Consider the following 41,216-nt stretch of genomic DNA (forward strand, 5'->3'; position numbering starts at 1 on the left):
CTTGTTGGTATGCGAATTGTCGCTGGCAGCGGATAGGGTGGGGGGATTTTTCCCTCGTAAACGATTTCTCCACCCAGACGTCCTGCGTCCGGCCCGACGTCGATGAGATAGTCGGCAGCCCGCATGATTTCCTCGTCGTGTTCAACTACCACTACCGTATTGCCCAGTCCTTGCAGTTCTTTCAGCACTGCTATAAGGCGGTCGGTATCGCGGCTGTGCAGACCGATGGAGGGTTCGTCCAGAATATAGAGTGAGCCGACTAATGAAGAACCCAGCGATGTTGTCAGATTGATGCGCTGACTCTCTCCGCCACTGAGCGTGCTTGACTGGCGATTGAGCGTCAGATAGCCCAATCCCACTTCTACCAAAAATTGTAATCGGCTGTTGATTTCAGCCAACAGGCGTTTGCTGACCTTGGCTTCGTGCTCGGTCAGTCTAAGTTCCCGGAACCATTCCTGAAGGTTGCCGACAGGCATTTCCACGAGGTCTGTTATTGCCATTCCGGCTATTTTTACCCATGTTGCCTCTTTTTTCAGTCTTCGTCCGTGGCAGTCGGGGCATACGGTTTTGCCCCGATAGCGGCTCAGCAGCACCCGGTATTGAATCTTGTACTGATTGTCTTTCACCATTTGGAAGAAAGAATCAATGCAGATGCGCTCGTTGTCTGGCGTATGCCTGTCGCTTGGCAGACCATGCCAGAGTTGTCCCTTCTCTTCCGGTGTCAGCTCAAAATATGGCTTGAAGATGGGAAAATTGTCAATGGCTGCCCGTCGGCAGAACTCATCCTGCCATACTTTCATCTTGTCTCCGTGCCAGCATTGCACACAGCCGTCATAGACCGACAGGGACGAGTTGGGGATGACGAGACGCTCGTCTATGCCGATGACCCGTCCGAATCCTTCGCAGGTGGGACATGCGCCCAAGGGTGAGTTGAAGGAGAACATGTTGTCGTTCGGGTCTTCAAACCTGATTCCGTCAGCTTCAAAACGCGTGGAGAAGTCATAAACGATATTGGATGGGAGAAACAACAACCGCAGCGATCCGTTTCCCTCATAGAAAGCCGTTTCACAGGAATCGGTCAGTCGTGAGATGGCATCCTTGGATTCATCGACAGACATGCGTGTGATGACCAGATAAACATTTTCTCCGGAAACAGTTTCGTCTTCCAGATGCTCTGCCAGCCAGTCTTCTATGCGCACGAAATCACCATTTGTGTAGATTCGGGAATATCCCTCCTGTACCTCCATCTCCAGTTGCTGCTGCACAGACCGTCCTTCGACGACATGCAAGGGGGCGAGAATGCAGAACTTGGTGCCCGGTGAGTATTCCTGAGTCTTGTCAATGACGTCTTCTACCGTGTGCCGTTTCACCTCCTCACCGCTCACTGGGCTATATGTCCGTCCGATTCGTGCATAGAGCAATCGGAGATATTCGTAGATTTCAGTTGATGTACCTACGGTAGAGCGAGGGTTGCGCGCTATGACTTTCTGTTCTATGGCAATGGCAGGAGGGAGACCTTTTATAAAGTCAACTTCCGGCTTCGACATCCGGCCGAGGAACTGCCGGGCATAGGCAGAAAGGCTTTCAACATATCTTCTTTGTCCTTCGGCATATAATGTATCGAAGGCGAGCGATGATTTTCCCGAGCCTGACACGCCTGTTACGGCAATGAACTTGTTTCGGGGAATCCTCACGCTGATATTCTTCAGGTTGTTTACCCTTGCACCTCGTATTTCTATGTACTTGTCCATGTTGTTTCTGTTTGGTCTGCCAGATGGCTCTGGGCTGAAAATCTCCTGCAAAATTACAAAAAAGATTTTGATTTCTTTCCAAAACACTGATGTACATCTTTGACAGGTATTTCCGGGATGAAATAATCCCGGAACTTTCTTGCAAGAATGTCCCGGGATTGCTATGAGTAATGTTTTAAGCGGATAATCAGAAATGATAGCCTAGTGTCAGTAGGAGTTGACTCCTGTTGTTGTCTACTTTGGTCGGCGTTGGTATGTTGGTGAGGGTTGTAGAAGTGGCATTATCTCTGACGGCCATAGACGAGAAAGGATAGAAGTCGCCTTGCTGTGAGCTGTATTGGTAGGCAAGGTCTACGTTGAATTTCTCTATCTGATAGCCCAATCCAAAGGTGAAGCGGTTGGTTGATTTCCAGTTGACAAAGTCGGTTGCCGAAGAATAGCTGGAACCGAGTGATGCCAAGCCTGTGTCTTTCTGTCCATTCTCCTCGTATGCCGGGCTCAAGTAGTTGTAGCCAAAACGGACAGCGAAGTTGCTGATAGGTTTGTATTCCATACCAAACTTAAGCGTGCTGACGCCCTTCAGTGTCTTCTTGGTGTGATCGTTCATGGCTGCATCCCTGAAGGTTGTCTCGTAGCCATCGACACCATTGATAATTCGTGTGTTGATGCTGCCATAGTCCTCGTACTCATAGGTGAGACCCATAGCAAGGTAGTTGCCGACGGTATGCCCCAGCGACAGGCCAAACTTCCACGGAGTCCAAATCTTATAGTCATAAGAGTTGCTGATGTTGCCTTTATCGTATAATCCGCCCTCCGTGGCATTGTTGTTTATCTTGGAGTAGTTGGAGGTGGTCAGGTCGTACCATGTCGGGGTCTTCATGTACACACCGATGCGGAAAGGTGAATTGTCAACGGGGCGGAAAATGGCACCTGCCGTGATGTCTACGCCCGTGCCGGTAATCTTACGCTCGTCAGAGTAGTTTATCTGGCCGAGACCGTCTGACAATTTCTCGCGGTATTCGCTATATCCTTTGTAATGTACATCCTTGATGCCAAACGTTATGCCAAGAAATATCCGGTTGTGGATGTTGCCGCTGATGTTGAAATCGTAGTTACCGATATATCCTGTATGGGCACGATTGAAAGCATAGCTGTCAGCCAAATAGTTGTAGCTCTTGCTATCTTTGGCATCAGGTATCATGGTATTCCAGTAAAGAAAGTCGGTTTGGCTCCATGTGAAAGCGGTGCTGTTGCTGTTGTCGTCCACGTAGCCATTGTAGTATCCGTCCTTATCCTTTCCTACCGAGAAGCCACCATTAGCCTCAGCTCCTAAGAATCCTTTCAGGTAAGACTGGGTGTTTTGAGAGGCATTATGCAATGAGTTGGAAGCATTCAGAATATAGTCGAAATTCTTTCCCTTGTGGTAGTTGAAGGCGAAGTTCAGAAAGGAGTTTCGTCTGGTACGGGTCGAATAGACCACTCCAATTTGGTCGAAGCTGGCATTTGTCTTGTTGCCATTGGCAAATTCCGTTCCTTTTCCCTGCATGACCAGTCCGCCACTTGCGGAGACGGTATTGTGCCGGAAAAGTCCGATACCGGCAGGGTTGCTTCCAATTGTGGAAATGTCTGCACCCAAAGCTTCCAATGCACCACCCATGCCGACATATCTTGCTGTACCATTAAGGTCGTTTTCTATGAGTTTTGCGTTTTCGTAAGTTTCCTGTGCTGCCAAGGGTAATGTCATCAGTGTTGCCGCAGTCAATATAAAGTGTTTTGCATTCATCGTAGTTTATGCTTTTTGTTAGTTCAACAAATATCTGTGTCGAATTGTTTGTCAGGAGTAAAGGTTGGGGACGTATTAGCGTCGGCCACCGAAGCTGGTTCTGTTTCTGCTTCCTGTGCTGCCAGAACGACTGCCTCCACCGAAACTGCGGCTTCCGCCAAAGCTGCTGTTGGAATTGAAGCCGGAATTAGAACTCCGCGGAGTAATGTTGGGCGAAGTTCTCTGTGTCGGGGTATAGGTACGGGACGTTCCGAACTGGTAGGTAGGCTGTGAATTACGGGAAGGTCGACGGCTTCCTGCAAATCCGTTATTTCGGTTTACTATAGTGGTACGGCCACGGCTGAAACCCCTTGTGCCATTATTGTTTGCTGTATTTCCGCGATAGCCGCTAAAGTTGCTGTTGCTTCGTCCTGCAATGGTAGGGTTTTCGTAGCTTCTTCCATTGCCCCAGTGGTTGGCAGTGCCAGTATGTGTTCCATTATTGCTGTAATAATAGCTTCCACCGGGATAATATGGACGGTTGAATCCGAATCCATAATAATAAGGAGAGTCCCATCCCCAATAGTTGTACCGGTAAGCCCATGGATATCCCCAGCCATAGTGCCAACTGCTATAATACCAAGGAGCATAGAGGTCATTATACCAAGGATCCCAATAGCCCCAACTGCTATAATAATAAGGTGAACCTATATACCAAGGATTATAGCGTCCCCAGAATCCTTCAAACTGCTCCATCCTACGGCTGTAGGCAAAATCATCCACATTAGTTTCGTAGGAGTGCATTAAACCAGCATAGACGGTATCAACAACATAGGAATCTGTACCAAGCCGGTAGCGGATAATGTCGTTGCCTAAGGAGTCGGTGCCTATTTTCTTGTAAGAAAAGGCTCCTCTGCGATTGTATTCTTCGGTGGATTTATCTATGCCACTATAATAGGCAGGAGAGTCGTCTGTGTTCCAGATGTCCTTGCCTGCTTTGGAACTTTCTTCTTGATTCTCGGATGGAGAGAAGTAAAGATCGTCCTGCGCCATTGTAACGAATGGCATTGCTCCAAATAGGACTGAAAGAAGGATAATTCGTTTCATAATCATCTCTTATGTTGTGTCTTGTTTATTGTGATATTGCAAATATATAATAACCTTGCTATGCAAATATACGGAAATTCCCTAACAATTAATAGGTTTTCCCCTATTTTTTATAAATTTGCACATAAAATTAACGTAGAATGAAGTATATAGAATTAGAATTTAATATAAAGCCGGATTCTGAGCTTGCACGCGAGATTGTCATGGCATTGGCAGGAGAAGCAGGAGTGGAATCGTTCTATGATGAAGAGAATTGCTTGAAGGGATATATTCAGCAGATTGGTTATAGTGCAGAGAAGCTCACGGCATCATTGAATCAACTTCCGTTGGAAGGTGTTGATGTGTCTTTTTTTGCGCGGGCTGCGGAAGATAAAGACTGGAATACGGAATGGGAAAAATCGGGTTTTGAACCGATTTGTATTGAAGGACTTTGTGTCATTAGCCATATCAAGGACAAGGATAAAGTTCTAAAAAAGTCAGAATTGTCTCTTCTACCTCAAAAGATATGGATAGAGCCTCGTCAGGCTTTTGGTTCCGGCACTCATGAAACTACCCAAATGATAGTATCCACTCTCTTGAATATGGACATAAAGGGTAAAAGAGTGTTGGACTGTGGGTGTGGGACAGGTATTCTTGGTATTATTGCAGCCCAAGCAGGTGCCAAGAATGTTGTTGGCTATGACATTGACGAGTGGAGCGTAGACAATACAAGGCATAATGCAGTACTTAACGGTGTGGAGATAGAAGTTCTGGAAGGGGATAAAAGTGTCTTGTCGAATATAAGCGGCCTTTTTGATATTGTACTTGCCAACATAAACCGCAATATACTTTTGGATGATATGGAGGCCTTTGTTTCTGTGATGAATGAGTGTTCATGGCTGATACTTAGTGGCTTCTACAAGGAAGATGTAGATTTGATAGCGGCAAAGGCAAAGAGTCTCGGCCTTATTCTTCAACAATTGAAAGAGAATCGAAACTGGTGCTGTCTATCCTTTGTACGGGCTGGGGAACAGGTATAAGCAATTGGCGCAGGTCGTAATAGCTGCCGTTGTATATATCTAAGTCTACGTAACCACTGATGCCCGGGAGTCTGCCAGCATCGGTATGTTGCCAGAATTTCCAAGGGCCTTCGTACTCCATCTTGTCCACGTAGTAATGTGCTATCCAATAAGGATAATCGTCAAAGCGTGAGTCGGATAGATATAAGTCTTTAAATTTATAATAGGTATAGATGATGGGCTTCACGTGATACCTGTCCTCAACGATATGTAGCCAAGTCAGTATATTTTGCTGGAAGTCTTGAACGGTAAGATTCTTTGGTTTGCTTTCAACATCAAGCACGGGAGGTAAGTCCCCCGGTGAAAGCTGTACCATGGCAAGGAAAAAGTAGGCTTGCCGACGGGCTGAAGACTTGTTGCTCCAAAAGTGATATGCTCCGCGAATTAGGCCATTCTCTTTCGCCCAATAGAAATTATCGCGAAAGTTCTTGTCCAAATGGCTGTCTCCTTCTGTTGATTTGATAAAGACAAACCGGATGGGGTATGTCTGTATTAAGGCATTTCTCAATCTGTCCCAATTGATGTCCTTCTGGTAATGACTGATATCTATTCCATGAATTTTATAGCCTTTTGGATAGTCAGGATCTCCGAAAATAGCCCTCCATCTGAAGCCTGAAGGTGAGACAAGAAATGTGTAAAAAAGAATACAATAAAAAAGCGCAATGAACATTCCTATTCCTGACAAAAATGCTTTGGTATGGCTTTTCAGCCATGCCCTCAGCATACAGGGAATAGAAGAAATGTTCATTGCGAACTTATTTTCTTTCTTTATTCAGCAGAATAATAGAAATAGTATAAACTTTACTTAGCTTGTTCTAAGGCAAGTGTTTTCGTTGGTTGATCACAAACCTCAGACGGTCCCCAATATTGGACTGGGCCGGGATAAACGAAACATGTTTCCTTCGACCATTTATCACGCAGACTTGCAAAGGTTTTGAAAGGAGCACCCTCCAAGTCAACAAGGGCCTTACGGATAACTGGCTTCATCTCTCCGTTACGTTTTTCCATGTTCATCATCATAGTAATTGGCACACCACCAGCCTTCCAGTCCTCAGGCTTGGCAGTTGTATTCTTTACAATTGCCATATATCCTGTTTTTCCGTTAGCAATGAGTAAGGCTGCAGAGACACCGAGAACATAGCAATAGTTTGCATCAAAGTTTGATGGGGCAGGGCACCGGCCTTCGTATCCGAAGAAATGGTGCATTGAGGCAAACGTACCGTTGAATTTACCCTCTTTAGCCCACTTCTCTAATTTATCGGCTACCATGTCTGAAAGGAGCTTTTCGGTCTCAATTAGTGAAACTTGTACGTTTCCATGTGGATCGCGATCCAGTGAAAGTTGACGGGCAACTCCTTCGGGGAGTGTTTCAAATGTTGCCTTGTTGGCTGCTGACAAGTGGGCGAGGATATACTCACGCTGAGCTTCTTCCTTAAGATCCTTGTAGTCAGCACCGTGTTCTGCAAGTAGGTCGTTGAGTTCTTGAATCAGACGTCCTATAGCTGGTACAAACTCAATAAGTCCTTCGGGTACGAGTACGACTCCATAGTTTTTCCCCTGATTTGCACGATATGCAACGATGTTGGCTATGTATTCTACAATGTCATTCAAGGTTTTGTCCCGTGCTTGGATTTCCTCTGAGATAAGACAAATATTCGGTTGGGTCTGTAGTGCACATTCAAGTGCAATGTGTGAAGCCGAACGTCCCATTAATTTGACGAAGTGCCAATATTTACGGGAAGAGTTGCAGTCTCTCTCAATATTTCCGATAAGTCCGGAATATGTCTTCGTTGCTGTGTCAAATCCGAAAGAGGTTTCTATTTGGTCGTTTTTTAAGTCACCGTCAATGGTCTTTGGACAGCCTATTACTTGAACGCCATATTTTTTGGCAGCATAGTATTCGGCCAACACACAGGCATTGGTGTTGGAGTCGTCGCCTCCGATAATGACAATGGCGTGAATATTTAATTCACGGATTACCTCGAGACCTTTCTCGAATTGTTCCTCTTCTTCCAATTTAGTACGGCCGGAGCCTATCATATCAAAGCCACCAGTATTCCTGTAATTTTGAACATAATCTTCGGTAATCTCTATGTAGTTATGATTGACAAGTCCACCTGGCCCCATTAAGAAGCCATAAAGACGGCTTTCTGGATTCAGCTTTTTTATTTCGTCAAAAAGACCAGAAATGACATTGTGTCCACCGGGAGCTTGTCCTCCAGAGAGAATTACTCCAACATTCACCTTCTTGCCATTAGTAACATTGGATGGAACAAACTCTATGAGAGGCATTCCATAAGTGTTGGGAAAAAGTTTCTTGATGTCTTCTTGATTGTCTACACTCTGTGTAGGTTCGCCTTCCTGAATCTTTACTGTACCCTGAAGAGCCTTAGGCAATTTAGGCTGATAAGCAGCTCTTTCCTTTTGTAAAGCACTAATTTCCATAAACTTAATTGTCTTGAAATATTTAATAATAAAATCGTCTTCTCTACCAATAAAGGAGGTGTATTGCGACCATGTCGAATAGATTAACTCAGCTCGGGTTAATGTATCTGTACTCTGATCGGTAACACCTTGGCTACTTTCTCATAAGCAGCTGCCTTTGTTTTGCAAAAGTACGTTTTTTATCTGACAATTGAGGAAGAAAAGTGATAAATTAAGATTTTAATTCTATTTTTTTGTTCAAATTTCGTTGGTCTGTCATTTTTTCCTTATCTTTGAACAATAAAAAGAATACAGGAATAAATAGCACCTTACGATTATGAACAATAGAAGAAAATTAAAACGAACCATTAATTATATTTGTGGTGGTTTGTTTGCAGAGGCTGTAGCGGCCTCTCTTTATGGGGAAAGCGCAAATATCGAAAACATAGATTCCTTGATGGCATCCATCTTGATTATGCATAACAACTATATCAGCCGTATCTCGCATGTTGAGCCGGGGATGCCTGCCAAAGATTATTTCAACGATCTCAAGAATAAATTTAATAAGGAGGTCTCAGAAATCATAGATCAAATAAGTACATTGGGATAAGACCATGCTGAATTTGTTTTCTAAATGGTTGCTTTATCGGATTCTGGGATGGAAGAATGATGTCTCTGTCAGCACCGAAGGCAAGTTTATTATCTGTCTTGCACCACATACGAGCAACTGGGATTTTGTCATTGGGCAGCTTTATGCGCGGGCAGAAGGCTTTGAGAGCAATTTTCTGATGAAGAAAGAATGGTTCTTTTGGCCCTTGGGAGTCATCTTTAAGAAGATGGGCGGTATCCCAGTTTGGAGAGGTCAGCATACGAACATGACGGATATATTGGCAGATTATGCTGGGAAGTCTCCCACCTTTCGTTTGTGCGTAACGCCTGAAGGAACTCGGTCTCTCAATCCTGACTGGAAGAAAGGATTTTATTTTATAGCGTTAAAGGCAAACCTGCCTATTCTGCTATATGGAGTTGATTATAAAAGAAAGCTGATTCAATGCACTAAGATGATTGTCCCGACAGGTGATGTTGATGCTGATATGAAAGAAATTAAATTGTATTTCAAGGATTTTTTAGGGAAGAATCCTGAAAATTTTACAATAGGGGAGATATAAATCTATGTATACTCGATTGTTGACATTCCTTTTCTCTTTAATGTTTGTTCCGGGCTTATATGCACAGAATACAATGAAAGAGAGATATAAAGGTAATTCATGGGTAGAGAACATCTCACGGCCTAATAGAATTACCGCAGGGTTACAGAATGTACATTTAGCTTTATGGGCATCGCATGGACGATATTTTGACACAAATGCCGGGCTGTGGAAATGGCAACGTCCTATCCTTTTTGGAACAACAGAAGACTTGTATACGCAGACTATTGTTGTCCCATACCTGATTCCAATGTTGGAGAGTGCTGGAGCGGTTGTGTTTACTCCACGGGAACGGGATTGGCAACAAAACGAAGTCATAGTAGACAATGATGGTAGCTCTTCATCCTATAAAGAAGAGAACATCAAGAAGAAATGGACTACAGCTTCTGTTCCCGGCTTTGCCTTCCATCAAGGTGATTACCGAGATGGTGAGAATCCGTTTGCTGCCGGAACTGCAAGGCAAATAAAGTCAAGAAAGAGGAGTAGCAAGTTAAGTTCTGCCTCGTATCAGCCAGTCTTGCCCAAAGAGGGTAAATATGCCGTATATGTAAGTTATCAAACACAAAAGAAAAGTGTAGACGACGCGGAGTATATTGTCTATCACAAGGGACAGGAAACTCATGTCCGTGTTAATCAGCAGATGGGAAGCGGAACATGGGTTTACCTTGGTACTTTTGACTTTGACAAAGGTTGCAATTCTTATAATAGGGTGGTACTTACCAACCATAGTAGGCGTAAGGGAATTGTTACCACCGATGCCGTTCGTTTTGGCGGGGGCATGGGTAATATACAGCGTGGAGGTACTATCAGTCATTTACCTAGAAGTTTGGAAGGAGCAAGATATTATGCCCAATGGGCAGGTGCTCCTTATTCTGTTGTCAGCAAGAGCAGTGGAGGTAACGATTACAATGATGACATAAATGTGCGTTCGTTGATGACGAACTGGCTCGCTGGAGGTTCTGTGTATCTTCCTGATGCTGACGGTAAGAATGTGCCAATAGAATTGGCATTAGCTGTCCATAGTGATGCAGGGGTGAAGAATGATGGCAGTTTGGTTGGAACTTTAGGAATCTGCACGACACAGCAGGGAGATTCCCCTCTCGCAGGTGGATTACAGCGTGGCGTATCAAAAACCCTTGCAGAGCAATTAGTCAATAATCTTAAGAGAGATATTGAGCAGACCTTTTATACTTCATGGACTACACGGTCTGTATGGGATAGGAATTATAGTGAAACTCGGCTTCCTCGCGTTCCGTCTGTGATATTGGAAACCCTCTCTCATCAGAACTTTCCTGACATAAGACTGGGTCAAGACCCGAATTTTAAGTTTACTTTGGCACGGTCTGTTTATAAAACCTTGCTGAAATATGAAGCAGGTTTACATCGCGAAAGCTATGTCGTACAGCCACTTGCCCCCCGAAACTTCAGAATTGAGTTTATTTCAAAAAGTAAGATCCGTATCCGATGGGATGAAGCCAAAGACCCACTTGAGCCTACGGCCAAGCCAACATCGTATAATCTGTATACTTCAACAGGCACTAGTGGATTTGATAACGGAATGAATATACGTTCGTCCAGTTTTGATATGGAACTGGAACCGGATGTGCTTTATAGTTTTCGCCTAACAGCCTGCAATCAGGGAGGAGAAAGTTTTCCAACAGAGGTGTTGTCCGCTTATAGGGCAAAAGACCCACGGGGAACAGTTCTGATTATAAATGGTTTTCATAGGCTATCATCCCCTGCCCAGATAAATTCCAACACAGAACAAGGATTTGATTTGGAATCAGACCCGGGAATAAGCTACGGGCCTACAACTGGATGGAATGGGCGTCAAAGCAACTTTGACAAGGCCCAAATGGGAAAAGAGGGAGCAGGAGCTTTGGGATATGGCGGTAATGAGTTAGCCGGAAAAATCATAGCAGGCAATGACTTTAACTATGTACGTGCTCATGCTGAGGCGATACAGACTATGAAAAAATATAACATTGTCAGCTGTTCCAGTACGGCCGTAGAGAGTGCCCAAGTTTCCCTTTCGCAGTACGATTTGGTTGATCTAGCTTTAGGTTTGGAAAAAGACGACGGGCACAGCCTGATTCGTTACAAATGCTTTAGACCAAGTATGCAACATCAGATTTCCGAGTATCTGAGGAGAAAAGGAAAGTTGCTGGTAAGCGGAGCCTATTTGGCTTCGGATATGAATACTGACGCAGAAAGTAAATGGCTTTCTGAAACACTGAAGATTGCTTATGCAGGGGCGGAGCAGAATGGCTATCAGCCATCGGTTGAAGGCTTGGGGCTAAGGTTCGATGTCTATCGAACCATGAATGAGGAGCATTATGGTGCTTATTTCCCTGATATTCTTACCCCCGTGGGCAGTGCCTTTGCCACTATGACATACAGCAGTGGCGGTAATGCGGCTGTTGCCTATAAAGGCAATGATTACAGCACTTTTACCATGGCTTTTCCTTGGGAATGTATAAAAGATAAGGATATGCGTAACAAGATAATGCGTGGTATCGTTGCATACCTGTTGAAGTAAAAATAATAATTTGAATATAATAAGACTGAAATTATGCATAAGATTCAAGCTAATGCCTCTGGTACAAGAAATATAGAGATAGAAGAGTCCCACCTCTATACCATCCGCAAATATGCACTCCTTTCCAATCTCGTTGGTTCTACAGGGATAGTGGATGAAGACATTTTGGATAGACTGCGTTTCAACGTACGTAGTCTTTTGGAGTCAGAAGCTGGCAAGGACAAGGCTCTGCTCGATTTATGCCTTGACGTAGTCTATAATCAAAACATGAAGGCTCTTGGACTGAATAATCTCGTTAAGCTTTACAGAGATTGGCTTACACGACTGGATGAGAATACAGCAATGCAAGAAAAACAACCAGAGCTAACTGATTAAGAAGAAAAGAATTTGGACGCACAACAGACTACAGGCAGCATGAAGCAGCAGAAAGGAGGCAACGAAAAGGGGAAATCATCTGTTTCTCCCTCTTTTCACAGACTTACCGACTTCTTGCCGACTACAAAGAAAGAGGTGGAACTTAGGGGATGGGAGCAGCTGGATGTTATTCTTTTCTCTGGCGATGCCTACATAGATCATCCCTCTTTTGGAGCAGCCGTTATAGGACGGACTCTTGAGGCGGCTGGTTATAAGGTTGCCATTGTTCCACAGCCCGACTGGCATGGAGACTATCGCGATTTCAAGAAACTTGGTCGTCCGAAATTGTACTTTGGCATTGCTCCCGGATGTATGGATTCTATGGTAAACAAATATACTGCCAATCGTCGCCTGCGTTCAGAAGATGCCTATTCGCCTGATGGCAGGCATGATTTGCGTCCAGAATACCCGACAATTGTATACTCAAAGATTCTTAAACAGCTTTACCCGGATGTACCTGTCGTCTTGAGGAATTGAAGCCTCTTTGCGTCGTCTTACCCATTACGACTATTGGAAAGATTGTCTGAAGAAATGTATTCTTTGCGACTCTGGTGCTGACCTAATTATATATGGTATGGGCGAAAAGCAGATTGTTGCAGTTGCCCGGGAATTGGAGGAGGGGAAAAGTATCACAGATGTGAAGGATGTTCCACAGACCGTATACTTATGTGTGCGGAATGACATTCCCGGTGGAATAAGAGAGGACGATTTGGTCTTGCACTCACATGAGGAATGTCTTCGTAATAAGAAGTTTCAGGCCGAAAACTTCAAGCATATAGAGGAAGAGTCAAACAAAAAGCATGCCCAGAGAATCATTCAGGCTGTTGACAATGTGTATGCGGTGGTAAATCCGCCATATCCAACAATGACCACACAGGAATTGGATGCCTCGTTTGATTTGCCATATACTCGTGAGCCTCATCCTAAATACCGAGGAAAGGTCATTCCTGCATACGAAATGATAAAGTTCAGTGTGAATATCCATCGGGGATGCTTCGGTGGGTGTGCCTTCTGCACCATTTCCGCCCATCAGGGTAAGTTTATTACTTGCCGTTCTAAAGAAAGCATCATAAAGGAAGTAAAGCAGGTTGCACAGATGCCGGGATTCAAAGGAAACCTGTCCGACCTTGGAGGCCCTTCGGCCAATATGTATGGAATGGAAGGCAGAAATCCGAAGGCATGTGAGCACTGCAAGCGTCCCAGCTGTATCAATCCAGAGATATGCCCTAATCTCAATACCGACCACTCCAAACTCTTGGAGATTTATCATGCTGTCGACCGTCTGCCGGAAATTAAGCGGAGTTATATAGGCTCAGGGGTGCGTTATGACTTGCTGCTACATGAGAGCAAAGACCCCAAAAGCAATGAGGCTGCACGGCAATATACGCGCGAACTTATTGTCAGGCATGTCAGTGGCCGCCTAAAAGTCGCTCCGGAGCATACATCCGACAGGGTTTTAAGGTTGATGCGTAAGCCTTCTTTCAAGCAATTCTATGCCTTCAAACGCATTTTCGACAGGATAAACAAAGAGGAGAATCTTCGCGAACAGATTATACCCTACTTCATCTCTTCTCATCCGGGATGTCAAGAAGAAGACATGGCTGAGCTGGCGGTACTTACGAAAGATTTGAACTTCCATTTGGAGCAGGTTCAGGATTTCACCCCAACTCCCATGACCGTCTCTACCGAAACATGGTACACGGGTTATGACCCATATACGCTCGAACCCGTTTTCTCTGCGAAAACCCCTCGGGAGAAACTCGCACAACGTCAGTTCTTCTTTTGGTACAAGCCTGAAGAACGGAAGAATATTGAACGCGAACTTAGGAGGATAGGCAGAGAGGATCTTATTGCAAGGCTATACGACCGTCCACAGAAATTTTACGGTAAGGTGAAATACGATCCACGGGCTATCGGAAGCTCCCCCGACCTGCCAAGTTCGGGAGTTTCAGGCCGAAAGGACAGGGTAAACCACGGGAATCGGCCTGCCAAGCCTCAGTCTGTCAGGGGCAAGACGCCCAAAAGTTTCAATCCTAACTTTTCCCCACAGCGCAGGGGAAAGAAATAAGAGCAGTACTCCCTAATCTGTCCCCACGGGTTAGGATAATATGCGGATAGTCAGGTTGTTCGTTGATACAGATACCTTTTTATGCTCTTTTTGGGTGTCTTTTCAAACTCGTTCTCCTGCAATTCGATGGCAGAGAGCTTGCAAAAGGTTGGAAGAATGTTGTTGAGCTCTTGTCGGTTCTGCTCCATAATGCTTTGGAGGTCTTCCTGACTGAAGCCCAGCGACTGCGCCTCATCCATGTCGGGGTGGACGAGGCCGACCAATTGTTCACCGTCTTGAATGATGATGCTTTCGCTGACCATTGCCATGGAGTTCAGCTTGTCTTCAATCTCTTCTGGGAATATGTTCTGTCCGTTAGAGCCAAGAAGCATGTTCTTAATGCGCCCACGGATGAAAAAGTGCCCCGTTTCGTCCATAGTGGCAAGGTCGCCCGTATGAAACCAGCCTTCGCTGTCGATTACTGCCTTGGTGGCCTGTTCGTTCTTGTAATATCCGGACATCACATTGAGTCCGCGGGTAACAATTTCTCCCGGAATCTCCTTGGGGTTCGGACTGAGTACCTTTGTCTCCATGTGCCTGACGGTTGTTCCGCATGATCCGTTGACAAAGTCTGTATAGTCGCTGTATGTTATCATCGGTCCTGTCTCGGTAGTGCCATAGCCCATCGTCAAAGGGAAGTCGATGCTTGTCAGGAAACTTTCTATCTCTTGGCTGAGGGCTGCACCGCCTACCATTACCTCGTATACGTTTCCGCCAAGGGTCTCCATGACCATGTTGCGGATGCGTTCCTTTACTTTCTTGTTGACAACAGGCATCTTCAGCAGCATGTGTACTACCTTATTCTGGGTCTGTGGAAAAACGTTCTTGCGTATAATCTTCTCTATCACCATAGGTACTGCCACAAGAATGGCAGGGTGAATCTCCGTGCAGGCCTGAGCAATGAAGGTAGGGCTTGGAAGCCGGGTAAGGAAGAAAATGTGATTTCCAAAACAAAACTCGAAAATGAACTCACAAAGCATGCCATACATGTGGGCCATGGGAAGGATGCTTAGGACGTTGGAGCCTTTCTTTATATGTGTGCCTAATTCGTTCAATGCCCAGTCAAGATTGCTCCAAAGCACTCTATAGGTGAGCATGACTCCTTTGGAAAATCCCGTCGTGCCACTGGTATAGTTGATAAGCGCCAAGTCTTCAGGCGCATCAATGTAGTAATTGACGTGTTCTTTATGGAAGAACTTGGGATATTTCTGTCCGAAGATGGCATTAAGGTTCTCCCGTGCGTATGTAAGATTCTCAGAGCGCGACATCAGGAGCGAATAGTCTGGTATATAGATGATGCCCTCTATGTTGGGCATTTGTTCCGGGTCGAATGTAGGGGTAACAACATCGCCTGTAAAGAGCAGCCGCGACTCAGAATGGTTGACAATGTTGTATACCTGTTCCGGCTTGAACTCGTTCTGTATGGGTACGGCAACTGCCCCGTATGTGAGTATGGCGAGAAAGGCTGCTGCCCATGCCGACGAATTTCTTCCGCACAGGGCAATCTTGTCTCCTCTTTGGACACCGCTGTATTCAAAGAGTATATGCAGTTTTTCTATTTTTCGGGCCACGTCGTGGAATTGCAGCGTGGGTCCGTGATAATCGGTCAGGGCATTGTTATCCCAGTTATCTTTGATGCTTTTTTCAATATAAGAGTTGAAACTTTGTATTGACTCCATTGCACAATTGAATAATTTTCGTGCAAAGTTACGGTATTTACTGCACAAAACCAAATCCTTTGTGCAAAATGTTTACGGCAAAGATATGATTGATAAGAGGTAAAACTATAATTATATTTATTTTACCACAGTATTGTTCTGTATTTCTTCATTGCTTGCAATTTCCACGGAGATTAGCGACAGAGACTATTCCGAGTCTGCTGTTTTTAGGGCTGGAGATTTGTCGTAGGATTATAAAAAGAGATGGGCCGCCTATCAGCATCTATGCAGCCCATCTCCCTGTAGTCAAGCAATGGGTTTCTCTACCCCCTCTGTGGTCATCAGCATTTCCTTTCCATCGTATCTTACTTCAAAATATGGTGGTTCGTCTCTCAGGGAAATGCTGTCGTATTTGAACGGGGCCACGATGGTGTCTTTACCATCGGGCAATACGAGTCCCATTTTTCCGTCAAGCTGGGCAATGACAGGCATTGTGCGCAAGTCGTCGACATATACATAGCAAGTTCGTATGAACTCATACTTGGGACTTAGCAGGACCTGTCCGCGATAGTCAAGTATGCCGAACTTTCCTCCGCGCTCTATGACCTGATGGTATTTAATGTAGATTTCACGTATGAGATTCAGATACCTGACCATTTTTCTTCGGTCGTTGACCAAAGTGAGCAGATAATCGAAAGTGTCAGAATAGTTAGCCATCGAGCGGGCCAGTACTATCTTCATATCCAGTCCTTTCAGGGCTTTTCTGTTCAGGTCAAGGTAGAGGCTATTGCCTTCTCCTTTTCCTCCAAGGGTAAATCCTTCAGACTCTCCTCGAAACGGAGCATCTGCTGTTTGCTGCCCCTCATCCCCTTGATGTAGCGATGGATTTGGCGGCTCATTTCCCGGCAGGCAAAAAGCCGGATTTGCCTCTCTTCTATGGGGTCGGCAAATTCTGTGTTGAAGTTATCTTGCGTTATCATCGGCATGTACTGTTAGTTTCTCCAAAGTTACAGACTTTTTGTCGTACTGCCAAGAAAAGCCGATTTTTTCTTGACAAACTTTTTATAATATCTTTTATGCAGGATGCTTATGTACGATTTTTTTTGGTTTGCCTTACTTGTTTCTTGTTGTTTTCATCTGCAACCGCTTGTCCTTTTCCACCGTCTGCTTATCCATAAGCCTGTAAAGGTAAGTATGCCGTTGAGCATCAGAAGCTCGTAGCCGAATGTATAGTCTGAGAGAGAGGAGGCGATTGTAGAAAGCAGAAAACACAATAGAGGGCTGCCAATGGCTATATAGGGCACTATGCGGTCGCTTACGGCTTGATGCGTTAACAGCCCGTAGGCAAAAAGCCCGAGAAGAGGCCCGTAGGTATAGGAGCAGATAATGTACACGGCATCAATCAAACTCGTGGAGTTGACCAGTCCGAAGAAGAGAATAAAGAACATAAAGCATACGGCCATGCCGATATGCACCCTTTTGCGGAGCTTCTCATCATCTCCGCGTCCGCATATATCAATACAAAAGCTTGTAGTCAGAGCGGTCAGGGCGGAGTCGGCACTGGAAAAGCTGGCTGCCATTACGCCAATGGTAAAGAGCACTACGACCGTTATTCCCAATGCACCGCTTGCAGTGAAGAGGAGCATCAGTTCGTCAGGCGTGCCGGGTATGCCCGTCCCTTGCTTTTGCGCCAAGGACAGCAGAAGAACTCCCAAAGACAGGAATATGAAGTTGACGGGTACGAAAGCCAGTCCGTAGGTACACATGTCTTTCTGTGCTTCATGGAGTGTCTTGCAGGTAAGGTTTTTCTGCATCATGTCCTGATCAAGCCCTGTCATGACAATGACGATAAATATACCGCTGATGAACTGCTTCCAGAAATTCTGCTTTGTCATCCAGTCGTCGAAGACAAAAATCCGTGAGTGGCTGTCCTCCATGATGGTGCGGACTGCCTGTCCTGCGCTTAGGTCTAAAGCACCTATTACCTTATATATTATAAGCGTGAGGGCCGTAAGCATGCAAAGAGTCTGAATGGTGTCGGTCCATACCAGTGTCTTGATGCCCCCTTGGCGTGTGTAGAGCCATATAAGCGTTACCATAATGATAACGGTAACGGGAAACGGAACTCCATAGCCGTCCAGTACAAAGCGTTGCAATATCATGCAGACGACGTAGAACCTGACGGCTGCGCCTGCCATCTTGGACAGGAGAAAGAACGCTGCACCGGTCTTATAGCTCCGTTGTCCCAATCTGTCCTTAAGATATGTATAAATCGTAGTAAGATTCATCCGATAATAGACCGGCAGCAAGATGAACGCCACGGCGACATATCCTAATATAAAGCCGAGACACGTCTGCAAATAGGTCATGTCCGTCCTTATGACCATCCCCGGTACACTTACAAACGTAACCCCAGAAATGCTGGCTCCTATCATTCCGAAAGCTACAAGATACCACGGGGAGCGGCGGTTGGCGCGATAGAAGGTTTCGTTATTTGCATGCCTTGAGGTCAGTTTGCTGACTAACAGAAGTATGCAGAAATATGCGGTGATAGTGATAATGATAATCATAGTGAGGGCAAAATTACTAAAAAACTTGGCTTTACGAATAAAAAACATTGCCTTTTTACAGCTCGGCAGCAAAGACCGTCCTTCTTAATTTCTTATGGTGAAGCCATTGGCCTGATAATGCAGTGCGGCAGAAGCGTTTTGCCTCCAGTGGAAACATGTTACTGCCAAAGTATTGTCTGTATAAGCGAACGAGACGGCCCAACACAGGTGCGGAGGTTTCTCTCAAGCTGTCTAATGATGGTTTTTATATATCTGATTTTCAGATATTTATAAGGGTACTGCGAAAGTGGCACTTTGACCAAGCGAACAAGCCCGTTTCGTTCTGTCAAAGTGCCGTTTTCGCATGTTCGTATAGGCTTTATGACTATCCGGCGGTATATCTGCCTGTGGAAAGTTGAGGTCTGTTTGTATTATAATATATCCGGCTGGGAGATGGAACATCTTTCAGCGGGATTACTGATGATGTGTCTCTAATGAATAAAAATGTTAAAGGAGTGTAATTTTCAATGTGTATTGCAGATATTGTAAAAAGAATGTGCTACCTTTGCAAACCGAAAAAGGAGAGGTGCTCGAGTGGTTGAAGAGGCACGCCTGGAAAGCTTGTATACCCCTAAAGGTATCGTAGGTTCGAATCCTATCCTCTCCGCTTTTTTATAGAAACCCTATCAAGGTTATCATTATGAAGAATTTGATTGCAGTTTTTGCAATGATTGTTATTTTCTCTCTGTCTTTTTCTACCCAGACTTTAGCTCAGGCAGCGTCGGCCGGTGCTGTTCGTGGGAATGTGGCTGTCGCAGTCAGTTCCGATACTCTGTCGGATGAGGCTCTTGCCAGCACTGGGGTAGCCGGTGAGTCAAGTCCTGCCCCTGTTGCATCTGCTTCCGGCGGCGGTCTCCATCAGTCTCTGAAGACTAAGTTTATTGAGGGAAATGCAGGCTTTATGTCGTTGGTAGCCTTGGCCCTTGTCCTCGGCTTGGCTTTCTGCATTGAGCGTATTATCTATTTGAGCCTTTCTGAAATAGATGCCAAGCGGTTTATGGCTGCAATAGAAGAGAAAATAACGCAGCGTGATATTGAGGGGGCAAAGGAACTGAGCCGGAATACCCGTGGTCCGGTAGCCTCAATCTGCTATCAGGGACTGCTGCGAATAGAAGATACCATAGAGGTTATAGAGCGCAGCGTAGCGGCGTATGGCAGCGTGCAGAGTGCCAATTTGGAAAAGGGGTGTTCGTGGATTACGCTTTTCATAGCCATGGCTCCGTCTCTCGGCTTTTTGGGAACGGTCATTGGTATGGTAATGGCGTTCGACCAAATACAGCAAGCAGGAGATATCAGTCCGACCATTGTGGCATCGGGAATGAAGGTTGCGTTGATAACAACTATCTTCGGTATCATAGTTGCATTGGTGCTGCAGGTCTTCTATAACTACATTCTCTCGAAGATAGAACATCTTACGGCACAGATGGAAGAGTCGGCCATTTCACTGCTTGACTCTATTATGAAATACAAACTGGCAAGATAAATGGCACGAAGTAAGAGCAGACGACATAGTGCAGAACGCATTTCGCAGTGGGTTCTCTACATTATTGTTGCGTTGTCGGGACTTGTCTTTACCACCTTTTATTTGGTAGACTTCGACCTTCCCTTCTCTGGTAATGGGGCTTTCAATGCGCCGTTGCTGACAGACTTGCTTTTGGGCTTCATGTTCGTCCTGTTCCTGACCGCCATTGGCGTTATGGTCTACTCGTTGTTACATACTTTCCGCAAGGCAGGCAGAAGCGAGGGCGTTGTCAACGGAATACCTGCACGCAAGGTTTCGTACAGCGTGTTTGGTGCGACCCTGCTTTGCCTTGTGCTGACATTCGCATTGGGTTCTTCTTCCGGGATGCTTGTCAATGGCGTAGAATATAATGACGTGATTTGGCTGAGGATTTCCGATATGTTTGTATGGTCATCGCTGATATTGTTGGTATTGGCTACGCTGTCCGTAATCTTTGGCGCAACCCGTTATTATAGAAAGGGGCGTAGGAGAAGATGATGTTCCGTAAACGCAACAGGAGAAAGGTCCCGGGACTGAATACGACATCAACAGCTGACATTTCGTTCATGCTGTTGATTCTGTTTCTTGTTTCTTCATCGATGGACTTAGACCAAGGCATTGCCCGACAGCTTCCTCCGATAGACAAGGATAGGGAGAAACAGACGGAAGCCATGGTGAATAGCCGTCAGCTGATGAAGTTTCAAATATCCAAGGACAATAAGGTATTGCTTAATGGGAAAGACTTCAAGATAGGTTCTGTCCGTGCTGCTGTGGAAAAGTTCGTTTCTTCTAATGGAAAAGGGCACATTATACAACTTCAGGCAGATAGAAAGTCGTCTTACAACACCTATTTTGAAGTGCAAAACGAGATAATGGCAGCCTACAGCGCGTTGCGGAACCATCGTTCTATGGAAGAGTTTGGAAAGGCATACGACCTTTGCAGCGTAGAGCAACAGCAGAAAATCAGCGATGAAATCCCTGTTCGTATCTCAGAAGTGTATGAGATTCAGGCGCAGGAAAATGAAGGGGGAGGAGAACAATGAGTTTTTATCGTCGACACGGCCACGAGATTCCGGCACTGAATACAGCCTCCTTGCCCGACCTGATTTTTACTATTCTGTTTTTCTTCATGCTGGTTGTCCACATGCGTAAGGTTACGGTAAAGGTAAAGTATCAGGTTCCGGCAGGTACGGAGCTGACGCGCCTTGTCAACAAGTCAGCTGTTTCCTATATTTATATAGGTAAGCCGATGAATGGTTGGGGGCAGGTTGAAAAGGACAGGCTGCAGGTTCAGATGAATGATAAACTTACCTCTATCCCTGAAATAAAACAATACTTGATCCGCAGTAGGGAAGAAATGTCGTCAGAAGACCGGCAGGCTATGACTGTCAGCATTAAGGCTGACCAACAAACTGATATGGGAACTATCATCGACTTAAAACAAACTTTGCGCGAGGCAAATGCTCTGAAAGTAAATTATTCGGGTGTTTACAGAACGGAAAAGAACAAGTAACAAGATGTTTTGTTATAAATTAAAATATTTTCAGGCATATTAGTTGCTAATCTGAAAATATTTTCATATCTTTGCACAACAATTATAGATAATAATAATGGCACATAGAAGTTTAGATCGACTTGACAAGAAGATTCTGCATCTCATTGCAGAAGACGCACGAATTCCTTTTTTGGAAGTAGCCCGCGCTTGTAATGTAAGCGGTGCGGCCATTCACCAAAGAATTCAAAAACTGACTAACTTAGGTATACTGAAAGGTTCACAGTTTGTTATAGACCCGGAGAAGATTGGGTACGAAACGTGTGCTTTCGTGGGATTAAACCTGAAGAATCCAGAGAACTTTGATGATGTAGTTGATGCACTTAAGCGGATTCCCGAAGTAGTGGAATGTCATTACACGACGGGGGCATACGACTTATTCCTCAAGATTTACGCATTCAATAACCATCACCTTCTGGATATCATCCATGACAAGCTCCAACCATTGGGCTTGTCTCGCAGCGATAGTACAATTTCTTATAACGCTGTTATTGACCGTCCTCTTCCTATCATTGATATGCCGATAGAGGATTGTGTTACAGATACCGTAGAAGAGTAGGTTCTCATTATAAAGGATACGCTGAATGTGTGTCCTTTTTTCTATATGTGTGTTTGCCGTGCTTTTTTATAGATAAAGTTGCCTGATATTGGATTGCTTGCATGGATAGTATGTAGTTTGCTCACATACATGCTCTATATTGGCTTTATCTGTAATAAAAAAACGAAAACCGCCAACCAACTTCTCGCGTAGAGAGGATAGTAGGTTGGCGGTTTGATTTTATATGGTTTTGTAATGGTCGTTGTGCGATGAGAAGATTATTCTGTATGCCGGAGTATTTCATCACGACATTCTTCCATCAACCATTTGGGAGTACTTGTCGCTCCACATATACCGACGGTTTTGACACCATCGAACCAACTCATATCAATTTCGTCGGCACTCTCTACCTGATGCGAATTAGGGTTAACGCTAAGACATTCATGGAACAGCACTTTGCCGTTGGAACTCTTGCGTCCTGCTACAAAGAGGATGAGATCGTGCGAGAGGCAAAAGAAGAAATATTGGGCATACGGTTGGCTACCTGCCGGCAGATGGTGTCGAAACTGCGGAAAGTAGCTGTAGGAGATATATGCTCCTGTATGTAATCTATGATTTTATGGAATTCATTGAGACTTTTGGTCGTTTGGGAATAGAGATAGATGTCGTGCGACAGGTTGAGTTTCTTGACGTCCTCAAACTTCTCTATGACAATGGCATGGCTGTGGGTCTGTCCGACGAGGCCGAGGACCTCTGCATGACCATTCTTGCCAAAGATGACAATAGAAGAGGTGTTTTCTGCTGCTTCTATTTGCTGCTTCTCCGGCCGGGAGGAAAATGTGTCCCGATTCTTTTGTCCTGAATTGTTGTTGGGCAGTGGGGAATTACGTCTTTCCTTTTCCTTTTTTTCGTATTGTGTCTTTATTCTTCTCTGCAACGCCAACACGACCGGGCAGGTTGCATCTATTATTTCTATATTATTTTTGCGTGCCAAATCGTAGGTTTCCGGAGGTTCACCATGGGCACGGAGGAGAACTTTCACATTGTGAAGTTCCTGAAGTTGGTCATGGTTGATGGTGATGAGTCCCTTTCGGGTAAGGCGTTCCACCTCCATGCTATTGTGTACAATATCACCGAGACAATAGAGCTTTGTGCCTTTTTCAAGCTCTTCCTCGGCTTTTTTGATGGCAGTGGTAACGCCGAAACAGAAACCACTGCCATTGTCTATTTCAATCTGAAGCATATATCCTTTTGAGTAGTTAAGGACCGAAAAGGGAATTTGAAACACTATAGAGGACAATCAGTCCCAATGGGCTTCATTGAAACAACTGCCCCAATAAACCTCAGCCTACCTTTCTTTTTTCTCCTTTTGCTGTATAGTCCTTTTTCTTTCTCTTTATTTTTTACTCTTTTACTTTTTTACCTTTAATATTGTTGCTCCCGTTCTTCCAGTGAACTCTGAGGCATAAGCACATTGTACAATGCAGGTGCCAGTTTGATAGCTTCCTTCGCGGTCTACAAAATATTCGGCTTCCACAACATGCGTACCCTTTGCCATCCCGTCAAAGTAGTAGTTGGTCGTGTAGTCCTTTGGGGCAATATAATATCCCCAGTTGTAGCCGCTGAGCTGATTGACTGGTTCAAGGCAGGCGGCACGTTTGTCTATGACTTGTACAAAGTCGTAGTCGCGGTCGGCTTTGATGGTCAGACGGATGCTGATTTTATCGCCCACCTTAAGTGCTGTTGCTGGTTTGCCATCCTTGCCCAATACCTCACGCTTGATGGTTAACCCTGCGGAAGCATTGGCAATCTCAGTCGATGGCTGGAAGAATTGTGCGTAGACTGCTCCCCAACTTGTGCTTGTGCTTGTCTTTACAGCTGTCAACTCATTGCGGTCGGACGGTTGGAAGTTGACGGGTTGCGTAGACTTTACATAGCCAATGCCTGCCGTTGCCTGCGATGTTTCCAAAGGTTTGCCGTTTATGGTCAAGCGTGTATCTTCGCCATTGTCCATCGTCCAGTTTCCATTGTCCATAAATGCCCAAATGGCATTGAGAGAGTTGATTGGCGTGTCCCAAGCTTGTGTTCGCTTCGACTGAAGCAGCCAACGCTGCATCTCCATCAGCGTTTGCTTTTCGTTTGGTGTGATAGTCTTTATAGCTTCGATGGCTGCAACTTGTGTCGGAATCTTGTAGTCGCGCCAGCTATAGTAGGCGTTGCGAGAATCGAAGTAGCGTCCCATTTCTTCCTTGTAGACGGTATATTCCTTGATGCTTTGAAGATATTCCTTTGCTTTTTCCGTCTTATTATATTGCTGGAGAATAACAGCTGTGTTTGCCTTACCATAGATGGTGAGATTCACAGGTTTCTTTGCCAACAGGTTTATAAGATAGGTTATATCAGCTGTTGTCGGACGATTGGCAAGCGCATTGGTATAGAGATAGTCGCAAAGTTCATCGGATGGATAGATATGTTTGTATCCTTTCTTTTCCAATTTTTTCATCTCTTTGACTCGTTCTCCCACTTGCTTGTCAAGGAAGCGGAAAGCCGATTTCAACAAACTCTTTGTATTGATATCTTCTTCGCCAATAAGTGCGTTCAGGCGAACAAGCGACTTGGTAACATATACGGTCATATAGAGACTACCTCTCATGCCTTTCCACCATGAGAATGAGCCATCTGGATTCTGGAGCTTCTGTAATTCGTTGATGGCTGTAGAGAGGTTGCTCTGTAGCTGGTTCTCGTCGAAATATCGAACGAGCATCTGCTTTTGTTCGCTTTCATTCCGTGCATCCGCTACCCAAGGTGTTTCATTGAGCGTAAGTTCCTTTAAGTCCTGATTTTTTTCGAGAGCCGACATCATGGAAGTTTCGTTACCCTTCTCCTTTTTCCATTGATTGATAGTCTCACGAATCTTCGGAGAAGTGCCGATTATCTTCTTTCCGAGCCGGTTGGTGAAGTATGCAGCAGCCAAGTCAATGGCATTCTTGTTGCTCAGGTCAGACACGTAGGGTAGGGCCTGTATCATCAACCAGTTTGGATTGTTAGTATATTCTACTGTCAGACGTTGGCGTGTCGTGTTCTTTGGGAAGAGTTGGCTCAGGTCAATTGTTTTCGTTCCCGGTCCAATTTGTGTAAATGGATAGGTGTTGGTAACGTATTCGCTGTTTAGGAGTACGGGCAGATAGTGCTGCTCACCGTCAGAATAGCCTTCTCCGGCTGCGGTAATGCGTGCGATGAGCATTGACTCGTAGAGCATATTTGCTTTGTTGGAAAGTATATCTGCAAGAGCAAACGTTACCGAAGATGTAGCATTGGATGCCAACTCGTAATTTTTGGTATCGGTATAGACGATTTTCTCTGTAGCAGGGTCTATGAGTTCAATCATTGCCTTACCCGTAATAGTCTTGTCGGACGTGTTGATGATGCGTGTAGAAATAGTTGCTTCATCACCCTGACGCACGAAGCGTGGCAGGTTGGGCTGCACCATCACGGTTTTCTTAGCCACTGCTTCGCCTTCCAAATAACCGCTGTTGACCTCCTTGTCGTGAGCGATACCCATGAACTTCCATGTAGTCAAGCTTTCTGGCAGTGTGAACTTCACACAGATATTTCCTTCTCCGTCTGCCACGAGTTGCGGATAGAAGAAGGCTGTCTCGTTCAGATTTTCGCGCAGCTGCACATCGTTCGCTTTCTCGTTTTCTTTTGTTTCTTTGTCTTGTTGGGTTGTTGCTGCCCCTGTGTAATTAGCTTTTTTTACCTCGTTAAAGCTGCTTTCTTCCGCAATTGTATCTGTAGCGGGATAAGGCATTTCCATTTTAGGAGCAGAATCAAACATCTTTGCTTCTTCCTTCACACTCACTGCACCTCTTATCATTATCTTAGAACGATTGCCATAGCGTCCATGCCAATACCCAAAGATATTGGTATAATCTTCGTCCAGCTGTGCAAAAGATAGGTTTTTAACCCTTATGTAATTATAATTTGCAGTATAAAAGACATTAGTGTTGGTGAATTCGAAGCCTCTCCAAGCAGAAGATGCCAAACTGCGCCAGAAGCTCGGGGCAAATGACCATGAGTGTCCAATAATTTTGTCAAGACTCTTGTCGTAGAGTGTAGCCATTAGCTGGGCATTTGCGGCTTTGCCATCGGGTTGCTTTACGCTTATAGTCCATTCCTCCTGCTGTCCGGGTATAAGTCTGTCGCGGAAGGTTTTCCACGTTACTTCCAATTGTTTGGCAGGGGAAGGCTTATTTATATTGGCAATCTTTTCGTAGAGTTTACCCTCCTTTACCCATGCAAAAGTGAGATGAAGTCCGTCTCCGTATTCAGGCTTATAGGAATATTTAAAGGTTCTGATAGCGTTACTGTGATCAAAAGCTCCGGTTTCTATGATTCTATCTTCAGCATAAACCGTATAGAACACGTGTACATCCTTGTCGGAAGAACCTACTTGGATATAAACAGGCTTGCCGTCGCGTGGGAATATTCTGTCGCTTGGATAGAACCACGCATGTGTTTCTACGACAGGCTGCTTATCGGTTAGGGAGAAGAGGACAACATCTGTGTCAAGCGTATCTGTTTCACAAATAGCGTGGAAATGGTATTTTCCTGATGAGAATTTACCTAACTTGACGGTTTGATTGGCTGCCACGCTTGTATAGTTCTTGTATTCGGCTTTAGCTAAATAGTCTTTATAAGGGAGAATTGCATATTTCACCATGCCGTCAATGGGTTGTCCGGCAGCATTGAGATAGTTGAATTTCACTTCCTGAAGCTCGTTAGCTAAAGACTGGGTGGGCAGATTGGAGGTGAGAATAGTTGTCTTGCTACCCAATGGAAGCGATATAGTACCTTGGTGTGATTCGCCTGCAATGTCAGTTACCGTAGCTTCGACAATGAAGTTGTAGTAGTGTTCTTTCTCGTCATTCGGAAAAGTGAATGGAACGATAGCTTCAAAATTACCGTCAGCATCCGTAACAGCATTGTCGCTAAACAATTCTTCCTCGCTTTCTCCATACCAACGCCACCATCTTGACTGGCGACGTATAATAGTATATTCTACCTTTGCACCTTGCACAGGTACGCCTGAGTAGGTTTTGGCATGGCCTTTTACTTTGATAGTATCGCCAGATACGTATTTTTCCTTGTACTCGTCAAACGATACATCAAAGGTTGGTCGCTTGTATTCCTCTACATTGAAATAAGCATAACCATTTGTTTGAAGGCTACAGTCAATAATGAAATTCCCAGTCAAACCATTTGTTGGTAACTCGAAGTCTGTAGCAGCCGTACCGAATTGATCGGTAGTTACCTCCTTCTCGGCTATTGTTTCATAGTTGGCATCACGCAGGCGCAGTTTGAATGCTTTGCCTTCTACTACCTTCGTTTCATCTTGCTTTTGGTGGTAGACGATGACAGCAGCATGAACGGTTTGACCGGGGCGGTAGATGCGTCGGTCGGTATAGATGTTGCATTTGTCCTCATCTATATCCCGCTTGTAATAAGAAAAGTTGTTCCATATTTCTTGACTGGGACACGCCTTATCCTTATCGGTATATGCAAACACATCGTCTGGAAGTTTTCCCGACAGGAATGCCTCTCCGGCTTTGTTGGTTGTGAGTGTCTTAGTCGTCTTCTTTTCTCTATAGTTGCCTTCAAACGTCAGCAAGAGCTTTGCATTGGCTATTGGTTGTCCTGTTGTTGCGTTGACAACGGCATAGCGTGTGGTCTCGTTGGGCTGTCTTTCTGAGATGACATAAACATCACTGACATATAGTAAGGAGTATCGTGGCCTTATCCTTGGAGAGGAAGATGCAAATTCCATTAAGTAAACGCCTGTCTGCAAAGCAGGGATAGTCAGTGAATCCTTTACTACCTCATAGGTCTCGTAGCCCTGATAAGTGCGTATCAAGGTCTGTTTGGTGGAATGTATACAAGCTGATTTTATTTTGGTCAGTTCCTTGTCACTATCAACGTCTAAATCCGTATTGCCGTCAAGAGTAGTGCGTGTTATCGTTAGCTTCAAGTCATTGATATTTCTCGTCTCAACGTCTTTGATACTAATGATTTTTCCGGGCTGAACAATGTTGGGCACTTCGTTAACATCGAACATTGGGGCGGTCAGTGTTTCACGCACGTTGCGCAAAAAATCCATTCCTTTCCATGTACCCCATCGCTAATGCTTTATCTATAAAGCCTATCTTTTCCCTGGCGGTTGCCTGTTCTTTGACGAGCAGGTTGTATTGGCAAAGTGCTATCTCTGCACTGATGGGCAAATCGCCGTAGCGTTGCATTAAGGAGTCGAGTTTGGCTGCTACCTTCTTCCGTCCGCCTGTTGTCTGCATGTCTGGATGGCTATTGATAGCCATTGTTCCTGCGTAGCAAGCCGCTTCGCGATTGCCATTGGCGGAATAGAACTTATCAAGCAAATCGTATTTCCCTACTTCCATGGCTATGACATGCAAGAGGTCGTTGTTGAATATTTTGTCGTCTGTTCCTTTTATAAGCAGTGGTTGGTATTCGGTGTATTGGTGCTCTGCCAATAAGGCAGGGTTAGCAAGCGACTTGGCTACATAGTCTGTTGTGTCCTTTTCTCCATCTTCGTTACTTGCATTGTAGCGTGGAGCTATTTTACTTAGAACACAATTATAGACGGCAGCCAAAGTTTCATCCTGTCGTTCAGCATCTTTTGCTTGCTCTTTCAGTCGAATATATTGGTTGAAGATGGAGTCTGGGGAGATTTGTGCCCATAACCCTGCTGCTTGAAGTTCGGCAGCCAGCAAATTGCCGTAAGATTTTTCTTTACGTGCCTTTGCAGAGATATTCGTCAGGAGGTCTATCTGTGTTCGTGGCAAATCTTTTTGGCCGGCTTCACTGACTTGTTTCCATAGCATCGTATAGTTCTGTGCCCGTATTGATAATGGTAATGTCAATATCATAAATAGTAGCAGAATGTTCTTTTTCATTATAATTTTCTTTATGAGTTTACTTGTTGTTTTGCCTTCAGATATGTCTTGCTGTATAGTCTTTTTTCCCGTTGTGGTTGGGGTGAGTGGTGCTCGCATAAAAGAAACTATTTAGCAGATAAACCCTTGGAGGCTTATTTATGGGCAAAGATAGTAAATTTATAGTATAAAATGTATTTTTCCACCTTAATATTATAGGAAATTTAAGAGCGTTTGAGTATCTTTGTAGATGTTGAATAGATAATATGCATACAATGCCATTAACTTATATACTTGTTTCCTTGGCTATTTTTATAGTAGCCTTGACGATTGTTATCATTGCAAGGCGTACACAAAACCTGCGTGTTCTCCCTGCTGTTCCCCATCCGTTAAAGGATAATCGTTTGCCAAAGCTTGATTCCATAAGGGAGAATTACATTGATGGCGAGTTGATTTGTCGTCCGGGCTACCTGCGTTTTTCAATGGACTATGTGGTAGAAATGGATGAGAAGGATGAAGGATTATTTGTTGGATATGCCAAAGCTGATGCACAACATGAGCATAGGATTACCATCTATAGTGATAGAGACGAAATAGTTGGATGGTTAGATGATCAACAACAATTGTATTCTTTGTTGTTGAGCTGGGGGCGAAGTCCGCTTTATGGAGCTTTCTGCCATTCTGCCGGGCAAGAGTGGAAAGGAGATGTCTGTGTGCGTGTTCGGTCTTAACAATTCTTATTACGTGAGTTTGATGTAAGATAACTATTACGCGGGTCCGGGAAGGATAAGCAAGGAGGCAAGTGGGCGAGGGGGAAAGGTTTACTTGTCGCTCATACTCGCCTACTTATTTCTTTAGACTCTTGATTTGGGTGCATTTGCAGGTGTACATACACCTACATTCAATAGTGTTATACCTGCAAAGGTGGGTGTTAAGCCCCCCTTATAGAGCAGTGCTAAGCATCTATTCAACAATAATATATAATAACATCTGTTTGGTTTGAATAAATTTGTTTTATTTCTTTCCGTGGGAGAGGCCATGTAAGTTGGTCAATCCTTGTGGAATTAAACAAATCTTTCACGCCAAACAGATGGAAACCTATAAGTGGTATTGAATGGAGAGTTTGGGAAACAGGTATTAAAGGATATCTTGTAGAGAATACTATATAAAAAGAATAGCCTGTACTCCATGTTTGACACCTGTCTCCTGACACCCTTATTCCTCCGCAGGCTTCATATTAGTATAGACATTCTGAACATCGTCGAAGTCTTCGAGTTTCTCTACCATCTTGTCAATGACCTCGCGCTCTTCAGGCGTTACATCCTTCAAGTCATTTGGAATACGGGTAAACTCTGCCGATGTAATCTCAAAGCCATTATCTTCCAAGTGCTTCTGAATTTCACCGAAACTGGTCGGTTCGCCATAGATGGTGATTTCTCCTTCTTCATTATCCACGTCAAACTCGTCGTCCACACCATAGTCTATCAGGTCAAGTATGAGTTCTTCCATATCCAGTCCTTCTTTCTTTTTGAAAGTAAAGACGGCCTTATGGTCAAAAAGGAAACTCAAAGAACCTTGTGTGCCGAGATTGCCATTAAACTTATTGAACACTGAACGGACATCACCAACGTACGGGTGGTGTTATCTGTCAAAGTATCTACGAAGATGGCAATTCCGTGAGGGCCGTAGCCTTCGTATGGAACTTCCTTGTAGTCGCTTGTATCCTTGCCCAAAGCGTTTTTGATAGCACGTTGAATGTTGTCCTTTGGCATATTCTCACGCTTGCAAGTCGCAATAATGGCGCGCAGGCGAGGATTAGTCTCAGGTTCAGGGCCGCCAGCTTTTACGGCGATAGCGATTTCCTTACCTAACTTTGTGAATGTACGGGCCATGTGCCCCCATCTCTTGAGCTTTGTAGCTTTACGATATTCAAATGCTCTTCCCATTGGATTTTATTTATCGGAGCTCTGCTCCGAGTTTATTAGTTAAATTTTTAATTAATTTCTGCATAATGGCATCAATAGCCTTGTCGTTCAGCGTCTTGGTTTCATCCTGCAAGATGAAGTTGACGGCATAGCTCTTCTTGCCTTCCGGGAGGTTTTTACCTTCATAGACGTCGAACAGCTCTACCTGCTTTAATAGTTTCTTTTCACTTTGGCGGGCTATCTCTTCTATCTGATAGAACTCAATGTTCTTGTCAATCAATAGGGCCAAATCACGACTTACCGAGGGGAACTTGGAAATTTCATGGAACTGGAGTTTATTTTTCCTGATGGCTTTCATCAGCCCAGCCCAGTCCAACTCGGCATAATAAACTTTCTGACTAATATCAAAGCGTTTCAATATCTGCTGGCTTAAGATGCCCATTTCTGCAAGCGTCTTTCCTGCCCTGTTCTTCAAAGACAGGCCTTTGCTGAAGATGTTGTTGCCGGATGTCTCGCTGACCAGCGTGCCCTGCGCAATGCCCAGACGGCGGAGGATATTCTCAACGTATGCTTTCAGCTCGTAGAAGGTTGTTTCTTCTTCTGCGTGCAGCCATGAACCCTGTACTCTCTTTCCCGTTACCCACAGAGCGAGATGATAGTCTTGAACATAGGCTTTGACCGGACTCTCTTCCGACCATTTACCTTGGTCGTAGGAATAAACGTTGCCCACCTCAAAGAACTTTAGGTTCTGCGCCTTACGATTGATATTGCGACGAATACTTTCCAAACCACCGAAAAGCAGGGTTTGACGCATCACGCCTAAATCTGAAGATAGCGGATTCATCACCTTTACGGTCTTTTCCCATGGATAGGCGTTCATCTCCGTCTTCTCATAGTAGGAAGTCTGTGTGAGCGAGTTGTTGAGAATCTCGTGGAATCCCTCGCCCACCAACTGCTCGCTGATATTGTTCTCGTGATGGTGATTCTTATCTGCTTCCCCGGCAATGGTTAGTGACGACTTCAGCTCTGCAGGAATCTCTACGTTGTTATATCCGTAAATACGGAGTATATCCTCAACGACATCGCATGGACGCTGTACGTCTACACGATAAGCAGGAACGAGCAGGTTCAGCCCCTCTTGGTCTTCTTCTAATATTTGCATTTCCAAGCTGCTGACGATGCTCTTTATTGCGTTCTTGCCGAGTTTCTTGCCGATGAGGCGGTCGCAATACTCATAATTAAGACGGACAGGGAAGTCCTCCATCTTCGTAGGATACTCGTCTCGGATTTCCATGCTAACCTTGCCGCCTGCCAGTTCCTTGCAGAGAATGGCTGCCTGCTTAAGGGCGTATATGGTTCCGTTCGGGTCAATGCCTCTCTCAAAGCGGAAGCTGGCATCGGTGGACAGGCCGTGGCGACGGGCACTCTTGCGAATCCAAGTCGGGTGGAAATAGGCACTTTCGAGCACCACGTTGCGTGTCGTCTCGTATGTACCGCTTCCCTTGCCGCCGAAAACTCCGGCGATGCACATAGGTTCCTTTGCGTTGCAGATGGCAAGGTCATGTTCGCCGAGTGTATGTTCTTCGCCATCAAGAGTAACGAATTTTTTGCCTTCGTTCTTGTCTTTGACAATGATATGCCGCCCGGTTACCATATCGGCATCGAAGCAGTGCATTGGCTGTCCGTATGACATCATGATGTAGTTGGTGATGTCTACGATGTTATTAATGGGACGCAGGCCGATGACATTCAGCTTGTCCTTCAGCCACTGCGGGCTTTCCTTTACCTCGCAATCCGTGATGCTCAGGCAGGCATAGCGACGACAGGCGTCCGTATTCTCTATAGTAACGTCTATGGGGAGGTCGTGATTGTCTGCCGCGAAAGCTTCGCAGCCGGGGCGATGCAGCCGGGTCTCATGCCCATTTTGGCGTAACCACGCATAAAGGTCGCGTGCCACACCGTAATGACTCAGCGCATCGGCACGGTTGGCGGTAATGTCTATGTCAATTACCCAATCGCTTTCCAAATGGTAGTATTCAGCAGCCGGCATGCCTGTCTTGGCGTCTTCCGGCAAGACGATGATGCCGTCATGGCTGTTGCCTACGCCAATCTCGTCCTCTGCACAAATCATTCCGAGACTCTCGACGCCACGCAGCTTGCTCCGCTTGATGGTAAACTCCTTGTCGCCATCGTAGAGCACGCATCCGAGGTCGGCCACAATAACTTTTTGTCCGGCTGCAACATTGGGCGCACCGCAGACTATCTGCTGCGGTTCTTCCTTGCCGAGGTCTACCGTCGTTACGTGAAGATGGTCAGAGTTTGGATGTGTCTCGCATGTGAGCACCTTGCCCACATAGAGACCTTTCAGTCCGCCACGTATCGTTTCCACCTCTTCGAGTCCGCCCACCTCAAGACCCGTAGAGGTCAGGGCAACGGAGACTTGCTCCGGAGTAAGGTCGAAGTCGACGTATTCTTTAAGCCATTTATATGAAATCTTCATTATAATATAATGTGTTGTTTATTTCGATAAGTTGTGCAAAAGTAGCAAAAATCTCGCACCCGTGCAAATGATACTCTATTTTTATGCCTTATCCGCTTTGGGGCGGTTGGCTCTGCGTGTTTGCCATAGTTTGTCTGGTTTTTGGTTTTGCTCCTTTTTTTTTGATGCTTTGCCGTCTGTCAGGGTGAGGGGCTTTTCCTTGCCGGCTGGCATATCTTTAGGCTCTCACGGACAAATATGGAAAAATATGACGTCATGTTCCAAAAAATATGACGTCATATTTGCGAGAATATGACGTCATATTTTTGCACTTCATTTTGGAAAGTAAACTCTACGTCTTATTATGAACTCACGTTTTATTAAAGTTTACGTTCTGATGAAATGCCATTCTATTAACTTTTTCGTAACTTTGCAGCCATTATGATGAAGAAGATTTCCCGAATAATACGTTGGACGTCGGCACTTCTCTTTGCTGCGTCCATCCTTGCGGTAGTGGTCTACCGCTTTATTCCCGTATATTTTACTCCGTTGATGATTTCCCGGTGCTTTGAGCAGATAGGCAGGGAGAGGAGGTGAAGCTCTATCACGACTGGATTTCCTTGGACGAGATGCCAAAGTCGATGCCCGTAGCCGTGATAGCAAGCGAGGACCAACGTTTCCTAAAGCATCACGGATTCGACTATGAGGCTATAGAACAGGCAGCCAAGGAGCACCTCGAGGAGGAAAGAAACTTCGTGGCGGCTCTACCATCTCACAGCAAACTGCCAAGAATGTGTTTCTCTGGCAAGGACGGTCGTGGGTTCGCAAGGGATTGGAGGCTTATTTTACCTTTCTGATAGAAGCGATGTGGAGCAAGCAGCGCATCATGGAGGTCTATCTCAACTCCATAGAGATGGGCGACGGAATCTACGGTGTACAAGCCTGTGCCGAGGAAAATTTCGGTCTGGATGCCAAGAACCTTTCGCGTGCCGACTGCGCCTTGATAGCTGCAACGCTTCCCAATCCCCGCCGCTTCTCATCAAAGAATCCCGGTCCTTACATGCGGAAACGTCTGCGGCAGATTGAGCGGCAGATGACCTATATTCCCTTATTTCCGGAAGAACACTAAGGACTGATAATGTCTTTTGTCAGACAAGGGCGTATAAAAGTCCGAGTTTTTCTCTTCCATGTCATCTCTTCACCGTTCACTGTAATCCATCAACAACTCATCGTATAACGCAATGGAAACTATCCCACAACAAGAAACCCTGCTCTCTGCCCTCAACGAAAGCCAGCGTGCTGCCGTCGAGTATTGCGAGGGGCCTTCGCTCGTCATAGCCGGCGCAGGCTCTGGTAAGACACGTGTGCTCACCTACAAGATTGCCTACCTTTTGGCTGGTGGGATGGAGCCGTGGAATATCCTTGCCCTTACCTTTACCAACAAGGCCGCCCGGGAGATGAAGGAGCGTATCGGACAACTTGTCGGCCGGAATCGTGCGAACAGGCTTTTTATGGGAACGTTCCACTCCGTCTTTTCCCGTATCTTGAGGAGGGAAGCCGGGCATGTCGGTTTCGGCAGCAACTTCACCATTTACGATGAGTCAGATTCGCGTTCGCTGCTGAAAAGCATCATCAAGGGACTGGGACTCGACGAGAAAACATATAAGCCGGCAGTGGTACACGGCCATATCTCCATGGCAAAAAACCATCTCATCAATGCCGAAGAGTATGCCGGCGACCGCGCGGCACTGGAGCGCGACCGCAATGCACGGATGCCGTCGGTAGCTCAAATCTATCAGGCCTATCAGGCGCGTTGCCGTCAAGCCAATGCGATGGACTTCGACGACCTCTTGCTTTATACCTTTATCCTCTTGCGTGACCATCCCGATGTGCGTGCCCGCTATGCACGGAACTTCCGCTACATTCTTGTAGACGAGTATCAGGACACCAACTTTGCGCAGGTGGCCATTGTCCGTCTGTTGGCCGAGGTGCACCGCTGCGTCTGCGTGGTTGGCGACGACTATCAGAGCATTTATTCTTTCCGTGGAGCCAACATAGACAATATTCTTGACTTCAAGAACAAGTTTGAGGAGGCCCGACTCTTCAAGCTGGAGCGCAATTACCGTTCTACGAGACTTATAGTGCAGGCAGCCAATTCGCTGATGAAGCACAACGAGCGTCAGATACCCAAAGAGGTATATTCCAAGGAGGACGAAGGCGACCGCCTGCTTTACAAGCCCTGCTACAGCGACAAGGAAGAGGCGATGGTCGTGGTAAAGGAAATTCAGCGCATCAAGCGGCTAGACGGCTGTGGATACGACGACTTTGCCATCCTCTACCGTACCAATGCGCAGAGCCGTTCTTTCGAGGACGAGATGCGTAAAAATGCCATTCCCTATAAGATATACGGCGGTCTGTCGTTCTATCAGCGTAAGGAAATCAAGGATATTATCGCTTATTTCCGGCTCGTAGCCAATCCTGACGACGAGGAAGCGTTCCGCAGAATTATAAATTACCCTGCCCGTGGCATTGGAAACGCGACAGTTCAGAAACTCATAGAGTGTGCAGAAAGCAACAGCGTCAGCTTGTGGGAGGTCTTGCAGGAGCCGGAGCGTTATGGGTTGGAGGTAAACAAAGGTACACTTGCCAAGTTGCAGGGCTTCCGGGAACTGATAACTGGATATATACGACGGTTGCCCAAGATGGATGCCTACGAGTTGGGAAAGGACATCATAAAGAGCAGTGGCATTTCTGCCGACATCTTTTCGGGCTCTGACCCTGACGACCTGTCCCGGCAGGAGAATCTTGACGAGTTTCTGTCTGCCCTTCAGGCTTTTGTTGAAGGCAACAGGGAAGAGGGTAGGGAAGAGGAAACCTACCTGACTGACTATCTGCAAGAGGTTGCGCTCTACTCCGATTTGGACAAGAAAGACGACAATACGCCCAAGGTAACGCTGATGACCATCCATGCCGCAAAGGGACTGGAGTTCCCTACGGTCTTCGTCGTTGGGCTGGAAGAGAATATTTTTCCCAGTCCGATGTCTGCCACTTCCAAGCGCGAACTGGAAGAAGAGCGTCGTCTGCTCTATGTGGCCATTACCCGTGCCGAGCGTCATTGTATTCTTACCAATGCTAAAAACCGATTCCGCTATGGAACGATGCAGTTCGACAATCCGAGCCGTTTCCTCAACGATATAGACCCTCGGTTTCTCCATACCGACGACGAGGCAGCTTCGTTTTCGTCTTCCACTCCCCACGGTCGTATGCCTTGGGACGATGGAGACAACTTCCGGGAGTACGAGCCTGACAAGGCTTATACCGGCAGTCGTCCTTGGGGACAGGAGTATCGCAAGACGGGAAGCCGTTGGCAAAACTCAAATCCTGTTGCCAGTCAGTTCCGTGCTGATCCACAGCCCAAGCTCACAGAACGCAAGCGTCCCGAACAGGCGGTGAATCCATTGTCGGAACGTACCAAGCAACGACTGTTGAGCGAGGGAGGAAACTTTAGGCGCATTTCGTCGGCCATTGCCAATGGAGGACGAACCATGGCTACCGCGTCCGCTTCTTCGTCATCTTCTGCTGCCTCTTTTAATGGACTTTACGAAGGGGCAACCATAGAACATCAGCGTTTCGGTATCGGTACGGTAGAACGTTTGGAAGGGGCTGGAGAAAACGCCAAGGCCACGGTAGCTTTCCGAAATGCAGGCACAAAGCAATTGCTGTTGAAGTTTGCCAAATACAAGATTCTTTCCTGACAAGGAAAAAGCCCGTGCTGCAATATTCTCAAATCTTAGATTGATGGGGTATATTGCCTTTTGTGGTTTTTATAGGAAGTAGGTTCATTTCTGGCAGATATGCCCACAATGCACCGATGCCATTATCCCCATTTGGCGGAGATAATGGCATCGGCTATAATATATCGGCCAATAATTTTGCCAGAATGTATGCCGAACGGGTGTCTTCTATCGCTTTCTGTTTTTGAGTATGCGTTCCGCACAGTCGGACAATACCACAACTGCACCTGCAAGGATGGCCACGTCCTTAATGACGAGTCGGCCTGCACCAGTCAGCAAGGGGAATCCGTGTTCTCCGCTGCCCAAGTCGGGAACCCAAACTTCGAGCGTGGTAGCTTTCTTTCATAAATGATAATGGGTTAATTAATTGTTTTTTGTTTATCCTGTTCTTTTTGTAAATATTCCAATTTGTTGTTTTCGTAGTTGCAAAGGTATAGAAAGATTTTATAAAAGGAATAAGTTTTATCGTTAAATTGTAAAAAAACAGCAACATTATGATGCTGTTTTGTGGGCAAGGATATACTATCTGTGCTATTTTATAAGTTTGTTATTGGGTATTTGGCAACTTTAGGAGATTTATCTGTTCTTGTCATTCGGTAATCTGAACACAATAGGGCAGTGGGTCTTGAAGCTCCAAGAATGTGATGGTCGGCATGCGTCCTTTGTGCATATAAGGGTTTTTGAAGTTGACTTTACAACATTCCCCATGTCGTATCCCATGTTTCTTACCTGTGATTGAAGCCCTGCATAAGCTGCACGGTTGAAGACATATACATAGAGCGTGTTGCCGCCTTCGGAAAGTAGTACCATACTGGAGTTTCCTTTCTTGAATGAGGTTGGGAGAAAGTCTTTTGTAAGATCCATATTCTTTACCCAGTTATGGTCTTTGCCGTAATTGTCTGTTGACAAGCCTTTGTATGTATAGCCCTGTTTCTCTAAAATTTGTTTGCCTGTATAGAGTGTTTTCTTTTGGAATATGGCTATGGCATCCTTCATGGAAACAACATCGGCTTGCGCCCATGCTGATAGGGTCAGGAGCAGGCAGGCTGCAAATGATATGATTCGCTTCATATTGTATAATTGCTTTTAGTTCTTTCCATTTGCAAAGATAATAATTTATTCGCGATTTCTCATGCAGGAAAGGTGGAAAATATATAGTTGTGTTGGCTGTTTTGTCGTGTTTTTTCATGCTGTTCATTATGCCCATTTCCCCGGAATGGCTTTCCCGTTATCTGAAAGTGGCTTTCTGGCATTGCGAGGAAGCCGTTTTCATCATGCGAAAGTGGCACTTTGGCCAAGTTAAAGGCGTATATGTGTGTCTTGCTTGTTAATATTCTGATGGTCAGTAATATACATTGTCTTGTTAAAATCTTTGTTTTATCTTTTCCTGAGCTTCATGTTGAAAGTCTGATGTAATTATTTTTCCATTTTCAATGTGTTCTTCTTTAAGTTCCTCTCAATATCAATGCGCATGATTGGGTCTTGTTATTGCACTGATGGTATATTCATATTGAATGATTCTGATGTTCCAATAATAAGTAGATGGAGGCGTGATGGAAAATAATTTCATTCGGCAATACCGGGTTGAATCCGTGGGCTGATTTGCCTGTGAATTGATTTTTTCCTATTCAAGAGATATGAAAATCAATATTTTTATGTAAGTTTGCGTTCGTATTATGGATAAGATAAACAACAAATGGTGTCTTGTGCTGCTTGCCGCAATGCTTAGTCTTGTGGTGAGGGCACAGGAGAATAGTGGTCTGCGTCTTGGTGTTGCCATGCACGCGGAGGATGACTGGCTGGTAGAAGAATACATGGATTCCCTTCAGAATATGCGGGAACGTATCATGGAGCGTCCGGTAGGAGACGGACCTTGCCATACGGTGGAAGGTGTTGCCCGTCTGTTTCTGCCCGTCGCTTTCTATCGTGATGTTGTGCATAGGGCTTTCAGTCTTGATGCAGGCGATGGCGACAAGGAACTGCTGGATATCTATCGGAATCATCCCTATTGGGTGGAGACTACGGGCGAAGTCCTGCGCAAGTTGCGGTTGTCTTCGGTGGATATAGAGAAGCCGGTACTGCACGAAGTGGATATTGTAGACAAGACGGTTCCGTCTGCCGTTGAGACGGAGAGTGTGCCGGTAGAGGTGCTTGTCAGGAGGCCGAACTTTTGGTCGTATAGTGGAGAGTATAGCCTGCAACTCTTGCAAAGCTATGTTTCAGGAAACTGGTATAAGGGAGGCGAGGGTAATTACTCAACCATTGCGGCAGTGCTGATGGAGGCGAACTACAATAACAAGCAGAAAGTGAAGTGGGAGAACCGGTTGGAGATGAAGTTTGGCATACAGAGCAGCAAGTCGGACTCGCTGCACAGCTATAAGGCAACGGAAGACCTGTTTCGCCTTACGTCGAAGTTCGGACTACAGGCGAGCAAGCGTTGGTATTATACTTTCCAGCTGGTAGGGTATTCGCAGTTTACCCATTCTTACCGTTCCAACGACCCAAAGCTGTACGCTGACTTCCTCGCGCCGCTGAACTTGAATCTTTCAGTTGGTATGGACTACTCCGTAGACTGGATGAATCACAAGTTGAAAGGAAACTTTCACCTTGCCCCCTTGGCTTATAATATGAAATATACCCGTCTTCCTGATTTGGCTGGACGTTTGGGAATAGATGAGGGAAGACATTTCCGGCACGATTTTGGTTCGGAGTTTACGATAGACCTTGAGTGGAAACTGATGGATGCTCTCAAGTGGAAGACGCGCTTGTATGGATATACTGCATACGAAAGGGCAGAATTGGAATGGGAAAACACGTTCACTCTGGCTTTCAACCGATATATTGGGGCACAGCTGTTTATATATCCCCGATTTGATGACGGAGGCACGAGAGACGCGCATCATGGCTATTGGCAGTTCAAGGAGTTTGCCTCAATAGGATTCCAGTATAGCTTCTAATAGTGCATGTTTGGTCTTGTATCGCATTGGGTTTTAAGATTTACGCGAGTTCGGGATAAGAAAGTTCCTGTAAAACTTGGTAATCTCGTTATTATTTTGTATCTTTATAGGTGAAAATCAACAAGTTACAAAACGAATACACGATGATTACCAAAGACAAAGTCCGTGGTCTGCTGAAGCTGGAGTTTCCCGATGACGTCTCCTACAACCGATTTATGGAACTCATAGCGCGCGTGTTCATCAGGATGATGCTCTTCATGAAGCTCCATGCCTTCGGAAGGTGTACGGGAACAACCTGCGTCGACAGCACCATGATTCCCGTATGCCACAACGTCAGACGACATTTCAACAAGGTTTTCTCTGGTCTTGCCAAAAGCGGCAAGGGCACCATGGGATGGTCTCACGGATTCAAGCTGCACCTGCTCTGCAACGACTCCGGAGAGGTGATAACATTCTGTCTTACAGGAGCGAACGTGGACGACTGGGATGAGCGCGTATGGAACGTGTTTGCAAAGGTGCTATATGGAAAGGTATTCGCCGACAGGGGACACATCAGGCAGGAACTTTTTGGGAGCCTGTCTGGACAGGGCATCCATCTTGTTCACAGACTGAAGGCAAGGATGAAGAATTGCCTCATGCCCATGTGGGACAAAATCATGCTCAGGAAAAGGTATATCATTGAGTACATCCATGAACTGCTCAAGAACAAGGCAGACCTAGTATACTCAAAATACCGGTCCATACACAATTTCATCATAAACCCCTATGCGGCATTTACGGTATATTGTTTCTTCGACAATAAGCCGGAGGCGCTGCCCGTGCATGTGGAGAATGAGAGACAACTGGAGTTTTTCCATGCTAAATTATCCCGAACTTGCGTAGATAA

At 45.4% G+C, this 41,216-nt stretch carries 21 protein-coding genes, 1 tRNA gene and 9 pseudogenes (1 of these 31 only partly in view); 17 read left to right on the forward strand and 14 right to left on the reverse strand.

Annotated features, from left to right (window positions below):
* The 3 genes and pseudogenes from uvrA to JCM15908_RS06955 all read right to left on the reverse strand — a co-directional run.
* Positions 1-1,751, reverse strand: a pseudogene (gene uvrA / locus JCM15908_RS12900) (excinuclease ABC subunit UvrA) (it extends 1,116 nt beyond the left edge of the window).
* A gap of 187 nt (positions 1,752-1,938) precedes the next feature.
* Positions 1,939-3,534, reverse strand: a complete 1,596-nt coding sequence (locus JCM15908_RS06950) for an OmpP1/FadL family transporter (RefSeq protein WP_025002791.1) — start codon at positions 3,532-3,534, stop codon at positions 1,939-1,941.
* A 75-nt stretch (positions 3,535-3,609) separates the two neighbouring features.
* Positions 3,610-4,620, reverse strand: a complete 1,011-nt coding sequence (locus tag JCM15908_RS06955; protein ID WP_025002792.1) for a hypothetical protein — start codon at positions 4,618-4,620, stop codon at positions 3,610-3,612.
* Between the two features lie 140 nt (positions 4,621-4,760).
* Between JCM15908_RS06955 and prmA the strand changes: the two genes are divergently transcribed.
* Complete coding sequence (gene prmA / locus JCM15908_RS06960) at positions 4,761-5,639, forward strand: 50S ribosomal protein L11 methyltransferase (RefSeq protein WP_025002793.1); 879 nt, start codon at positions 4,761-4,763, stop codon at positions 5,637-5,639.
* Here prmA and JCM15908_RS06965 read toward each other — a convergent pair.
* Positions 5,566-6,402 carry a glycoside hydrolase family 25 protein gene (locus JCM15908_RS06965; protein ID WP_051530773.1) on the reverse strand — a complete coding sequence of 279 codons (837 nt, stop codon included), beginning with the start codon at positions 6,400-6,402 and terminating at the stop codon, positions 5,566-5,568. The two genes, prmA and JCM15908_RS06965, sit on opposite strands and share 74 nt — an antisense overlap.
* 77 nt (positions 6,403-6,479) lie before the next feature.
* Positions 6,480-8,123 carry a diphosphate--fructose-6-phosphate 1-phosphotransferase gene (locus JCM15908_RS06970; protein ID WP_025002795.1) on the reverse strand — a complete coding sequence of 548 codons (1,644 nt, stop codon included), beginning with the start codon at positions 8,121-8,123 and terminating at the stop codon, positions 6,480-6,482.
* 316 nt (positions 8,124-8,439) lie between these two features.
* On the opposite strand from JCM15908_RS06970, the gene JCM15908_RS06975 reads away from it, so the two are divergent.
* The 5 genes and pseudogenes from JCM15908_RS06975 to JCM15908_RS12905 all read left to right on the forward strand — a co-directional run bounded on the left by JCM15908_RS06975 (position 8,440) and on the right by JCM15908_RS12905 (position 14,331).
* Entirely contained in the window at positions 8,440-8,712 is a 273-nt protein-coding gene (locus tag JCM15908_RS06975; RefSeq protein ID WP_025002796.1) for a hypothetical protein, read from the forward strand.
* A gap of 4 nt (positions 8,713-8,716) precedes the next feature.
* Positions 8,717-9,271 carry a 1-acyl-sn-glycerol-3-phosphate acyltransferase gene (locus tag JCM15908_RS06980; protein ID WP_025002797.1) on the forward strand — a complete coding sequence of 185 codons (555 nt, stop codon included), beginning with the start codon at positions 8,717-8,719 and terminating at the stop codon, positions 9,269-9,271.
* Positions 9,272-9,275: 4 nt separating this feature from the next.
* Positions 9,276-11,849, forward strand: coding sequence for a golvesin C-terminal-like domain-containing protein (locus tag JCM15908_RS06985; protein ID WP_025002798.1), 2,574 nt, complete (start codon positions 9,276-9,278; stop codon positions 11,847-11,849).
* A 33-nt stretch (positions 11,850-11,882) separates the two neighbouring features.
* Positions 11,883-12,224: a DUF8442 family protein gene (locus JCM15908_RS06990; protein WP_025002799.1), complete on the forward strand. Its 342-nt coding sequence runs from the start codon at positions 11,883-11,885 to the stop codon at positions 12,222-12,224.
* Between the two features lie 39 nt (positions 12,225-12,263).
* Positions 12,264-14,331, forward strand: a pseudogene (locus tag JCM15908_RS12905) (YgiQ family radical SAM protein).
* 50 nt (positions 14,332-14,381) lie between these two features.
* On the opposite strand, the gene JCM15908_RS07000 reads toward JCM15908_RS12905, so the two are convergent.
* The 3 genes and pseudogenes from JCM15908_RS07000 to JCM15908_RS07010 form a co-directional block, all read right to left on the reverse strand.
* Complete coding sequence (locus JCM15908_RS07000; RefSeq protein WP_025002800.1) at positions 14,382-16,049, reverse strand: AMP-binding protein; 1,668 nt, start codon at positions 16,047-16,049, stop codon at positions 14,382-14,384.
* A gap of 285 nt (positions 16,050-16,334) precedes the next feature.
* Positions 16,335-17,008: pseudogene (locus JCM15908_RS12910) on the reverse strand (hypothetical protein).
* 153 nt (positions 17,009-17,161) lie between these two features.
* Positions 17,162-18,598, reverse strand: coding sequence for a sodium:solute symporter (locus JCM15908_RS07010; protein WP_025002801.1), 1,437 nt, complete (start codon positions 18,596-18,598; stop codon positions 17,162-17,164).
* A gap of 559 nt (positions 18,599-19,157) precedes the next feature.
* On the opposite strand from JCM15908_RS07010, the gene JCM15908_RS07015 reads away from it, so the two are divergent.
* The 6 genes from JCM15908_RS07015 to JCM15908_RS07040 all read left to right on the forward strand — a co-directional run bounded on the left by JCM15908_RS07015 (position 19,158) and on the right by JCM15908_RS07040 (position 22,249).
* Positions 19,158-19,244: transfer RNA gene (locus JCM15908_RS07015), tRNA-Ser, on the forward strand.
* Positions 19,245-19,277: 33 nt separating this feature from the next.
* Positions 19,278-20,120: a MotA/TolQ/ExbB proton channel family protein gene (locus JCM15908_RS07020; protein WP_025002802.1), complete on the forward strand. Its 843-nt coding sequence runs from the start codon at positions 19,278-19,280 to the stop codon at positions 20,118-20,120.
* Positions 20,121-20,636, forward strand: coding sequence for a hypothetical protein (locus tag JCM15908_RS07025; RefSeq protein ID WP_025002803.1), 516 nt, complete (start codon positions 20,121-20,123; stop codon positions 20,634-20,636).
* Complete coding sequence (locus JCM15908_RS07030) at positions 20,633-21,181, forward strand: ExbD/TolR family protein (RefSeq protein WP_025002804.1); 549 nt, start codon at positions 20,633-20,635, stop codon at positions 21,179-21,181. The genes JCM15908_RS07025 and JCM15908_RS07030 overlap by 4 nt, the downstream gene beginning before the upstream one ends.
* A complete protein-coding gene (locus tag JCM15908_RS07035; protein ID WP_025002805.1) occupies positions 21,178-21,651 on the forward strand; it encodes an ExbD/TolR family protein in 474 nt (157 codons plus the stop codon). Before JCM15908_RS07030 ends, JCM15908_RS07035 begins: the two co-directional genes overlap by 4 nt.
* Positions 21,652-21,748: 97 nt before the next feature.
* The gene (locus JCM15908_RS07040) at positions 21,749-22,249 is read left to right on the forward strand and encodes an Lrp/AsnC family transcriptional regulator (protein WP_025002806.1); all 501 of its coding nucleotides are present in this window, start codon (positions 21,749-21,751) and stop codon (positions 22,247-22,249) included.
* Between the two features lie 257 nt (positions 22,250-22,506).
* Here the strand turns inward: JCM15908_RS07040 and JCM15908_RS12915 are convergent.
* A pseudogene (locus tag JCM15908_RS12915) lies at positions 22,507-23,471 on the reverse strand (4-hydroxy-3-methylbut-2-enyl diphosphate reductase).
* Positions 23,472-23,639: 168 nt separating this feature from the next.
* Positions 23,640-29,196: pseudogene (locus JCM15908_RS12920) on the reverse strand (alpha-2-macroglobulin family protein).
* A gap of 245 nt (positions 29,197-29,441) precedes the next feature.
* On the opposite strand from JCM15908_RS12920, the gene JCM15908_RS07055 reads away from it, so the two are divergent.
* A complete protein-coding gene (locus JCM15908_RS07055) occupies positions 29,442-29,906 on the forward strand; it encodes a hypothetical protein (protein WP_234396405.1) in 465 nt (154 codons plus the stop codon).
* Positions 29,907-30,390: 484 nt separating this feature from the next.
* Here the strand turns inward: JCM15908_RS07055 and JCM15908_RS12925 are convergent.
* Together JCM15908_RS12925 and pheT are read right to left on the reverse strand one after the other, a co-directional pair.
* Positions 30,391-31,121: pseudogene (locus JCM15908_RS12925) on the reverse strand (YebC/PmpR family DNA-binding transcriptional regulator).
* 10 nt (positions 31,122-31,131) lie between these two features.
* A complete protein-coding gene (gene pheT, locus JCM15908_RS07065) occupies positions 31,132-33,600 on the reverse strand; it encodes a phenylalanine--tRNA ligase subunit beta (RefSeq protein WP_025002808.1) in 2,469 nt (822 codons plus the stop codon).
* Between the two features lie 420 nt (positions 33,601-34,020).
* Here pheT and mtgA point away from each other — a divergent pair.
* Both mtgA and JCM15908_RS07080 read left to right on the forward strand, forming a co-directional pair.
* Positions 34,021-34,708 (forward strand): annotated as a pseudogene (mtgA, locus tag JCM15908_RS12930) (monofunctional biosynthetic peptidoglycan transglycosylase).
* Positions 34,709-34,820: 112 nt separating this feature from the next.
* Entirely contained in the window at positions 34,821-37,334 is a 2,514-nt protein-coding gene (locus tag JCM15908_RS07080) for an ATP-dependent helicase (protein ID WP_025002809.1), read from the forward strand.
* A 207-nt stretch (positions 37,335-37,541) separates the two neighbouring features.
* Here JCM15908_RS07080 and JCM15908_RS14385 read toward each other — a convergent pair.
* Together JCM15908_RS14385 and JCM15908_RS12935 are read right to left on the reverse strand one after the other, a co-directional pair.
* A pseudogene (locus JCM15908_RS14385) lies at positions 37,542-37,706 on the reverse strand (DUF417 family protein); the annotation flags it as partial.
* A gap of 243 nt (positions 37,707-37,949) precedes the next feature.
* Positions 37,950-38,444 carry a hypothetical protein gene (locus JCM15908_RS12935; protein WP_234396406.1) on the reverse strand — a complete coding sequence of 165 codons (495 nt, stop codon included), beginning with the start codon at positions 38,442-38,444 and terminating at the stop codon, positions 37,950-37,952.
* Between the two features lie 605 nt (positions 38,445-39,049).
* Between JCM15908_RS12935 and JCM15908_RS07090 the strand changes: the two genes are divergently transcribed.
* The gene (locus tag JCM15908_RS07090) at positions 39,050-40,330 is read left to right on the forward strand and encodes a DUF3078 domain-containing protein (protein ID WP_051530774.1); all 1,281 of its coding nucleotides are present in this window, start codon (positions 39,050-39,052) and stop codon (positions 40,328-40,330) included.
* Between the two features lie 182 nt (positions 40,331-40,512).
* Positions 40,513-41,216: pseudogene (locus JCM15908_RS12940) on the forward strand (IS982 family transposase); the annotation flags it as partial.

This window comes from Prevotella dentasini JCM 15908 (assembly GCF_000614065.1).
In the GTDB taxonomy this organism is placed as follows: Bacteria; Bacteroidota; Bacteroidia; order Bacteroidales; family Bacteroidaceae; genus Prevotella; species Prevotella dentasini.

Bases quoted from the DNA above. Each gene is read 5' to 3' on its own strand.
- JCM15908_RS07040 (WP_025002806.1), top strand. From the start codon at position 21,749: ATGGCACATAGAAGTTTAGATCGACTTGACAAGAAGATTCTGCATCTC.
- JCM15908_RS07020 (WP_025002802.1), top strand. From the start codon at position 19,278: ATGAAGAATTTGATTGCAGTTTTTGCAATGATTGTTATTTTCTCTCTG.
- JCM15908_RS07035 (WP_025002805.1), top strand. From the start codon at position 21,178: ATGAGTTTTTATCGTCGACACGGCCACGAGATTCCGGCACTGAATACA.
- JCM15908_RS06950 (WP_025002791.1), bottom strand. From the start codon at position 3,534: ATGAATGCAAAACACTTTATATTGACTGCGGCAACACTGATGACATTA.
- JCM15908_RS07030 (WP_025002804.1), top strand. From the start codon at position 20,633: ATGATGTTCCGTAAACGCAACAGGAGAAAGGTCCCGGGACTGAATACG.
- JCM15908_RS07090 (WP_051530774.1), top strand. From the start codon at position 39,050: ATGGATAAGATAAACAACAAATGGTGTCTTGTGCTGCTTGCCGCAATG.
- JCM15908_RS06985 (WP_025002798.1), top strand. From the start codon at position 9,276: ATGTATACTCGATTGTTGACATTCCTTTTCTCTTTAATGTTTGTTCCG.
- prmA (WP_025002793.1), top strand. From the start codon at position 4,761: ATGAAGTATATAGAATTAGAATTTAATATAAAGCCGGATTCTGAGCTT.
- JCM15908_RS06965 (WP_051530773.1), bottom strand. From the start codon at position 6,402: ATGCTGAGGGCATGGCTGAAAAGCCATACCAAAGCATTTTTGTCAGGA.
- JCM15908_RS06975 (WP_025002796.1), top strand. From the start codon at position 8,440: ATGAACAATAGAAGAAAATTAAAACGAACCATTAATTATATTTGTGGT.
- JCM15908_RS06970 (WP_025002795.1), bottom strand. From the start codon at position 8,123: ATGGAAATTAGTGCTTTACAAAAGGAAAGAGCTGCTTATCAGCCTAAA.
- JCM15908_RS07010 (WP_025002801.1), bottom strand. From the start codon at position 18,598: ATGATTATCATTATCACTATCACCGCATATTTCTGCATACTTCTGTTA.
- pheT (WP_025002808.1), bottom strand. From the start codon at position 33,600: ATGAAGATTTCATATAAATGGCTTAAAGAATACGTCGACTTCGACCTT.
- JCM15908_RS06990 (WP_025002799.1), top strand. From the start codon at position 11,883: ATGCATAAGATTCAAGCTAATGCCTCTGGTACAAGAAATATAGAGATA.
- JCM15908_RS06980 (WP_025002797.1), top strand. From the start codon at position 8,717: ATGCTGAATTTGTTTTCTAAATGGTTGCTTTATCGGATTCTGGGATGG.
- JCM15908_RS06955 (WP_025002792.1), bottom strand. From the start codon at position 4,620: ATGAAACGAATTATCCTTCTTTCAGTCCTATTTGGAGCAATGCCATTC.
- JCM15908_RS07055 (WP_234396405.1), top strand. From the start codon at position 29,442: ATGCATACAATGCCATTAACTTATATACTTGTTTCCTTGGCTATTTTT.
- JCM15908_RS12935 (WP_234396406.1), bottom strand. From the start codon at position 38,444: ATGAAGCGAATCATATCATTTGCAGCCTGCCTGCTCCTGACCCTATCA.
- JCM15908_RS07080 (WP_025002809.1), top strand. From the start codon at position 34,821: ATGGAAACTATCCCACAACAAGAAACCCTGCTCTCTGCCCTCAACGAA.
- JCM15908_RS07025 (WP_025002803.1), top strand. From the start codon at position 20,121: ATGGCACGAAGTAAGAGCAGACGACATAGTGCAGAACGCATTTCGCAG.
- JCM15908_RS07000 (WP_025002800.1), bottom strand. From the start codon at position 16,049: ATGGAGTCAATACAAAGTTTCAACTCTTATATTGAAAAAAGCATCAAA.